This window comes from Flavobacterium segetis (assembly GCF_900129575.1).
GTDB classification, from domain to species: Bacteria; Bacteroidota; Bacteroidia; order Flavobacteriales; family Flavobacteriaceae; genus Flavobacterium; species Flavobacterium segetis.
Genome location: NZ_FQWE01000006.1, coordinates 57,672 through 115,342, shown reverse-complemented (window position 1 = coordinate 115,342; position 57,671 = coordinate 57,672). Strand labels below are relative to the sequence as shown.

The 57,671-nt window shown below is 29.5% G+C and carries 52 protein-coding genes, 1 tRNA gene and 1 pseudogene (2 of these 54 cut by a window edge); 18 read left to right on the top strand and 36 right to left on the bottom strand.

Annotated elements, in window-relative coordinates; translation table 11 throughout:
• A protein-coding gene (recQ, locus tag BUA99_RS10105) for a DNA helicase RecQ (protein ID WP_072991700.1) crosses the window boundary here: on the top strand, positions 1-1,849 show its 3' portion. Its footprint begins 272 nt before the window's first position; 1,849 of the gene's 2,121 nt are visible here — the last part of the coding sequence; its start codon lies beyond the left edge, outside the window; its stop codon occupies positions 1,847-1,849.
• 122 nt (positions 1,850-1,971) lie between these two features.
• Positions 1,972-2,322: a DNA-deoxyinosine glycosylase gene (locus BUA99_RS15375; protein ID WP_317045038.1), complete on the top strand. Its 351-nt coding sequence runs from the start codon at positions 1,972-1,974 to the stop codon at positions 2,320-2,322.
• A gap of 1 nt (position 2,323) precedes the next feature.
• Here the strand turns inward: BUA99_RS15375 and BUA99_RS10095 are convergent, their stop codons facing one another.
• From BUA99_RS10095 to BUA99_RS10080, 4 genes are all read right to left on the bottom strand, one after another.
• The gene (locus BUA99_RS10095; protein ID WP_072991698.1) at positions 2,324-2,839 is read right to left on the bottom strand and encodes a DinB family protein; all 516 of its coding nucleotides are present in this window, start codon (positions 2,837-2,839) and stop codon (positions 2,324-2,326) included.
• A 12-nt stretch (positions 2,840-2,851) separates the two neighbouring features.
• Positions 2,852-5,437 (bottom strand): phosphoenolpyruvate carboxylase, encoded by a 2,586-nt coding sequence (locus BUA99_RS10090; RefSeq protein ID WP_072991695.1) that lies wholly within the window; start codon positions 5,435-5,437, stop codon positions 2,852-2,854.
• Between the two features lie 99 nt (positions 5,438-5,536).
• A complete protein-coding gene (locus tag BUA99_RS10085; RefSeq protein ID WP_066082003.1) occupies positions 5,537-6,016 on the bottom strand; it encodes an Lrp/AsnC family transcriptional regulator in 480 nt (159 codons plus the stop codon).
• A 77-nt stretch (positions 6,017-6,093) separates the two neighbouring features.
• Positions 6,094-7,248, bottom strand: a complete 1,155-nt coding sequence (locus tag BUA99_RS10080; protein WP_072992119.1) for a M14 family metallopeptidase — start codon at positions 7,246-7,248, stop codon at positions 6,094-6,096.
• A 309-nt stretch (positions 7,249-7,557) separates the two neighbouring features.
• Between BUA99_RS10080 and BUA99_RS10075 the strand changes: the two genes are divergently transcribed.
• Positions 7,558-8,028, top strand: a complete 471-nt coding sequence (locus tag BUA99_RS10075; protein ID WP_072991692.1) for a helix-turn-helix transcriptional regulator — start codon at positions 7,558-7,560, stop codon at positions 8,026-8,028.
• A gap of 33 nt (positions 8,029-8,061) precedes the next feature.
• Here BUA99_RS10075 and BUA99_RS10070 read toward each other — a convergent pair whose 3' ends face one another.
• Positions 8,062-8,616 (bottom strand): 1-acyl-sn-glycerol-3-phosphate acyltransferase, encoded by a 555-nt coding sequence (locus BUA99_RS10070; protein ID WP_072992117.1) that lies wholly within the window; start codon positions 8,614-8,616, stop codon positions 8,062-8,064.
• Between the two features lie 62 nt (positions 8,617-8,678).
• On the opposite strand from BUA99_RS10070, the gene BUA99_RS10065 reads away from it, so the two are divergent.
• Together BUA99_RS10065 and BUA99_RS10060 are read left to right on the top strand one after the other, a co-directional pair.
• A complete protein-coding gene (locus tag BUA99_RS10065) occupies positions 8,679-9,344 on the top strand; it encodes a spermidine synthase (protein ID WP_072991690.1) in 666 nt (221 codons plus the stop codon).
• 54 nt (positions 9,345-9,398) lie between these two features.
• On the top strand, positions 9,399-10,109 hold the full coding sequence (locus BUA99_RS10060; RefSeq protein ID WP_072991687.1) for a potassium channel family protein: 711 nt from the start codon (positions 9,399-9,401) through the stop codon (positions 10,107-10,109).
• Between the two features lie 2 nt (positions 10,110-10,111).
• On the opposite strand, the gene kdsB is transcribed toward BUA99_RS10060, so the two are convergent.
• Positions 10,112-10,837: a 3-deoxy-manno-octulosonate cytidylyltransferase gene (gene kdsB / locus BUA99_RS10055; protein ID WP_072991684.1), complete on the bottom strand. Its 726-nt coding sequence runs from the start codon at positions 10,835-10,837 to the stop codon at positions 10,112-10,114.
• 118 nt (positions 10,838-10,955) lie between these two features.
• Entirely contained in the window at positions 10,956-12,377 is a 1,422-nt protein-coding gene (locus BUA99_RS10050) for an ATP-dependent DNA helicase (protein WP_072991681.1), read from the bottom strand.
• A 175-nt stretch (positions 12,378-12,552) separates the two neighbouring features.
• Here BUA99_RS10050 and BUA99_RS10045 point away from each other — a divergent pair, with 175 nt between their 5' ends.
• Positions 12,553-13,374: a DUF3822 family protein gene (locus tag BUA99_RS10045; RefSeq protein WP_072991678.1), complete on the top strand. Its 822-nt coding sequence runs from the start codon at positions 12,553-12,555 to the stop codon at positions 13,372-13,374.
• Positions 13,371-13,961, top strand: a complete 591-nt coding sequence (locus BUA99_RS10040; protein WP_072991675.1) for an RsmD family RNA methyltransferase — start codon at positions 13,371-13,373, stop codon at positions 13,959-13,961. Before BUA99_RS10045 ends, BUA99_RS10040 begins: the two co-directional genes overlap by 4 nt.
• Positions 13,962-14,013: 52 nt before the next feature.
• On the opposite strand, the gene BUA99_RS10035 is transcribed toward BUA99_RS10040, so the two are convergent.
• Positions 14,014-15,180 (bottom strand): MFS transporter, encoded by a 1,167-nt coding sequence (locus tag BUA99_RS10035; protein WP_072991672.1) that lies wholly within the window; start codon positions 15,178-15,180, stop codon positions 14,014-14,016.
• Between the two features lie 168 nt (positions 15,181-15,348).
• Here BUA99_RS10035 and BUA99_RS10030 point away from each other — a divergent pair, with 168 nt between their 5' ends.
• Positions 15,349-16,086 (top strand): DUF4339 domain-containing protein, encoded by a 738-nt coding sequence (locus BUA99_RS10030; protein ID WP_072991671.1) that lies wholly within the window; start codon positions 15,349-15,351, stop codon positions 16,084-16,086.
• A 54-nt stretch (positions 16,087-16,140) separates the two neighbouring features.
• Here the strand turns inward: BUA99_RS10030 and BUA99_RS10025 are convergent, their stop codons facing one another.
• Positions 16,141-16,995: an EamA family transporter gene (locus BUA99_RS10025; RefSeq protein ID WP_072991669.1), complete on the bottom strand. Its 855-nt coding sequence runs from the start codon at positions 16,993-16,995 to the stop codon at positions 16,141-16,143.
• A 125-nt stretch (positions 16,996-17,120) separates the two neighbouring features.
• Between BUA99_RS10025 and BUA99_RS10020 the strand changes: the two genes are divergently transcribed.
• Positions 17,121-18,116, top strand: coding sequence for a metal-dependent hydrolase (locus tag BUA99_RS10020; RefSeq protein ID WP_072991667.1), 996 nt, complete (start codon positions 17,121-17,123; stop codon positions 18,114-18,116).
• An 8-nt stretch (positions 18,117-18,124) separates the two neighbouring features.
• Here the strand turns inward: BUA99_RS10020 and BUA99_RS10015 are convergent, their stop codons facing one another.
• From BUA99_RS10015 to BUA99_RS10005, 3 genes are all read right to left on the bottom strand, one after another.
• Positions 18,125-18,718: a 2OG-Fe(II) oxygenase gene (locus tag BUA99_RS10015; RefSeq protein ID WP_072991664.1), complete on the bottom strand. Its 594-nt coding sequence runs from the start codon at positions 18,716-18,718 to the stop codon at positions 18,125-18,127.
• 478 nt (positions 18,719-19,196) lie between these two features.
• Entirely contained in the window at positions 19,197-20,651 is a 1,455-nt protein-coding gene (locus BUA99_RS10010; RefSeq protein ID WP_072991662.1) for a sigma 54-interacting transcriptional regulator, read from the bottom strand.
• A gap of 107 nt (positions 20,652-20,758) precedes the next feature.
• Positions 20,759-21,877, bottom strand: a complete 1,119-nt coding sequence (locus tag BUA99_RS10005; RefSeq protein WP_072991660.1) for a vWA domain-containing protein — start codon at positions 21,875-21,877, stop codon at positions 20,759-20,761.
• 658 nt (positions 21,878-22,535) lie between these two features.
• Between BUA99_RS10005 and BUA99_RS10000 the strand changes: the two genes are divergently transcribed.
• Positions 22,536-23,933 carry an alpha/beta hydrolase family protein gene (locus BUA99_RS10000; protein WP_072991657.1) on the top strand — a complete coding sequence of 466 codons (1,398 nt, stop codon included), beginning with the start codon at positions 22,536-22,538 and terminating at the stop codon, positions 23,931-23,933.
• Positions 23,934-24,211: 278 nt separating this feature from the next.
• Here the strand turns inward: BUA99_RS10000 and BUA99_RS09995 are convergent, their stop codons facing one another.
• The 3 genes from BUA99_RS09995 to BUA99_RS15255 are packed head-to-tail and all read right to left on the bottom strand — an operon-like array spanning position 24,212 to position 25,015.
• Positions 24,212-24,595: a YchJ family protein gene (locus BUA99_RS09995; RefSeq protein ID WP_072991654.1), complete on the bottom strand. Its 384-nt coding sequence runs from the start codon at positions 24,593-24,595 to the stop codon at positions 24,212-24,214.
• 16 nt (positions 24,596-24,611) lie between these two features.
• Positions 24,612-24,851 (bottom strand): hypothetical protein, encoded by a 240-nt coding sequence (locus tag BUA99_RS09990; protein ID WP_072992114.1) that lies wholly within the window; start codon positions 24,849-24,851, stop codon positions 24,612-24,614.
• 11 nt (positions 24,852-24,862) lie between these two features.
• Positions 24,863-25,015, bottom strand: coding sequence for a hypothetical protein (locus tag BUA99_RS15255; RefSeq protein ID WP_200778662.1), 153 nt, complete (start codon positions 25,013-25,015; stop codon positions 24,863-24,865).
• Positions 25,016-25,358: 343 nt separating this feature from the next.
• Between BUA99_RS15255 and BUA99_RS09980 the strand changes: the two genes are divergently transcribed.
• Positions 25,359-28,205: a PAS domain S-box protein gene (locus BUA99_RS09980; RefSeq protein ID WP_084673526.1), complete on the top strand. Its 2,847-nt coding sequence runs from the start codon at positions 25,359-25,361 to the stop codon at positions 28,203-28,205.
• The gene (locus BUA99_RS09975) at positions 28,199-28,594 is read left to right on the top strand and encodes a response regulator (RefSeq protein WP_072991645.1); all 396 of its coding nucleotides are present in this window, start codon (positions 28,199-28,201) and stop codon (positions 28,592-28,594) included. Before BUA99_RS09980 ends, BUA99_RS09975 begins: the two co-directional genes overlap by 7 nt.
• 28 nt (positions 28,595-28,622) lie before the next feature.
• Here BUA99_RS09975 and BUA99_RS09970 read toward each other — a convergent pair whose 3' ends face one another.
• The gene (locus tag BUA99_RS09970) at positions 28,623-29,171 is read right to left on the bottom strand and encodes a hypothetical protein (protein WP_072991642.1); all 549 of its coding nucleotides are present in this window, start codon (positions 29,169-29,171) and stop codon (positions 28,623-28,625) included.
• Positions 29,172-29,263: 92 nt separating this feature from the next.
• Between BUA99_RS09970 and BUA99_RS09965 the strand changes: the two genes are divergently transcribed.
• The 5 genes and pseudogenes from BUA99_RS09965 (at position 29,264) to BUA99_RS09950 (ending at position 31,879) form a co-directional block, all read left to right on the top strand.
• Positions 29,264-29,509 carry a hypothetical protein gene (locus BUA99_RS09965; RefSeq protein ID WP_072991640.1) on the top strand — a complete coding sequence of 82 codons (246 nt, stop codon included), beginning with the start codon at positions 29,264-29,266 and terminating at the stop codon, positions 29,507-29,509.
• 169 nt (positions 29,510-29,678) lie between these two features.
• Positions 29,679-30,119 carry a KTSC domain-containing protein gene (locus BUA99_RS09960; protein ID WP_072991637.1) on the top strand — a complete coding sequence of 147 codons (441 nt, stop codon included), beginning with the start codon at positions 29,679-29,681 and terminating at the stop codon, positions 30,117-30,119.
• Between the two features lie 338 nt (positions 30,120-30,457).
• Positions 30,458-31,219, top strand: a complete 762-nt coding sequence (locus BUA99_RS09955; protein ID WP_084673525.1) for a DUF4369 domain-containing protein — start codon at positions 30,458-30,460, stop codon at positions 31,217-31,219.
• A gap of 18 nt (positions 31,220-31,237) precedes the next feature.
• Positions 31,238-31,624 (top strand): annotated as a pseudogene (locus BUA99_RS14835) (TlpA family protein disulfide reductase); the annotation flags it as partial.
• 174 nt (positions 31,625-31,798) lie between these two features.
• Positions 31,799-31,879 (top strand) — tRNA-Tyr (locus BUA99_RS09950).
• Positions 31,880-32,130: 251 nt separating this feature from the next.
• Here BUA99_RS09950 and BUA99_RS09945 read toward each other — a convergent pair.
• The 5 genes from BUA99_RS09945 to BUA99_RS09925 all read right to left on the bottom strand — a co-directional run bounded on the left by BUA99_RS09945 (position 32,131) and on the right by BUA99_RS09925 (position 38,285).
• The gene (locus tag BUA99_RS09945) at positions 32,131-32,322 is read right to left on the bottom strand and encodes a hypothetical protein (RefSeq protein ID WP_072991633.1); all 192 of its coding nucleotides are present in this window, start codon (positions 32,320-32,322) and stop codon (positions 32,131-32,133) included.
• Between the two features lie 18 nt (positions 32,323-32,340).
• A complete protein-coding gene (locus tag BUA99_RS09940; protein ID WP_159430944.1) occupies positions 32,341-33,741 on the bottom strand; it encodes an exopolysaccharide biosynthesis polyprenyl glycosylphosphotransferase in 1,401 nt (466 codons plus the stop codon).
• Between the two features lie 448 nt (positions 33,742-34,189).
• Complete coding sequence (locus BUA99_RS09935) at positions 34,190-36,511, bottom strand: exopolysaccharide transport family protein (protein ID WP_072991630.1); 2,322 nt, start codon at positions 36,509-36,511, stop codon at positions 34,190-34,192.
• A gap of 87 nt (positions 36,512-36,598) precedes the next feature.
• Positions 36,599-37,366: a polysaccharide biosynthesis/export family protein gene (locus tag BUA99_RS09930; protein WP_072991627.1), complete on the bottom strand. Its 768-nt coding sequence runs from the start codon at positions 37,364-37,366 to the stop codon at positions 36,599-36,601.
• Positions 37,367-37,538: 172 nt separating this feature from the next.
• Positions 37,539-38,285, bottom strand: coding sequence for a glycosyltransferase family 2 protein (locus tag BUA99_RS09925; RefSeq protein ID WP_072991625.1), 747 nt, complete (start codon positions 38,283-38,285; stop codon positions 37,539-37,541).
• A gap of 1,222 nt (positions 38,286-39,507) precedes the next feature.
• Here BUA99_RS09925 and BUA99_RS15115 point away from each other — a divergent pair.
• A complete protein-coding gene (locus BUA99_RS15115) occupies positions 39,508-39,660 on the top strand; it encodes a hypothetical protein (protein WP_159430943.1) in 153 nt (50 codons plus the stop codon).
• Positions 39,661-41,115: 1,455 nt separating this feature from the next.
• Here BUA99_RS15115 and BUA99_RS09915 read toward each other — a convergent pair.
• The 15 genes from BUA99_RS09915 to BUA99_RS09845 all read right to left on the bottom strand — a co-directional run.
• The gene (locus BUA99_RS09915) at positions 41,116-41,937 is read right to left on the bottom strand and encodes a glycosyltransferase family 2 protein (RefSeq protein ID WP_072991623.1); all 822 of its coding nucleotides are present in this window, start codon (positions 41,935-41,937) and stop codon (positions 41,116-41,118) included.
• Entirely contained in the window at positions 41,930-42,481 is a 552-nt protein-coding gene (locus tag BUA99_RS09910; protein WP_072991620.1) for a DapH/DapD/GlmU-related protein, read from the bottom strand. Before BUA99_RS09910 ends, BUA99_RS09915 begins: the two co-directional genes overlap by 8 nt.
• Before the next feature lie 8 nt (positions 42,482-42,489).
• The gene (locus BUA99_RS09905) at positions 42,490-43,602 is read right to left on the bottom strand and encodes a glycosyltransferase family 4 protein (protein ID WP_143151746.1); all 1,113 of its coding nucleotides are present in this window, start codon (positions 43,600-43,602) and stop codon (positions 42,490-42,492) included.
• A 4-nt stretch (positions 43,603-43,606) separates the two neighbouring features.
• Positions 43,607-44,680, bottom strand: coding sequence for a glycosyltransferase (locus BUA99_RS09900; protein ID WP_072991615.1), 1,074 nt, complete (start codon positions 44,678-44,680; stop codon positions 43,607-43,609).
• Complete coding sequence (locus tag BUA99_RS09895) at positions 44,677-45,849, bottom strand: glycosyltransferase (RefSeq protein WP_072991612.1); 1,173 nt, start codon at positions 45,847-45,849, stop codon at positions 44,677-44,679. Before BUA99_RS09895 ends, BUA99_RS09900 begins: the two co-directional genes overlap by 4 nt.
• Positions 45,850-47,151: a hypothetical protein gene (locus tag BUA99_RS09890; protein ID WP_072991610.1), complete on the bottom strand. Its 1,302-nt coding sequence runs from the start codon at positions 47,149-47,151 to the stop codon at positions 45,850-45,852.
• Complete coding sequence (locus BUA99_RS09885; protein WP_072991608.1) at positions 47,152-48,408, bottom strand: glycosyltransferase family 4 protein; 1,257 nt, start codon at positions 48,406-48,408, stop codon at positions 47,152-47,154.
• Entirely contained in the window at positions 48,405-49,487 is a 1,083-nt protein-coding gene (locus tag BUA99_RS09880; RefSeq protein ID WP_072991606.1) for a glycosyltransferase, read from the bottom strand. Before BUA99_RS09880 ends, BUA99_RS09885 begins: the two co-directional genes overlap by 4 nt.
• A gap of 25 nt (positions 49,488-49,512) precedes the next feature.
• The gene (locus BUA99_RS09875; RefSeq protein ID WP_072991604.1) at positions 49,513-50,484 is read right to left on the bottom strand and encodes a hypothetical protein; all 972 of its coding nucleotides are present in this window, start codon (positions 50,482-50,484) and stop codon (positions 49,513-49,515) included.
• Complete coding sequence (locus BUA99_RS09870) at positions 50,481-51,500, bottom strand: hypothetical protein (protein ID WP_072991602.1); 1,020 nt, start codon at positions 51,498-51,500, stop codon at positions 50,481-50,483. The genes BUA99_RS09875 and BUA99_RS09870 overlap by 4 nt, the downstream gene beginning before the upstream one ends.
• A gap of 10 nt (positions 51,501-51,510) precedes the next feature.
• Positions 51,511-52,434: a glycosyltransferase family protein gene (locus BUA99_RS09865; RefSeq protein ID WP_072991599.1), complete on the bottom strand. Its 924-nt coding sequence runs from the start codon at positions 52,432-52,434 to the stop codon at positions 51,511-51,513.
• 74 nt (positions 52,435-52,508) lie between these two features.
• Positions 52,509-53,564 (bottom strand): glycosyltransferase family 4 protein, encoded by a 1,056-nt coding sequence (locus BUA99_RS09860; protein ID WP_072991596.1) that lies wholly within the window; start codon positions 53,562-53,564, stop codon positions 52,509-52,511.
• A gap of 41 nt (positions 53,565-53,605) precedes the next feature.
• Positions 53,606-54,406 (bottom strand): glycosyltransferase family 2 protein, encoded by an 801-nt coding sequence (locus tag BUA99_RS09855; RefSeq protein ID WP_072991593.1) that lies wholly within the window; start codon positions 54,404-54,406, stop codon positions 53,606-53,608.
• Between the two features lie 1,316 nt (positions 54,407-55,722).
• Positions 55,723-56,712 carry a glycosyltransferase family protein gene (locus BUA99_RS09850; RefSeq protein ID WP_143151745.1) on the bottom strand — a complete coding sequence of 330 codons (990 nt, stop codon included), beginning with the start codon at positions 56,710-56,712 and terminating at the stop codon, positions 55,723-55,725.
• Between the two features lie 202 nt (positions 56,713-56,914).
• Positions 56,915-57,671: the 3' portion of a glycosyltransferase family 2 protein gene (locus tag BUA99_RS09845; RefSeq protein ID WP_159430942.1), read on the bottom strand. 125 nt of this gene lie beyond the right edge of the window; the window shows 757 of its 882 coding nt (coding positions 126-882); its start codon lies off the right edge, out of view — the gene reads right to left on this strand; it ends in the stop codon at positions 56,915-56,917.

Here is a 57,671-nt window from a genome sequence, read left to right as displayed (position 1 = left end):
TCAAACAGAAAATGAACGACAGTTTTACATTGAAAGCTTGAAATCTAATAAAATTAAATTGGTTTATGTAGCTCCGGAAAGTTTATCTTTTTTAGATAATCTTTTTAATACTATGACAGTAAGTCTTATTGCTATAGATGAAGCGCACTGTATTTCAGCTTGGGGACATGATTTTCGTCCAGCTTATACTAATTTAGGATATCTTAAAAATCGCTTTCCTTCCACTCCAATCTTAGCTTTGACTGCAACTGCTGATAAAGCTACCCGTAAGGATATTAGCACTCAATTAAACTTCGTAAATCCTCAAATATTTGTCGCGTCATTTGATCGAAAAAATCTAAGTCTAGAAGTAAGACCAGCCTTGGATAGAGTAAAACAGATAATAGATTTTATTAAAGACAAACCAAATGAGTCAGGAATTATTTACTGCTTGAGCCGCAAGACAACTGAAGAACTTGCTGAAAAATTACAAAAAACAGGGATAAATGCTAAAGCGTATCATGCCGGTTTAGATGGGAAAATTAGATCTAAAACTCAAGATCAGTTTATTAATGATGATTGCCAAGTGGTATGTGCAACCATTGCTTTTGGGATGGGAATTGATAAATCGAATGTTCGGTGGGTGATTCATTATAATTTACCTAAAAATATTGAAGGCTATTATCAAGAAATTGGTCGTGCTGGTCGTGACGGATTACCATCTGAAACGGTATTGTTTGAAAGTTATGGCGATGTAATTCAGTTACAAAAATTTGCTTCACAAGGCTTAAATGCTGAAGTTCAGTTGGCAAAATTGGAAAGAATGAAACAATACGCCGATGCATTGAGCTGTCGCCGTAAAATTTTACTTTCGTATTTTGGTGAACTAGTAAACGACAATTGTGGAAATTGCGATATTTGTAAAAATCCGCCTTTATTTTTTGATGGAACTGTTATTGCTCAAAAAGCATTATCAGCAATAATACGTTTAAAGGAGTCAGAGCCATTAGCCGTTATTATAGATTTTTTACGTGGTTCAAAAAATGCTTATATATATGAAAAAGAATATCAACTTTTAAAGACTTATGCTGTAGGCAATGACCTTTCGTGGTTCAATTGGAATCAATATTTGATTCAACTTATCAATTTAGGTTATTGCGAAATAGCTTTTGATCAACAGAATAAAATTAGATTAACGGCTTTTGCCAAAAAAGTACTTTTTGAGGGCGAGAAAGTTGAATTAACTAACGTTCAGAAATCTATAGATAAACAACAAGTTAAAGAGACTAAAGCCAAATCATCTAAAAATTCACTATTTGAAATTTTAAGAAAATTACGATACGAAATTTCTAAAGAAGAGGAAGTTCCTGCCTATGTTATTTTTAGTGATGCCGCTTTACGTCAAATGGAAACAGAAAGACCAATGAGCGACGAAGAATTATTATCAATTGATGGGGTTGGAAAAGCAAAACTTGAAAAATATGGTGATTCTTTTATAAAAGCCATAATTGAATTTCAAAAAGCAAAAGTTACAAAAAAAAAGAAAGAAGGAACAACTTATCAAGAAACATTAGAAATGTATACTAGTGGATTATCTATTGAAGCAATCGCCGAAAAAAGAAAATTAGGATTAAGCACCATAATGTCTCATTTAGCCAAACTTTATAGTGATGGCGAAGCTATAGACCTGTCTCCATTTGTATCAAATAATGAAGTACAAAAAATTGCTTTTGCAAAAAATCAACTTGACTCTCCAGAAACTTTAAAACCTTATTTTGACTATTTTGAAGAAAAAATAGATTATGGAAAAATCCGCTTAGGATTAGCAATAATTGAAAAAAAGAGCTTTCAATTTAATAAAAAAATATGATTCAATCTTTTTTACCAATTGTAAATTTTTCGAATCAAACTCTCATTTTGGCGACAATGCCTGGCGTAACATCGCTGGAGAAACAAGAATACTATGCAAATCCCAGTAATCATTTTTGAAAAATCATTTTCACTCTCTTTTCTACCGTACCTGTTTCCAACAATTACAATGAAAGAATTGAAGTACTTCAAAAAAATGATATCGGACTATGGGATGTGCTAAAAAATTGCGAAAGAAAAGGCAGTATAGATATTCACATTAAAAATTATCAAGAAAATGATTTTAAAATGTTAGTTGATCAATTCCCCAAAATAAATAAAATTGTTTTCAATGGAAAGGAAAGCCATAAATTTTTTTATAAAAAATTTGGACAAGTAGAAGGCATAACATATTTCTTAATGCCTTCTACAAGTCCCGCAAATACTATGTCATTCGAAAAAAAGTTAAAAATTTGGTCTGCCTTTAAAATCTAAATTATAGATATCTTTCTTCAAATATGTTTTGATGGTGTTTTTGATGACCAATTAGTATAAAACCAATTGCTCGAACTGAGACTCCAGCATTTGAAGCTATGCCCATTCTTTCTAATTGCTCGATAGATAAGCTTTTGAACAAGTAAATATTAGAGTGTCTCACTGCGGAAAATTCAGTTAATAAATCCTGAATTCCTCGCGCATTGGCTGCGGTATTATTTATATATTCATTTTCGTCAAATCCGGGAAGAGGTGTTGTATCATTTCTTGAAATGCGCAACGCTCGATACGCAAAAATACGTTCGGTATCTATCACATGCTGAATAATTTCCTTGATTGTCCATTTTCCTTCGGCATAACGATAATCAAACTTGTCCATAGGAATATTTTGAACAAAGCGGATAAATTCATGCAATGAAATTTCTAATTCTTCAAGTAAGGTTGCCTCTCCTAATACATTTATATACTGAAAATAATATTCCGCATATTCGTTAACTGGTAATTGTGATGCTGTCATTTTTTATTTGTTTTAAGCTGAATTCCTACTTGCATTTGTATTTCCAAAAAGTGATCGCATAACGATTTTCTCGTAAACTTTAATTAATTGCTCGTTTAGAACAGCTTCTTTATTTAATTCATTAATTCGTAACAAGGCATATTGTTGTATGGTGATCAATGGCAGCACTATACGTTCTCTAATTTCAATTGAAGCTTTACCATCTGAATAATTTTCCATTAGTGTTGTATGACCAGCTATTTTTAATAATAAACGTTTAGTTTCTAAAAATTCATCATAAATTATTTGCCAAAATTCACCAAATTCAGGATCTTTTTGCATGTAAGCTGTCAATGGGAAAAATGATTTTGCTAAAGACATCATGCTATTTTCCAATAAAGTTTTGAAGAATAAAGAATTATCGTATAGATCTTGAACTTTTGTCCAATGACCATTTTCTTCAAACTTTTTTAATGCTGTACCAACACCAAAAAATCCTGGAACATTCTGCTTCAATTGACTCCAAGACCCTACAAAAGGAATCGCTCTTAAATCAGCGAAATCTAAATTAGCAGATTTACTTCTTTTTGAAGGGCGACTTCCAATATTAGTCTTAGCATAGTATTTTAAAGTACTCATTTGCTCTAAATATGGAATAAATTTAGGGTGATTTTTAAAACTTAAATACTTTTCATATCCAGCATCTGCTAATTGATCCAAAATAGTTTTCTCTTCAGTAGAAAGTTCATTTTGCCCTTTACTAAATACTTGATTTGTAACTCCGGCACTCAATAAATTTTCTAAATTATAACGGCAAGAATCTAAAGTACCAAAATTAGAACTAATTGTTTGTCCTTGAACGGTAACTTGAATTTCATTATTCTCAATCGTTGGACCTAAAGATGCGTAAAATTTATGGGTTTTTCCACCACCACGAGCCGGTGGACCACCCCGCCCATCAAAGAAGATAACTTTCATGCCATATTTTCTTGAAATTGCTGTAAGTTCTTCTTTCGCTTTATAAATGCTCCAGTTTGCCATTAAATAACCACCATCTTTTGTGCCATCAGAAAAACCTAACATTATAGTTTGCTCACAGTTTCTGCTACTTAAATGATTTGCATAAGCAGGATTGGTATAAAGTTTTTCCATAATTATATGCGCATTTTGCAAATCATCAACAGATTCAAAAAGCGGAATAATATCAACAGAAGGACTAGCCCAGTTACATAAACGAAATAAAGCAAAAGTTTCCATTACGTTTAGCGCGCTTTCATTATTGCTTATAATGTAACGATTAGCACCATATTCTCCATTCTTATTCTGAATTGTTTTAATAGCTTGAATGGACTCTATTGTTAATTGTGTCAATTCATGTTCAAAAATAGTTGGATCTAGATTACCACTAACTCTAGAAAGCACATCAAATTTTTCTTTCTCATTAAGCTCAAAATAATTGCTAGGAAAAACAGTCGAATCTTGATTTAAATAGTAATCGACAACATCTTTAAAAACAGAATCATGTATTTTACTATTTTGTCTAATATCAAGTGACGCAAAATGAAAGCCAAACAAATTAACTTTAATCAAAAGTGCATCTAAATCATCTAAATATAATGATTGATGCTGATCAATAATAATCTGTTTTATTTTATTTAATTGTGCTTTAAATTCATCTAAAGTTATAAAAATCTCTCCAACTGAGTAGAATACAGATCGATACAGCTTTTGTTCCAATTCATTTACTAAATTACTTACGCCTAAAAATGTTAACTTTCTTTTTAATTTCCTGATTTCAATGTAGTAGCATTTTAAAATAGAAGTTCTTAGTCGCTCTGCTACTTTAAAAGTAATTTCTGTGGTAACAAATGGATTTCCGTCACGATCGCCCCCTGGCCAAAATCCAAGTTGTATTATTGGGTTTTTTATAGATTCTCCACCAAAAATATTTTTTTGTAAATAATGCACCATTTCTCCAGAAGTTTCATAAAAAACATTTTCCAGGTACCAAATTAAACTGACAGCTTCGTCAAAAGGATTTGGTTTTTCATTTTGTATAAATGGTGTTTTTCCTAATTGCGCTAATAATAGTTTAATATCTAATAAATTATTTTTACGAATGGCATTTGTTAAATCATTAATAATTCCTAGAACTGCTCCAGGATAAAACTGGGTTGGGTGTGCAGTTAATACGGTTCGAACATGAAAATCCTCAAGAAAATTAATTACTTCCTCTTGTTTGTTTTTTGCATCAGATTTTTCTTTTATATCTCGAAGGGAACCCCTTCCTTCCATATTATTTACTACTGGAAAAGCAGCATCTTCAACTGCGTCAAATAATACAATTTGTCGCTCAATATACTGAATAAACTTGAACATAATATCAATTTTATCCTGCTCTGTTGGATTATGTAAATATTTATCTGCAAAAAAGTCGACTATTTCTTTTGGAGTCTCTTGCTTTTTAAAACCAATGTCACATATATCTGTAAATAATGGTAATAAAGCACCTGTATTATCTATTGAGTCAAACGGCAACGTGATGAACACACTATTGTAAATATTGTATTTAGATAGAACATCTTGATTAAAACGTTCAATTTTAGGTAAAGTGTACATGTTTTTATAGTTATAGTTGTAGTAGTTGGTTAATTTTTCAAAAAAAAACCTCAAGAATTAACTTGAGGTTCTATTATCCTATATTAGATTCAAGATTGATTACATATTTTTAAAAATAGTGTGCATCAAACGCTTCTTGTCGTTGATACTTTCTTCTAGCGAAATCATAGTTTCTGTTCTATAAACGCCGTCAATATCATCAATCATAAAAATAACATCTTTAGCATGTTTAGTATCTTTAGCTCTAATTTTACAGAAAATATTAAATTTTCCTGTTGTTACAGAAGCTACAGTTACATATGGAATTTCATTAATACGCTCTAAAACGAACTTTGTTTGAGAGGTATTGTTTAAAAAGACACCAACATAAGCTATAAATGAATATCCTAATTTATCATAATCAAGAACTAATGATGATCCCATAATTATTCCCGCATCCTCCATTTTTTTTACTCTTACGTGCACCGTACCTGCCGAAATCAATAACTTTTTAGCAATGTCTGTAAAAGGAACTCTTGTGTTATCAATCAGCATATCCAGTATCTGGTGATCTACTTCATCTAAACGAAATTTACTCATAATTCTAATATTAATATTTTTAAGTGCTTTAACAAAGTATAAAAATATACATAATAATTGTTAAAAAGTAAAAAAAATTAAATTTTTATCACTCCATTAATAATTTCCATGTCATTTCCTAAACGAAAATCTGCTTTTTGATTCAAATTCGGAATACTTTCACCTTTATCTGTATAAATGGCATTGTTAGCATCGTATTCTAAATGTCCAAAAAAATGTTCCAAGTCTCCTATTTTAGCAATATAAGCGTTAAAACTAATATGATTTTCAATTAACTCTTCTTTGTATTGTGCCGCAAAATTCGTAATTATTTCAATACCATCATAATTTATTTTGATGTTTTTATAAATAAAATCATAAAAAGCAACTTTATTTTGAGGAATATTCAAGTATTTGTTAATTCCATTAACAACTATAACGTTTTCGCTTAAAGACATAAAACTTGAAGCCAAAGCCATAAATACAAATTTACGAGTTTCTTCACGCTCGTAATCATTAGGAAAATGACCAGCTTCAAATAAAATAGTAGGCACTCCTAGATGCTGAAACATATCACCAATACAATTAATATTAAATGAATCATCAAAACGCCCTATTTGACCTGGTAAATAATGCTGAAGTTGCCCATTTACTGCAGCAATTAATTCAATCGCTTTTAATCTAGTATTATTGATTTCTCTTTCTTCGTTATAAGAAGGAGCAAGAAATGATAGTGTTGCTGGTTTTCCAGAGTTGTTAACACCAAAAATAGTGCGTTGATCGTGTAAATTAAAACAATAATTAGGTTTAAAAAGATTAAAAATATTACGCAATACCTGGCTTTCAGGCTGTGTAAGATCTTGTGAATCTCTATTGAGATCTATTTTATTAGCATTCTCTCTTGTATATAAATCTGCTCCATCAGGATTAAGCATTGGAATACTTAGAAAAGTAAATGTATTTAGTAATTTTTTTGCTAATTCGGAGCTGCTTTTTAAAAGATTAAAAAAATCAAACAAGGCTTTTGTAGTCGTACTTTCATTACCATGCATTTGCGACCATAATAAAATACGCATTTTTCCAGTACCTATTTCCACTGAATATATTGACTTCCCAAGAACAGATTTCCCAATAATTTTTACTTGATTATTTTTTTTTAGATCTCCTAGTAACGGTTCGATTGACGCCAAAGTGATATAGCGTCCGCTAATGGAAATCTCTTTATTTTCTAAAAATAAGTCGTTTAAATTCATATTTTTTATTTGATTTACAAAAGTAAACATCTTTATATTTACAATTGTAAACATGAAGTTTTGAGGTTAATTTGAATCTGTAAACATATTTTCATTGTTTTTTCTATTCTTATTCATGGCTTTTAATTACAATTGTTACACTTCAATTAAAGTTAGTTTAAAAAACATATAATCAATACTTTAAGGTTATTTATATAAAGTTTATATCTATATAAATTAGTGTCTTATTTATAATTTACATCTGTAATTTTGGTTTTCTATTTTGTTTTAGTTACATTTGTAAATAGTTTAAATTTAAAGTTATTTACAATGGTAAACATAGAAGATTTTATTAAGCGATTAGAAATTATACTTGAATATTATAGCTTAAATGCGTCTTCGTTTGCTGATAAAATTGGGGTGCAACGCTCCAGTTTGTCCCATTTACTTTCTGGTAGAAATAAACCTAGTTTAGATTTTATTCTTAAAATTCTGGATGTATTTCCTGATGTAGATTTATATTGGATATTGAATGGAAAAGGAAATTTCCCAAAAGGTGCAGAAAATCAACAGATTGATTATTCTACTAATAAAGTGAAAGCAGATTTTACCCCTACTAGTGATATTGAAAAAGTACCTTCAGATTTGTTTTCAGAGGATAAAATACAAAATCCTTCTTTCAAACCTTTAGCACAAAAAACAGAAGATCAAAGTACAATCATAAATAGTGAAAATGAAACTATAGATAAAATTGTAATTTTTTATGTAAATGGAACATTTAAGAGTTACCGTCCGAATTAGTTTTTAACCTTAAAAAATTAACACTTTCTTCTCTTATTCAAAGAAGTAGCCATTCTGCGGAATTTTACCTTTAACACCGTAGAAATGATTTTTCAAATTGTTTAAATCCTTTTCTAAATTACTTGTTGGAATTACCGGTTGTCCTAATCTTACTTCCTTTTTGCCAAAATCAAATGCTATAGGAATAATAGGAACATGGGCTTTTAAAGCTATAAAATAAAATCCTGTTTTTATTTCTTTGACATTTTTACGTGTTCCCTCTGGCGCTACTGCTAGTCTAAATACTTCTTTTCGATCAAAAATGTCCGCAATTGAATCTACTTTATTCATACCGCCAGTTCGATCCAGTGGTTCGCCTCCCATGTATTTAAAATACCAACCAAAAGGAAATCGAAATAATTCTTTTTTACCTACGTAGTTCATCTCAATCCCAGTAATTCCCCTTGTAAATATTCCTAAATAAAAATCATGAGCACTAGTATGCGGCATAACCATTAAAATACATTTTTTTATATTTGGATCAATATTCCCTACTATTTTCCAGCCCATTAGCTTAAAAAATATAAATTTGTATAATTGTTTCTTCATTACTTTGATATTTGGTGCAAAATAAATAATTAAAATCCTATTTTTGATTAAATCCATAGTCGATGCTAAAAAAATTGTTTAGTTACGTAATTCCTGTCAAAGTTTATCAGATTAATTCGGCATTAAGTACAACTATTGAGGTGACTTGGGTAAATGGGGAATTAGTCCTAGATTCTAAAAACACTAATTATTCTTATGGTAGTTTACAACGTATTTTACGTTTAGGTCTGAAACATATAGGATTTAGCAAAGTGCTCTCAATGAAGCATATTTTAATCTTGGGAGTTGCAGGAGGTAGCGTTATTAAAACTATTGTGAACGAGATTCACTATAAAGGTAAAATTACAGGAGTTGAAATTGATCCTGAAATTATTAAGATAGCAAACTCCTATTTTGACCTTAACGTTATAAAAAATCTAGAAATTATAATTGATGATGCTTTTGAATTTGTTCTTAAAACAAAAGATAAATATGATTTAATTATTATCGATATTTTTCAAGATATTGTAATGCCGAATTTTCTCTTTGAAAATTATTTTGTTAAAAGAATTTGCTTTTTGCTGCAACAAGGAGGTTTTGTTCTTTTTAATACGATGATCCTAAACGAAATTGATAACAAAAGAAACAAAGATTACGTTTCTGAATTTATGGATCCTGATTTTAAAATTAAATGTATTCCGCGTATTGAACAGCACAATGAATTGATTGTCATTGAAAAATTAAATTAAATTAAGAAAATAAGATTTAAGTCTATGACACTAAAATAAAATCTGCTTATCGTAATGCAAAAAAAAATAAAAAAACTCTTTTTAGGAAAAAGCTCTGAAGGATCACAACCAAGATATAATCCATTACGGAGGCGAATTCTCAATATACAGTCTATATGGGATAACGAGCATCAAAACGATAATGGTATTGAAAAAATTGTGCGATTGCTTCTCTCCTCTTCACAATTATTATTTCCAGGAGTTTATATTAAATATCTAGCTAGTAAAAAAGGAGTTGAATATCAAGATTTAGCGCTTGACAGCTACGTATTGCTAAAAGTTCTTTTTCCACTGCTGATCATAATTAATGGATGGCACGGACATCAATGGATTATTTGGATTCTCGTTTATGTTTTCTTAGAAACCGTATTCTATATTCCAACATTAATATTTGCATCAGATTTGTTTTCTAAACCTCGATCATATAAAAGATCAATGCTCTTGCTCTTTTTTAATTACTTAGAGATTGCTTTTGCGTATGCTGTGTTTTACTCTAGTGGAAATTATTTAAACAAACCTTTCTACCATTGGTTCGATGCTGTTTATTTTAGTATTGTAACCTCGTCTTCCATTGGTTATGGAGACTTTTATCCTATTACGACTGTAGGAAAATTTTTAGTAACTACACAAGCTTTACTGTTTTTATTCTTTATAGTACTTTTTCTTAATTTTTTCTCTACTAAAGTTAAAACTAAAGGTTATTTCGATCAAGATAATCTTGAATAATTTTAAAGCATTTTTCGAGCTTTCTCTAAATCTTCGATAGTGTCAATTCCAATTCCTACATGGGTAGTTTCAACCATTTTAATTCGTTTACCAAATTCTAAATAACGCAGTTGTTCTAATTTTTCCGATGCTTCTAAAGATTTCATTGGTAAGTTATAAAAATCTAGTAAAGCCTGTTTTCTAAAGGCATAAATACCAATATGCTGCATATAACGAACTCCCACATTTTTCTCTCTAGGATATGGAATTACCGAACGAGAAAAATATAAGGCAAACTGATTTTGGTCTACTATAACTTTGACATTATTGGGATTATTGATATCTTCTTCGTTTTTTATTTCTCGCATCAATGAAGCTAAATCAACTTCATTTTTCACATCTTGATTAAAAATTTTAATTAATTTTTTTAATGGTTCACTATTTATGAAAGGCTCATCTCCTTGTACATTGACTACTATATCTACATCAAGACTTTCAATAGCTTCTGCAATACGATCACTTCCTGATTCGTGTTCTTTTACACTCATAATGGCTTTTCCGCCATTTGAAATAATTTCATTGAAAATTAATTTTGAATCGGTTACTACAAAAACATCATCAAACAAATTTGTTTTTGTTGCGGCTTCATAAGTTCTTAAAATCACGGTTCTCCCACCTAGATCCTGCATTAATTTAGCTGGAAATCGTGTGGATGCGTAACGGGCTGGTATGACTGCTATAATTTTCATTTTTTTTGTTTTTGCTTTTTTGCCGTTGAGGCAGTAATTTTTTATTACACTTTGAAAATAATAAAGTGTTTTCTATTAAAATATTTTAAAGCGCGTAAGTCAGAGTTTATTATAAATACTACTCCTCAAAACTTTCATCCTTAAATCCTATTAAATACAACTTATTCTTAGCTCTAGTCATTGCAGTGTACAACCATCTGATGTAATCTCTATTAATACCGTCTGGTAAATATGGTTGTTCTATAAAAACTGTATTCCATTGACCACCTTGTGACTTATGACAGGTTATTGCATACGAAAATTTAACTTGCAGCCCGTTGAAATATTCATTTTCTTTAACCTTTTGGAACTGCTTGAATTTAGTTTCACCTTCATAATCTTTTAAAACTTCTTGATATAATCTATTAGATTCTTCATACGTCAGTGAAGGTGATTCACTTTTAATGGTGTCTAACAATAAAACGGTTTCAAAGGGTTTTTGATTCGGATAATCGATCATTCTAATTTTTACTTTGGCAAACTTAAATCCATATAATTCTTTGATATTAAAAATTTCTAAGATTTCAATAATATCTCCATTGGCAATAAAGCCAGCTTGATCCGAATCTTTCAGCCAGAAATAGTTATTTTTTACTACCATCAAAAAATCACCTGTAGATAATTCGCTTTCTTTATCTAATATTTTAGTTCTAATTTGTTCATTATACTGATTCGCTCTTTTATTGGATCGAACAATAAAAGCAGTGTCTTCAATACTATAATTACTGTAAGCTGAATTTATTGCATCTTGAATGTCATAACCATCAGTCAATCTCACAATATCTTTAAATTTTTTGACGTTAAATTTAAACTCAGTAATAAAGGAATCTTTTAATAATTCTCTTAATTCAGTTGCATTATATAAAATTCCCGAATTTTCTTCTTGACGCATCACTTCATCAAGTTCAATATGCTCCACTTCCTTATCATAATTTATACCTAAAGTTTGAATATCTAAGGCAGGACTAATATCAAGATTTACCGGTGGTAACTGTGCTGTGTCTCCCAACAAAATCATTTTACAATTTTTTCCCGAATAGACGTAAGAAATTAAATCATCTAATAAAGAACCGTTTTCATATAACTTAGAATCAGAATTTGTGTCTGATATCATCGAAGCTTCGTCGACAATAAAAATCGTATTGGTGTGTTTGTTTTGCTGTAAAGTAAATGAAACTCCACCGCCAGAAGATTTTTTAGGGAAATAAATCTTTTTATGAATCGTAAATGCTGGTTTTTCAGAATAATTGGCAATAACTTTTGCCGCACGACCTGTTGGCGCCAGTAAAACATACTTTTTATTAATATCTAGTAAACTATTGACAATTGTTGAAATTACGGTTGTTTTTCCAGTTCCTGCGTATCCTTTTAATACAAAAATCGTTCTATTATCAATTTCAGTCAGGAAAATAGCAATTTTTTGAAAAAAAATATCTTGTTTATAGGTGGGCTGAAAAGGAAATTTTCTTTGTAAAAGACTATAAAACAGTGAGGAATTCATATTAATTATTTTGATGCAAATTAAGCTTTTTCATTGTCAAAAAAGGAAATACTAAGTCAAAAATCAACCTAAATTGATAGCAGCATTGCAATTGTCTTTGTGATTTTATTTGTAAGTTTGTCATCTAATTAATTTATTTTTTAGTTAGAATACCTTAAAGAGCAATAAATCAAATATGCTAGCACAGAGCACTAATATTACTGAAAAAGTTTATAAAAAATTATCTATCCAAGTTTCATTAAATGGTTTGTCGTTTTGCTGTTTTGATACGCTCAATAACACCATAAGTTCTTTCAATGAGGTCCATTTTAAAAATGTTAGTAAAAATTCGAAAATTGAAGATTTATTTGCTGATGCTTTTCAAAGTCATCCTGAATTAATAGAAACGTATGATAAGATTTTAGTTATTCACAGTAATAATTTATCAACGTTCGTTCCCGAACCGCTTTTTGATGAGAATTTTTTAGGTAGCTATTTACAATTTAATACTAAGGTTTTTAAAACTGATTTTTTTGCTTTTGATGAAAATGTAAATTACAACATGAATAATGTTTACATTCCTTATATAAATATCAATAATTTTTTTATTGATCAATTTGGAACCTTTGATTATAAGCATGCAAATAGTATTTTAGTCAATAAATTATTGATTGCATCCAAAAATAAAGATGAAAAGAGAATGTTTATTCATATTAATTCAGCGCATTTTGAAATAATAGTTATACAAAATCAAAAGTTGTTACTCTTTAATTCTTTTGATTATAGTAGACCAGAAGATTTTATTTATTACATTTTATTTACGGCCGAACAATTAAATCTTAATCCAGAAAATTTTCTCTTGGAAATAATTGGGGATATCACTGATGAAAGTGATTATTTTAAAATTGCTTACAAATACATTCGAAATGTTTCTCTTATTGATGTAGAGGACTTACGATGGAACAATTACTTTTCTGAGGCTGAAAACAGAAAACACTTTATACTTTTTAACTCATGAGAATAATTTCAGGAAAATACAAAGGAAGACGCATCTCTCCGCCAAAAGGATTACCGGTCCGCCCAACAACCGATATGTCAAAAGAGGCATTATTTAATGTTTTAAATAATCATTTCAGTTTTGAAGGACTAAAAATATTAGACTTATTCGCTGGCACGGGAAACATAAGTTATGAATTTGCGTCAAGAGGATGCACTCCTATTACCTCTGTTGATGGCGATTTTGGTTGTGTAAAATTCATAAAGCAAGTTGCGGCAGAATATGATTTTAATATTGCAGCTACTAAAAGTGATGTTTATACATACCTAGAAAGATGCAAAACCTCTTACGATATTATTTTTGCCGATCCTCCATACGGATTTGATCAAAAAACTTTTGAAAAAATTATCGAGCTAGTTTTTGAACGAGATTTGTTAAATTCAGAGGGAATGATGATAATAGAGCATTCTAAGTACACAAAACTTAATCACATGATTCATTTTTCTTTTCAGAAAAGTTATGGTGGATCTATTTTCAGTTTCTTCGAGATAACGTCTGGTGATGATGAAGAGGAATCAGAAATCACGGAGGATAAAGAGGAAGAGTAAAATCGATTATAAATAATTTAATCTGTGTTAATTAAGTTAGAAATCTAAATTTTTATATTTCTTTCTTTCGAAAAATAAAATGGACAATCAATATTAGTACTGATAAAACAATTCCTAGTGTTCCAACTCCTATCCATTTATAATTACCCCATGCTATTGCTCCTGCCACTGTTCCAAAAGCTCCACCAATAAAAAAACCGACCATGTAAATCGTATTTACTCGGTTTCTCGCTTCGGGGGTGTTAGAAAAAATAATTTTTTGATTAGTGATATGTAAAGATTGCATTCCTAAATCGACTAGTAGCACGCCTACCATCAAACCTATTATTGAATGTCCTGAGAATAATATTATTACCCACGAAACCACTAATAGTATCGCACCAAAAACTATAATGGAGTGATTACTTATACTGCTACTAAGTTTTCCAACAACTGTAGCTCCTAAAGCACCGACTATACCCAAAATTCCAAAAGCGCCAGCAATTGTGCTCCCATAACCAAATGAATCTTCCATTAAAAAAACTAAAGTTGTCCAGAAAGCGCTCAAGCCAGCAAATGCTAACCCTCCTCTTAAGGTGGCTAAACGCAGAGAAGAATCTGTCTTAAAATAATGATATAGTGATTTCATTAAACTTAAATAAGTCCCTTTAAAAACAGGATTTATCGTAGGTAATTTATATTTTAAAATTATAAATAATAGTGCCATTAACAACGCAGCAGCATAAAACATGATACGCCAGCCAAATTGCTCTCCAACAAAACCACTGATAACTCGGCTTCCTAAAATTCCAATCAATAAGCCACTCATCACAATTCCTATTGCTCTCCCTCTATTTTTATCATCTGAAAGTTGAGCAGCCATAGGAACAAATAATTGTGGTATTGCAGAAGTAAAACCAACAAAAAAGCTACTTATCATTAGCACTAGTAAAGAATTAGCAAAACCTGCTGCTATCAAAGCTAGAATCATAATAAGGAAATCAATGCGTAATATTTTTTTATTAGAAACCTTATCTCCTAAAGGTATAATTAGCAACAATCCGAGGGCATATCCTAATTGAGTAAATAGTGCAACGTTGCTCACTTGTGCCTCCGAAACATTGAAACTGACCGCTATTTGATGCAATAAAGGCTGATTGTAATATAAATTTGCTACTACTAAACCAGCAGAAATGCTTAACAAATAAAGTACTTGATTACTAAGTGTAGGTTGTTTCATTGAATTGTTTGAAAAAAATTATCCGAGTGCAAAACTAAGATTACTTATTTACAATTTATATTAAACAGCTTACAATTTTTAATAATTTATGAATGACGCATAGCTTTTAATTATAGGAAGCTAAACACAAAATGTTTTGTACTTTTGACATTTAAAATAATCCCTCAAATGAATTCCTATTTTATACACAATGGCACAGAGAGTATAGGTCCATTTGATCTTGTTCAGCTAAAAGCGAAAGCAATATTAAAAACAACACCTGTATGGTGCGAAGGTATGCTAGACTGGAAATACGCAGCTGATGTTCCTCAATTACAATCATTATTTACAGCTATACCTCCATCTATTGATTCTTTTCATCAAGTTCCTAAAAAACAATTAGAAATTAACAATGAATTAGAAGAAGATAATCCGAAAAGTAAAATTTTAGGAATTGAAAAATCCTTATTTTATATTTTATCAAGTCTACTAGTTTTAGTAATTGCTACCTTCATATTTAGTTTCTTTCAGGACAGTAGAAGTGCTGAACTACAACAGAAAAATAGTGTAACCGAGAAAGATAATATACAATTTCAATTACAAGAAAAAAGAATTGAAGAGCAAAAAACATTACTAATTGAGCAGGAAAAACTAGAAGCAGAAAGAGCATTAAGAGAAAAGAAATTGATTTTAAATAATAGTCTCATAGGTATACAAGAGAATGTTTTTATCAAAGTTAGTGAATTAGATGCGGCCAAAAGTCGATTAATGAAGGCACAAGATTTTAAATTTCTTAGAAGTGCCTCAGAAAAAGAATCTGAAATTACCAGTATTCAGAATGAAATTGAAAGGATCGATAAAGAAATAATTCAGTTAAAAACAGAATTAGATCATATTTATTTAGAATTAGAGAAAATTAAATTATAGAAATCATTTGCAAAGATTACAAGTAAAAATAATTAATTTTATGCTTTTAAGCATTTAATGTATTTGTTCGTAAGCGATCAAAATGATAGAAAACAAAGCGAGAAATAATCCAACGTAATTGTGTTTATTTAATTTTTCTTTAAAAATAAATATCCCAACAACACTTCCTAATACAATTACTCCCATGTTCATTCCTGCAAATACGGTCGAAGGATTTTGAGAAAATGCTTGGTGCGCTTTTAAATAAAATAAAATATTTCCAAAATTAAAGATTCCAACCAATCCGCCAAAAATTAAGCTTTTTGCTTTTATTTTCAATTTTAAAATAAAAAATTGATAAAGTATAATTGTTACCATTATAAATAGAGAAACACTAAAAATTATAGTTAATGAAGTCGTATACGGCAATTTTGTATACAAAGCAATTTGCTTGAATAGAATATCAATTAAACCAAAACCAATTAAAACCAGCACTGGAAAAATCCATCTATTTATAGTATCCGACGATGGTTTAGATAAGATAAGTAGGATAGCGGGAAGTGCAATTATTAGAGCAACAATCTTGATCGAGCTAAAATCTTCTTTAAAAATAAATAAAGCTGCAAGAATAGGTATGAAAAGTGAGAGACGTTGTGCTGCATCTGTTTTTACAATTCCTATATACTTTATTGAAGCTGCTAAAATCAAAAATACGGTTGGCAACAAAATACCAATCGTAGTGTACAATATCCAGGGAGATTTGCCTGTAATTACGCTTAAATTAGGAGTAAAGAATGCAAAACAAAATACTAGAGCAACTACGTAATTGGTGGCGACAATTTGATTATCATTAATGTCATGTTTTTTAGAAATTTTAAAAATAACTCCTACTACTACACTGCAAATCACACTTAAAATTAAAAAAAACATAAATAAAATTTTAAAAATCCAAAATTACTACATATTGCTTTTACAATCACTTTTTAGTTCATTATATGAATATAAAAATATGATAATTGTCCATCATATTAGTTGGTTTCTATTATTTTTGTTAAATGGATTCTTTTACCCAAATAGCTCTTGGAATTGCAGTCGCAGAAGTTTGTGCTGGCAAAAAACTTAAAAATAAGACATTTTTATATGGTGCAGTTTTAGGCACTCTACCTGATCTCGATGTTGTAATAGGTTTATTTTTAAATCCTGTTGATGCTATTCTAATTCATCGCGGAATTAGTCACTCTCTATTTCTGTTTTTATTTTTATCGCCATTTTTAGGATGGATTATTTCTAAAATAGAAAAAGATAAAATAGCTTTTTTACAATCTACTTATATGGTGTTTTGGTGTTTACTCACACATGTTTTACTTGACATGTTTACCTCTTGGGGAACTCAAATACTATGGCCACTGGAGCATCGATTTGCATTTAAAACAATATTTGTGATAGATCCGTTATACACAGTTTCATTACTAATTTTTTTAGTACTAATTTGGAAAACCAAAGATACCATTCTACGAAAAAAACATGCTATACGTGGTCTTGCAATTAGCAGTAGTTATTTACTATTGTCTTGTGTTCTGAAAGTCTTTGCACTTTCGCAATTTGAAAATGCATTAGCAAAACAAAATATATCATTTCGCGAGATTATTGTAAAACCCACTGCTTTCAATCTCATTTTATGGAATGCTAATGTTTCTACCGCTCAAAATTATTTGTTAGCTGATTATTCTCTATTTGACACCAAGCCAATCGTATTCAAAGCTTATAGCAAAAACAAAATTCTAGAATATAAATTAAAAGGAAATCTAGATTTCAAGAAACTAAAAATAGCAAGTGAAGGTTGGTACATTATTTCTGAAACAGAAAATAAATTATATTTCAATGATTTGCGTTTTGGACTTCTGACAGATGATGCTAAAAATCCACAATTTGTTTTTAGCTATCAATTTGTCAAAAAAAAGGAATTATTAATAGCAACCGAAGTTCCAAAGAGTAAAAGAGATGGAAAACAATTACTTAAAAAAATTTACACCAGGTTAAAAGGAAATTAAATTAATCTTTAGTCACTTTTCAACCATCCAGTTACGCTCATTCTAACATTATTCGTAACTAATACTTCATGAACTAATTCATCACTTTTAAAAAATATTGTTTTACCCTGCGTGGGCGCTATTTTCTGATTTTTATTTAGTTGATGAATTAATAATTCACCTCCATCGCTTTCTTGCCAATTTAGATTCAAATAGCTAATCATAGAGTATTTCCTACTAGGATTTGTTTTAAATTGATCAAGGTGTTTGAGATAAAAATCGCCTGATTCATATAGCGAATAGTGAAATTCATAACCTGTGATACCGGCATAGCAGCTTTCATTTAGGTACTGAATAAATCCTTCAATCAATTCAAAGAATTCATTTTCAAAGACATTATTGTGTTTTTTGTCAAGCCAATAAATCGAATCGCTTCGTACTGCACTGTCGTAAGATATCACGTTTGAATTGCCAGTACCAGCATCAATTAGTAAATTTTGTTGATTTAGAAGTAATAAATTTTGCTTTAACCCCATGGCAAGAGAATCACTTAAAAAATGTTCAGCCATGCCCACTTTATTTTGAATGTAGGAAGCAATTAACTCCTCAAAAGTATTTTCCATATTATTTATGTTGACTATACCGTCAACGTGCCAAGATAAACTAATTTAATTTGTCACTGCGTTTTTATTAAAGAATAAAGAAAAACAGGTAATTTTTATCTAAATCTATTAAAAAATACAGTATCGGCGCTTTGAGAATGATAGTACAAAACATATTGATTTTTAGTAAATTAAAAAATACATTAAATCGTTTTACTTAACAAGAAATTGAAATATTATCAAGAGATTTTTACTATCTGGACTGTACTTCATTTTTAAAATTTAATCTATAAATCGTTTTTGATCCAATAAAACGATCATAGCAATTCTTATTAAATAGTAAGATTAATTTTTTTTAACTGTTATTATGGTAAAAAAAAATTACCAAATAGTATATACGCTGAAGTAACACTAAAAAGCAAAAAAAAAGAAAGACTAGAAAAAAGTATCAGTTTAAAACTGACTATATTTTACTAATCTTTCTTTTCAAAAAATAATATTACAATTTATTGATAAAATTGCTGTATAAATCCTTGAATTGGTTTCCCTTTTCAATTCTGTTTTTTGATAATTTTTCATATTCCACCATCGCCCAAAGAACAAATTCCTTGATGAAATAAATATCTTTCTTATCTGCTTCTGGTTGATATTTTTTAATTAGAACATCAAGTGGTTTAACGGAATCTAAAATAGATTGATATTCCACATCTAGTGCTTCATCTAATAATTCAAAACCAGTTTCAGTAAAAAACCATTCTAATAAATCTGAATAAGCATTTTTATCGTTTTCACGCTCTAGTTTTTCAATTTTTGGAAAATAACCTGGAAATAAAGTGTGAATTGCATCACCTATTAAAATGCCAGCCACCTTAGCCGCACCCTCTTGTTCTCCTTCATAGACCAGCTCCACTTTTCCAGTGATTGCAGGAATAACGCCCATAAAATCTGATAGTCGAATGGTAGTTTGATCATCTCCTGAAAGTAAACTTCGTCGCTCAGCAGTGGCCATTAAATTTTCAAACATTGTAATACTCATACGAGCAGAAACACCACTTTTAGCATCAATATATTCACTTTCTCTTGCTTCAAAAACAATTTGCTCTAACAAATCTTTAGCTAAAGCAGGAACGTAAATTGACTCTTTAACTTCATCCGTAAATTTAGCCTCTTGCTGTGTAATAGTTTTTGCAATTTCTAATGTTTCAGGATAATGAGTCAAAATTTGAGACCCAATTCTATCTTTTAGCGGCGTCACTATACTTCCACGATTCGTATAATCTTCTGGATTTGCGGTAAATATAAACTGCACATCGACCGGTAAACGCAATTTAAAACCCCGGATTTGAATATCACCTTCTTGCAAAATATTAAACAAAGCCACCTGAATCCTAGCTTGTAAGTCAGGTAATTCATTAATGACAAAAATGCAACGATTCGCTCGTGGAATCATTCCGAAATGTATAACTCGCTCATCTGAGTAATTCAGTTTTAAATTAGCTGCCTTTATAGGGTCCACATCGCCAATCAAATCGGCAACAGTTACATCTGGAGTAGCTAATTTTTCATAAAAACGTTCGTTTCTATGTAACCAAGTAATAGGCGTATCATTTCCTTTTTCTGCAATTAATTCTTTTGCAAAACGGGATAGCGGGTTAAGCGGATCATCATTAATTTCAGAACCTTCCACAACTGGAATATATTCATCTAATAATTCAATCATTTTACGTGCTAACCTCGTTTTTGCTTGGCCCCGTAAACCTAATAAATTAATATTATGTTTGGATAAAATGGCTCGTTCCAGTTCAGGAATAACTGTATTCTCAAAACCGTGCACCCCTTCAAAAGTAGGATGATCTGATTTTAATTTGGTTCGTAAATTGTCTCGAAGTTCGTCTTTAATGTGCTTCGATTTATATCCTGATTGCAATAATTCGCCTAATGTCTTTTCTTTCATTTTATTTTATATTTCTGTAATTTCTAATACTATTTATTCTTTTCTTAGCTTAAAATCTGTTTTAATGAGCTGTTATGTGCTTATCATAAAAAAATTTAAACCTAAAACTATTTTAATTTTTTCTTTCGATTACTTTCATAATCTTGAAAAATCATCTCGCCTAGTCCCTTAAGTCCGGTGTAGAATGCCTTTCCTTGATTGGCTTCGGTAAATTTATTAATGAACTGCTGTAAATAAGGATCATTAGCAATCATAAAAGTGGTGATAGGAATATGTAGTTTACGCGCTTGTGCCGCCTGAGTATAACATTTTTCAACAATATATTGGTCTAAACCATTACTATTCATATAATATTCCCCATTTTTCTCCCTCACACAACTCGGTTTACCATCAGTAATCATAAAAATTTGCTTGTTGGTATTTCGTTTTCGTCTTAAAATGTCCATCGCCAGTTGCAAGCCAGCAACAGTATTAGTGTGGTACGGTCCTACTTGCAAATAGGGCAAATCTTTAATTTGAATGGTCCAAGCATCATTTCCAAAAACAAGAATATCAAGCGTATCTTTTGGATAACGAGTAGTAATTAGTTCGGCAAGTGCCATTGCCACTTTTTTAGCGGGTGTAATTCGGTCTTCACCATACAAGATCATGCTGTGCGAAATATCGATCATCAAAACAGTACTCATTTGAGATTTATGATGATTTTCTTCAACAATTAAGTCGTTCTCCGTGAGTTTAAACTCTCCCACTCCATTGTTGATTTGAGCATTTTTTAAACTTTCAGTAAGAGATATTTGCTCAATTGTATCTCCAAACTGGAAGTTTCTAAAATCACCTGTATGTTCATCACCATTACCGCCACTTTTTGTTTTGTGATTCCCACTGCCAGACTTGTTTAGATTTCCAAAGATTTGTTCCAGAGCCGCTTGCCTAATCGCACGCTCCGTCTTGGCTGTAATACCCATTCCACCAGTTCCATCAGCCTTCACTTCCTCACGGATGTATCCTTTTTTCTTTAAATCTTCAATGAAATCATCAATGGTATATTCAGCTGTAGTGAGCTCATACTCCACATCCAATTGGCGCAACCAGTCAATTGCTTCATCAAAATCACCGGATGTATGTGTTATCAATTCCTTAAAAATACTAAATAACTTATCAAATGGAGTTTGAAAAGGAGCCTCGTATTTCTTGAAATGAAATCCTTTATTTATATCATTTTTCATAATTGTTAAAATTACACTATTTTAAAAGGACCTCTTTGCAAACATTTATTAATTTTTAGTTAAAAGCAATTCTACCGTAAAAATTCGTAAAAAATAATATTTTGGGCGTGCCCGCGGCTCCACTATTGTTACACCGTGGTCGTGCTGTCCGTTTCAATCTCCCTGAAAAACGGGAGGATTTACACTGCCATCACTCACGCGAGCATAGCGTTATGATTAAAAAATTTATATTTGTAGACCCTTAAAATCTAAAACTCAACATGAAATTTGTAAGAATAATTTAATATATTTGAAAAATAAAAAATTGAAAGAAATATTACTTTTCTCTTACTGCGAGTCTATGTGTGGATGTTTATGCCTTATATATTCGAGTTAGCAACTAACTTATTGCAAATCGTAGAAACCAAAAAATTAGATTACCAGATGAAAATGAAACGCAAAGAAATAGAAATTGAATCTTCGAAATCGTTTGCTAATTGTAAACACTAAATAAAAAAATTAAAGTAGATTTATAAAAATGTTTTTTTACTTTTTGAAACAGAGAATTAGGACATGCACATTTAGCCTTTCGATTTTTAAGTCATTCTAATGAAGAGAAAATAAACTTTAAATTTACCTTTAAAAATAAGTCATTAAGCAGCCATAACAAAAAATCACGATGAAAACCATTTTATTCATAATCATACTACTATTATCATCAATTACAATGGAAGCTCAGGAAATTTCCGGACAATGGAACGGTATCTTAAAAGTGCAAGGCACGCAGTTACGACTTGTATTTAACGTTACAAAAAATGAAAAAGACTATAGTTCTACAATGGACAGTCCGGACCAAGGAGCAAAAGGTATTCCTATAACAAAAACAACATTTGAAAATTCAATTATACAATTTGAAATTACAAATGCCCGAATTGAATATCTAGGTCAATTAAAAGGAGACGAAATTGTAGGAACATTTAAACAAGGTGGTCTTGAATTTCCAATGACTTTATCTAGAAAAGCGATCGAAAAGGAAACTATAAACCGACCTCAAGAACCTAGTAAACCTTATTCATATTATTCAGAAGATGTTATTTTTCAAAATAATAAAGATAAAATAGCATTATCAGGAACATTGACTTTACCAAAAAAAGAGGGAGTTTTCCCCGCTGTAGTTCTGATTTCCGGAAGTGGTCCACAAAATAGAGATGAAGAACTATTAGGACACAAACCATTTTTAGTACTTGCGGATCATTTGACTAAAAACGGGATTGCAGTTTTAAGATATGACGACAGAGGAGTTGGAGAATCAAAAGGTAATTTTAAAACAGCTTCTTCTGCTGATTTTGCCACTGATGTGGAGAGCGCGATTGTGTATTTAAAAACGAGAAAAGAAATAAATAAAAAGAAAATTGGATTGATAGGTCACAGCGAAGGTGGATTGATTGCACCAATGATTGCTTCAAAATCAAAGGATATCAGTTTTATCGTTTTAATGGCTGGAACTGGAATTCAAGGAGACCAATTATTACTACTGCAACAAGAATTAATCGCAAGAGCGAGCGGCGTTCCAGAGACTGAAATAAAAAAATCGTTTGAATTGAATAAGATTATTTTTGACATCGTTGTAAAATCAAATGATGAAATTTCATTAAGTACAGATCTAAAAAACGCACTAAATGAAATGCTTAAAAATGATGCAATTATAAAAATTCCTAGCGGAATGACTAAAGATGAATTTATATCAATGCAAATAAATCAAATTTCAAGTCCGTGGATGCAGTATTTCCTAAGATACAATCCTGCATTTGCTTTAGAAAAAGTAAAATGTCCTGTTTTAGCAATTAATGGAGAAAAAGATTTACAAGTACCCCCAAAACAGAATTTAGCAGCAATAAAAAATGCTTTGGATAAGGGCGGAAATAAAAATGTGAGTATAAAAGAACTTCCAAACTTAAATCATTTGTTCCAAGACTGTAAAACGGGAGCACCAGACGAATACGCAACTATTGAGCAGACTTTTTCTTCAAGGGCTTTAGATGAAATTACGCAATGGTTAAAATTACAATCAAAATAAAAATTTTGTGAGGAGAAAGATTTTTCAATTTTTAGAAAATTATATTAATAGTATGATTAATTTTATTTTTCATCATTTACTATTATTAATATAAATAATTTATTAATCCGCTCTAGGAAAAACTGTGCATATAGTAATGATGGTTGCTGCTCAATTTAAAGTGTTATAAACAAAAACTTGCAACTAATCAAATGTAAAAAACACTTCGTTATTAAAAAATAATAGTACCTAACTTATTCTTTTAAAATTATTTAGCTAATTTTATCTAAGTAAATAGTTTAATCAAAAAAATCTCCACTTACGTAAAACCAAGTTTCATTTTCAAAGATAAAGTGGCTAAATTCGTGATGAATTTTTGAACAATGTTCTGCATTTAAAAAGTATGCCTTAAATTCAACGGTTTTCTCAGTGGCCTTTAAAATTTCTAGTTTTATCCATTTATTGCTTTGTGACCAATTTAGAATTTCTTCCATTGAATAATATTTTCTTTGAGATCTGTGTGTGGTTGCTAAGAGGTACTCAATATTTTGAATAGCGTACGCTGAATACCTAGATCGCATCAAAGCTTCCGCTGTTTTTGCTTTTTTCGAAAAGTTAATAACAGGTTTACAACATCCTTCAAAATTTTTAGCGGATCCGCAATAACAATAAGCTGTATTCATTTAATAAGTGATGTCATTATTTAGTAATTGATTGTCCATTGAGACCTACAATGCGCTGATGTAATTGATTCAATAATACTTGATACCTACTAACTTCTTTTAAATCCTCATTGTCATCAGCAAAATCTAACAATTCATCTAAATCTTCACTCACTTCAACTAACTTATCATTTGCTTTTTTAGCATTTTTTTCAGTGATTAAATCAATTATTTCTTGAACTCCTTTTTTAATTTCGTCAAATTTATTTTTTTCCATCATACAGTATTTTAGCTATTCTTAGTACTATTATTTTCATTAAACTTCTTTACAATTTGCTTCAATTTTTCTTTACGAATTACCTCTGCTTCTTTCACTTTGTCTTGAGCTTTATGTAATTTGTCGTTATGCTTTTTTATATTTCGTTCATTATTTCGTCCCATACTATTTAAATTTATTGTTTATCAAGGTTGTTTTGGTGCAAAGTTCGCGATATTAATGAAATTTTAAAAAAAAATTCAAATAAATATAAATTTGTTAGTTCTCTATTCTGTTATAACTTGTTTTTTTACTAAAACATTTGAAAATAATTTATTGGGCACGCTAAAAAGATGTGTGTAAACAATAATTTTGCTTCATAAAAACAATACAACTTTATAGATAATGCCCAAGCAAACGTTAGGTTAAAGTAAGTAATTTTACTTTTTCTAATATAAATTTTACTTTTTAAAATATTTTTTCTATATTTATTGACAGGCTTTTTTTCTACAATTAACTTTTTAATAAATGAGGTCGGAAATAACACACAGCAAATTTATGAAATGGTTTTTCCGCAGGCCTAAATCAACAGGATTTCTAATATTCTTATTTTTAAGCTGGACTGTCGGTTTTACAGTTTTTCAACTGTATAAACTCAATCAAGAAAATGAGCAGCGGGAAATGAATACTATTTTGCAAGTGGTACGACAAAATATTGAGCATTCATTAAAAAATTGTTATACCACCACTCTTACTTTAGCGCTTATAATTGATGCTACCGGTAAACCTCAAAACTTTGAAAAAATTGCAAATAGTTTATTACTGTCAAATCCTACAATAGATGCAGTACAATTATCTCCAGAAGGAATTTTAAAATACATTTATCCTTTGAAGGGTAACGAAGCTGCTCTAAATTTAAATCTTTTAACATATTCAACTACTAAAAAAGACGCATTAAAATCTATTTCAACACAAAAAATGTATTTTGCAGGTCCTGATAAATTAAAACAAGGAGGTGTTGGAATTATTGGAAGGTTTCCCGTCTTTAAAAATGATAAGTTTTGGGGCTTTTCCTCAATTATTATCAAATTAAACAAGCTATTACAATCATCAGGAATAGAAAATGTAGATAATTCAAAATATTTTTTTCAGTTTTCCAAATTTCAATTAGACGATCAAAAAGAGATATTTTTTCTTAATAACAAAACTAATTTTTCCGATCATTACAGTGTTTCTACAAAAATTCCCGATGGAGACTGGAAACTTTATATTGTGGCTAAAAAGCATAAATATTTGACAGCCGAAATTATATTTCCCGCAATGGTAGGCATACTTCTCTCTGCCTTATTTGGTTTTTTGATAACTACTCTCTTATTAATGCCGAAGAAATTACGATCGTTAGTGAAAGTTCAGGCAGAAAAAATATTAAGTTCAGAAATTAAATTTCGAGCTATTTTTGATCAAGCAGCGGTAGGAATCGCTCATATTTGCTCTCACACAGGAAAATTTATTGAGATTAATAATCAGTATTGTCATTTAGTAGAATACAGTCAAGATGAAATGAGAAATTTAAATTTTCAAAATATCACTCATCCAGATGATTTAGAACAAGATTTATTCTATTTTAAACAATTAAAAAATGGCGAAATCAAAAATTACGTTATGGAGAAAAGGTTAATTACCAAACTTGGCCATACTATTTGGGTTAATCTTACGGTTTCACCAGTACTTAAAAGTGATAAATCTTTCAGTAAACATATTGCTATTATTGAGGACATTTCTGAAAAAAAAGAAAATGAAAAACTAATTATAAAAAGCGAAGCTAGATTCAAAAGTTTATTCGAGGACTCCCCTATTCCTTTATGGGAAGAGGATTTTTCTCATGTTAAAACTTATCTTACTGATCTCGATTTAATTGCTAAGCCTATTGCTGAAGTTAATCAGTTTTTATCAAATAATCCAAATGTTGCAAGGAACTGCATAAACTTGGTAAAAATTATTGATATTAATAACATGAGTTTAGTTTTATATAAATCTAAGACTAAAAAGGAAATTACATCAGGGTTGTATCAAATTATTGATGAAGTTGCCATATCAGACTTTTTAAAAATCATAATAGCAATTACGCAAGGTATTCCATTTGTTAATTTTGATACTAAGATAAAAACCACCCACGGCGATTATCGCGATGTCGATTTTAGATGGAGTGCAATCAAAGGTTATGAAAATTCATTGGAAAGGATAATTATTTCTACGGAAGATATCACAGATCGAAAAAACTCAGAAAAAACTATTATTGAATCAAAATTGCGTGTACAATCGCTTATTGATACTGTAGATGGTATTGTTTGGGAATGCGATATTCAGACCTTTAATTTTAATTTTATAAGTCAAAAAGTAGAAAAAATATTAGGATATACTCCCGAAGAATGGTTGAAATCACCAAATTTTTGGATGGATCATATTTACGAGGATGATAGAAAATATATTCAAAATTATTACGATATACAAAATACCGGAATGATAAACCATAATTTTGAATATCGAATGTTTGCTAAAGACGGCTCAATAGTTTGGCTAAGAGATATAGTAAACATTATTATCGAGGATGGTAGGCCTACAAATTTACGAGGTATAATGATTGATATAACTAAAAATAAAGAAGCTGAGAAAGACTTAAATGCTTCATTTGAATTAGTCTCTGAACAAAACAAAAGACTCTTAAATTTTTCCTATATTGTTTCGCATAATTTAAGATCACACACTAGCAATATTGCATCTATTGTTGAGCTTATAGAATCATCAAAATCTGAGCATGAAAGAGAGGAAATGATTCAACTATTAAAAACAGTTTCTAACTCACTTACTGAGACCATGCTGCACTTAAATGAAGTCATAAATATTAGAACAAATATTAACCTATCCTCAGAACCATTATATTTATTTCAATATATCAATGTGGTAATTAATGTATTGTGTAAGCAAATACACAGTAATAATGTAGAGATAATAAATAAAATTCCCGAAAATTGTGTCATTAATTATAATCCAGCGTATTTAGAAAGTGTCTTATACAATATTATTTCTAACTCCATTCGTTATCGTCATCCTTCCCGCAAACCTGTAATTTGTCTAAGCTTAAGTTATGAAGATAATTTTAAAATTTTAAAAATTTCTGATAATGGCATAGGAATTGACCTTGTGAAAAATGCAGATAAAATTTTTGGGATGTACAAAACGTTCACGAACCATGTCGATTCTAAAGGAATAGGACTGTTTATTACAAAAAATCAAATTGATGCTATGGGAGGATCTATTACCGTTGAAAGCGAGCCCGATATTGGAACAACATTCAAAATTTTTATTCGATGCTAAAAAAAGAAATCTGGATAATTGATGATGATGGCATTTATCAAATTATTGCAAAAAAAATAATTCAGAGATCAGAATTGTTTTCAAAAATTTCTTCCTTTAAAAATGGACAGGAAGCGTTTGACAACTTATTTGCAGCTATTGAAAAAGGAGCAAGCTTACCAGATATAATTTTATTAGACATCAACATGCCAATAATGGATGGTTGGGAATTTATGGAGGAAATAATCAAGTTAGAGTCTAGATATCTAAAAGATATTGCTGTTTATATAGTTAGCTCATCAATTGCAGTAGAAGATAAAAACAAGTCGAAAACTTACTTTAATATTTTAGGTTACCTGTCCAAGCCTTTAACATTAAATGACCTTGAGTTAATTGCACATAATCATTAAAGACTGCTTAAGTTGAGAATAAAAAAAATTATGATGTATATATCCTTTTTACCTCCTCTAAAGTTTTATTCGAGTAAATTAATTCTGTAATAATTTTTTCTCTTAAAAATTCAATATCATAGCTCTGATAGTATTGAGCCCAAGATGTTAAATTTAATAAATTTCGGATTTGCTTAATTCGTTTAGTAGTCTCGAAACTGGTTCTAAGAACTGCCTCATGATCATATGTAGGATTATTTTTATGTTGATATTTTACTGTTTTTTTGGCAAAATTCACTTCAATATAATAAAGTTGCTCTACTGTATTGTCTGGATAAAATGTGTCCCAAGAAGCATAACCCAATTTTAATTTTGTGTCAGATTCTATTTCTAATGGCTCTAAACGCCATTTACTATTTGCTAAGCGTCCCCAATGGTTGGATATTCGATACATTCCAGCTGTAGTGTAGTAATACTTACTACCCGCTTTACTTTCAAACTGAACTTTTAAGCCGGCAATGATTGAGATCGGCATTTCACTGAAAACACAAAAAGTATGTTTAAATGAATTAGGGCTTGGTCTAAAAATATCTTTCATGTTGCAAAAGTAATCAGTACAAAGTAATTACAAAAAGAATAGAATAAAAATTGATTAACTTTGCAGACAGAATTATTAAAATACATAGTACTATGACTAAAGAATTAGAAGAGAGAAGGTTACAAAAAGGAGTTTTTACTGGAATAATGGAAAAAGATGAAAATAATAACTTTTTCTGTGGTGAATATCTTTTAGATTATAAAATGGCTACTAAATATGCACTTGGAGAATGGATCACGATCAAGTCTATAATAGAAAATCCAAGTGATATTAGTTATAACAAGTATCCTAAAAAATCAAAGAATTTTGATAAGGCAAATAATAAGCCGCAGCAATAGTTTTAAATGATTTTCATTGTTACTGTAATTGTAATACAATTTTTTATTTAAAAATTATATTTAACAAAAATAATTAGAAATAAAAAAAGTGTACCTTTGCAAAAAATTTGTCGATTTTGAAATCTTATTACACTGATTTTATATTAAAAGACAAGTAGTTACCATATTTATGAAAAAAATAGTTGAATACCGCAAATTGCTTAATGTAGATAAAACTGCAGAACTTAAAGATTTAAAAACCATTTATCGCAACGCAATGAAAGAAGCGCATCCCGATAAATTTCAAGGCGACGATGAAGGACTAAAAGTAGCCGAAGAAAATAGTAAAAAAATTATTGAGGCTTATCACTTTCTAGTTAGTATAAATCCTGAAACTATAAAAGCAAACTTACCGGAGTATACTGAAACAATTTCTACGTCAACAATTTCGGATTATAAATTTGTAGAAGGACGTTTAATTGTAAACTTTTCGAACGGAAGTGTTTACGAATATATTAGTGTGCCAAAGGCTACCTATGTAAAAATGGTAAATGCAGAATCTCCTGGTAGATTTGCAAAACGACATATTCTAAATGCATTTACGTGGAGAAAGACAATCAACCAAGATTAATTGTTTGTTAACAAGAAAATTTAAGCATCCTAAATTAGGATGCTTTTTTGTTTGTGCACAAATGAATATAAAGAGTTATATTTTTTTATAAATTGAGCTGCAGTAGATGCGAAAAATTTTTATATCACAAATCATTTATACTATAACTTAGTGATTGATTTTCAATGAGTTAAGCAGGCTGATAAAAGTATAATTTGAACTGATTAACTGTTGTATTAAAATAAATAAAATTAATCCTTTTAAACAGAAAATTATAACAAAATTTTAAGTTTAAAAAATAATTGTATCTTAATAAATTTAAATACTTTTGCACTCTTAACTCAATTAACTAATTAATAATGAAAAAAATTATTTTATTACTTTCGGCAGCCGTGGTTCTAATTTCTTGTAACAAAGTTGGCAAAGACGAGTACATCATTTCAGGAACTGCAACGGGGATTGAAAATGGTAAAACAATCATCTTAGAGACACAAGATGAAAACGGTATGGGATTGCTTGCTAAAGACACTGTGAAGGTGGAAAACGGAAAATTTGAAATGAAAGGTAAAATCACAGAGCCTACATTTTATACAATTCAATTAGAAGGAGCACAGGCTAAAATACCTTTCATATTAGAAAATGGTGAAGTAACTATTGCGATTAATAAAGATAGTATTCAAAAATCGAAAGTTTCTGGGACTTATAATAATGACGAGTATGTTACTTTCAATGAGGAAATTACAAAAGTTCAAAAGAAACTTATGGATTTTCAAACTAAAAACATGGAAACAATGAATATTGCTCAACAAAGCAAAGATACAGCTGTTATCAATGGGTTGATGAAAGAATTCAATACATTACAAGAAGAAGTAGGAAATGCTTCAAAAGCAAAATATCTTACTTATGCTGAATCTCATCCAAAATCATTTATTTCTGCATTAATAATTCAAGGTATGTTAAATGATCCATCTGCAGATGTTTCAAAATCTGAAAAATTATACAATAGCTTAGATGAATCATTAAAAAACACAAAACCAGGTAAGGCTATTAAAACTAAACTTGCGGAAATGAAAGCACCTGCGGCTGTTGGAGCTACTGCCCCAACAACTGACGGTAAGTGAAGAGCAGATTTTTCAGCTCCTAATCCTGATGGTAAAATCATTTCCTTAAAAGAAAGTTTAGGAAAAGTAACAATTGTAGATTTTTGGGCTTCCTGGTGTGGTCCATGTCGTCAAGAAAATCCCAATGTTGTCGCAATTTACAAAGAATTACATAGTAAAGGACTTAACATTATAGGAGTTTCTTTAGATAAAGACAAGTCTAAATGGAAGGAAGCAATTGCAAAAGATAAGTTGACTTGGAATCAAGTTTCAAATTTAAAATTTTGGGATGAGCCGATTGCAGCGCAATACAAAGTAGAATCTATTCCAGCCACATTTATTCTTGATGCATCAGGAAATGTAGTAGCAAAAGATTTGAGAGGTGATGCACTTAGGGCTAAAATTATTGAACTATTAGCAAAATAAACTCTTCTCTTATTATAAAAATCAAATCTCCCTAGTGGAGATTTTTTTTATTTTATTCACTACCAATACGTTAAAAATAATAGTAAAATTAAGTGTAAATTTTGTTTGCAAAAACAAAAACAGTTTCTATATTTGCACCGCTAACAACAACAAGTTGTTGTACTCAAAGGCTTAGGGGAGATACTCAAGCGGCCAACGAGGGCAGACTGTAAATCTGCTGTGTAAACTTCGCAGGTTCGAATCCTGCTCTCCCCACTAAAACGCTACAAGTAATTGTAGCGTTTTTTTTATGATTTGAAATTTGTAATTAAAACTTATTTTAAAATATTTACTTTAATTAAAAATTAAAGTAAATTAATAATAAAATGTAATTGCAAGTTATCGAATCAATAATTTTAAAATATTACGTGTAATACTTTTCTAATTTAAAATTGAAAGTAGAAAAGGACTATTTTTTTAATTTCCTTTTTTATTACAACATTATAATTAAAAAATAGTTAATCCAACTATCCAGCTCTTAAATGTGCAGTCTCTGATGTCTTGATATTTTTAGTCTTGTCGTACATTTTAAGGAAGCGATCTAATTGCTTCTTTTGGAGTGTATATCTGGTGTAATATTTATACAATTCTTTCCCAACAAGAAAGGCTGTCACAGAAATTCCTGTGACTAAACCCATAAGGTAGTTTGTAATATCCATAATTTTTAAATTTTAAATTTAAAAGGCGTTTTCATCTCCTTTTATTGTTACTATTATTGTTAAAAAGCAAATTTTAAGATCTTTTATTATACTCCACGACTGAACGTACTGTATATCAGTACTTACTCTGCGTTTCATATCCGATACTTTTTTAGTTTCGCCTCTCAGACCAGAAACTTGTGCTAAACCAGTTATACCGGGCTTTACAAGATGGCGAACCATAAAATTATCAATATGACAAATATAATCCAATGTATGTTTGATCATATGAGGGCGAGGTCCCACAACACTCATATCTCCCATTAGCACATTCATAAACTGTGGCATTTCATCTAAGCTTGTTCTACGGAGGAACTTTCCTATTGGAGTTACTCTTGCATCTTCTTTTTTAGCTTGCTCACCTTCATCATTATTATTTATATACATACTGCGAAACTTATAACAGTAAAATGAATCATTCTTAATTCCAGTTCGCAGCTGTTTAAATAGGACAGGACCTTTACTTTGCTTCTTGATGAAATAAGCAATTACAGGGTACAACCATGACATTATTAAAATAAGTACTAAACTGCTAAAAACAACATCAAATACTCGTTTAATTAATCTGTTATAGGCATTCTGCAATGGCTCATATCGCGGATTAATTACATGAAAATTATTTAAATGGCTAGAATTAAAATTCCTTTTCGAAATCAATGAGAAATCAGGAACAAATTTTAGACGCATACAGTGCTTATCACCAAGCAAAAAGAAATGATTTAAATCTTCTATTAATTCTGGATTAGAAACAATATAGAGTTCATTAATATTGCTCAAATTTGCATTTTCAATTGCTTCTGAAAGCCCGGTGTTAAATTCATGCTTGTTTATATAATTTTCTTTTGAATTTTCATCGAGAATACCAACAAAATCAATAAAAAACGAATTACTTTCTAAATGAGAAGCTAATTCAATACTTGTTTTATTAAAGCCCCAAATAGCAACTCGATAGGGTTTAAAAAAAGAGCCTTTGCTTTTTTCTCTAAAAAATGTAAATAATACTCTGGACAGTAAAAAATAAACTAATAAAAAACTTAAAGAAAACAAATTTGCTTTGCTCCCAAATCTTGATGTCAGATCATCATGAAATATAAAAATATAACTATGCCAAAGAATACGCTGTGTAAAAAACGATCGCCAACTATTGCGAAAAAAATCTTCTAAACTAAAAAGAACGTCTACTCTATATAATTTAAAGTAGGTAACAGAAAACAACCAACTTAAAACTGCTATTGCGATCAATTTATCAAGGATCAAAGAATTCCAGCTATTTGTAACTTCGTTTGTTAAATTCAAAAAAATTACAGTTCCTAGGACCATTGCGACCATATCAGCAATAGCGCAACAAAAAATAAAGGTTAATTTATGTCTATTTCGCATTTTTTCAATCATTTAAATAAATAGTAGATCAATGCTCCAATTAAACTTCCTACTATTCCAAAACAAACATTAAATAGGATAGGAATTTTTTTTGTGAATAAAAAACTAACTCGCTTCAAATACCTTAACATCTACAATTAAATATTTACAAAAAAATTAAATTATTTAAGACTCTTTTCTCTAGTTTTTATGATGGATGTATAATTTTAAAATAAAACTAAAAGCAAGTAAAAAAATCATTGTAAGTAAATGATAACAATTAGTACTCAAATTTAAAATCTATTGTAGTACGTAATTCTCATTTCTAAATCTAGACTCTAATTAGCTGCGAAAAATTAAAACCAACATTAATTAATGAAATTAATAGTGCTACGATACCTTTATCAGTTGTATGCTGATATTTACTTTAATTTTTTTTTGACTTCACTTTTTAACTACTATGCTAATCCTACGTAAACTTATACCATGGCTTCTTCAGATTTAGCTCTTGATACTGGTAATTATAATCTTGACCATAGCCATATCCGTATGCTTTTTTCATGTTCACCGAATTAATTACAATACCCACATTTTTTAATTGTTCTTTATTTATAAAATTATTTACCTTTCCTAGACTACTTTTATCTGTGTAATCATACTTTACTACAAATACGGTAACATCCGCCAAATGGCTTAAATTTAGTGTGTCAGATACCATTTGCACTGGAGCTGTATCTAATATGACGTAATCGTAAATTTGCTTAGCCTCGTCAATCAACCTTTCAAAATTCGAATTAGTTAATAATTGCGTTGGATTAGGTGGTATTTCACCGGCAATTAACACATCAAGATTATTAGAAAAGCTAGTTTCTTTTTTTAAAAATCCTTTCCAATCTTCATTTTTATTAGATAAATAATCAGTGAGACCCGAATTATTTCGATCTACGTTAAAATAATCATGTAATTGAGGATTTCTTAAGTCAACTCCTATTAACAATACCTTTTTATTTAAGTTACTTATTGAAATTGCAGTATGAAACGCACAAAATGATTTTCCTTCACCTTGTATTGATGATGTAAACATGATAATTTTTCCTGCATAATCTTTTTTTGTTTGAATCAAGTAAGAAATATTTGAAACCAGGGAACGAGTCGCCTCTGCAATTAACGAACGCGAATTTGCTGTATTATCTAGTTTTTCATCTGAACTAATTTTAGGAATGTAACCAAGCATAGGCACATTTAGTAGTACTTTCTGTAAATCTTCTTCATTATGTATTTTAGTATCAAGAGATAATTTTGAATATATAATTCCAAATGGAATTAGTACACCAAACAATAAAGATCCTAACATAAATGATTTTGGTTGAGGAAATATCGCTGAATAATTAGTTTCTGGATAATTTAAAATTTGCATATTTGATTCTAAAATTGCTCCATTTAAAACTGCTTCTTCTCGTTTTTGCAGCAATGCTAAATACGTTTCTTCCTTCATACTAAGATCGCTATTAATATTACCTAAAATTTTATCCTTTGTAGGGATGCTTTTAGCTTTTGATGTGGCGATATTTTGTTCGGATGTATTAAACTTGTTTGTTTGATTTAAAAAATTCAAATAACCTTCTAAAGTATTTAGTATTTCCTGCTTTTGAATCTTCAATTGAGTCATCAGACTTATATAAGAAGGATTATTCTTTTGAGCTCTTTGTAAAATTATTTCACTTTCCATAAGCCTTGAATTGTAATTCAAAAGCATTTGATTAACAGTAGGTGCCTCCAAATTATAATCTGTTCCTAAAGAATAACTATTCGAGGATTTTTTAATATCACTTATTGCAAATTTGGTAAGTGAAATTTGCTTTTGATTGAGATTATAATTGTCACTTTTAAGACTTCTTTGTGCGGTTTTTTCGACGATATAATTATCCATAACTAAAATATCATTTTTTTGTAAGAATTTTTCTTTGACACTCTGAATGGAATCTTTTTCCTTATTAAAACTTTTTATTCTCTGATTTAAGTAGGTAACAGTGTTTATGAATGATTTTTGCTTATTACTAACTATTTGATTATTTAATAAGGTAATTATTTCATTTAAAATTTTTCTTGATCTTACTGGATTTGATCCGATATGATTAATTTCTATTGTTCCTTTAGATTCTTGATCAGACAAAACAATAAGCGATGATTTCAAATTTTTTAGTGCAACCTGTGTTGGTTCAATAGTGATCTTATATTCGCTGTCATAAAAATTTGATGGATTACTGATCGCTGTGGGAGATAAACGAATTTCAAAAGGTAACCCTAAAGTAGATTGTTTTCCTTCGTAACCAATTATATTATAAATCTTTTCATTCTCTATATTTGTTATAATAAAACCTTTACTGCCAATTTTGATATCATAAGAGGCTTGTGGAAGTGAATCTATAGATATTATTGGACTAATAATGAAAGGTACCTTTTTGACAAAGTTATTATGTACGGTAAGTGATTTTTGGTAATAACTTATATTCAAATTTGTCTTTTTTACAATTTTTAATAAAAATTCATTAGACATTATTAACCGGATCTCATCCTCTAAGTTTTCATCATTACTTTTTTGATCTGTACTGATTGTAATAATTTTTGATTTGTCTTCTTGTTTTTTATCTAAAAAAATCATTGCTAAAGTTTGGTAGGTTGGTGGTACCATTTTTATGTAAACAAATGCAGCACCAAGGCATATCAGTAAACTAAGTACAAACCAAGGCCAGTAAATAAAATATTTTAAGAATTCTTTTTTAAAATCCATGATTATTTGAAGATTTGAAATATTAATTAGATCAAACAATAAATGAGCTCTGTTTCTACTTTAAAAACCTTCATTGTAAAAAGGTTCTTATCTTACGATCAATATTATAAGTGCTGCTGTGGAGATAGCTAATCCAAAAATCTGTAATGGATCTTTGATTACTCCTCCGCTGTTAGCTTTTAATTTATTTGGTTTAACCACAATTACATCATTTTGCCTAATTCGGAAATCTGGATTAGACATCCATGATGAAGTGGTCAAATCTATATGATACACTACTCGTTTTCCGTCTAATTCCCTGATTAAAATAATATCCGTTCGAATTGCTGAATACGTTAAATCTCTCGCGAGTCCTATTGCATCGAGTAAGCTTATTGATTCCTCAGTAAAAGATATTACACCAGGTACATTTACTTCTCCTAAGATTGTAAACTTATTATTAACCACTCGAACTTGAACTGTAGGATTTATTAAATATCCTTCGGAGATTAATCGATCCTTTATTTTTTTTTCTAAATTAGTTGGTGTCAAGCCAGTGACTTCAACTCCATTTAATATGGGCATAGTAATTTCTCCCTTCGGAGTGACTAAATAACCTGTTAATTTCATCATCTCTACTGACATTTGAGAATTCGAAGCAGAATAATTTCTGTTAAATGGTGCAGCAACAATCGGATTCAAATCACTAATTTCAATATTCAAAATATCATTAGGTTGTATTTTCGTAGATGCGTAATTTAGTGGAGAATTTACATTTTTATCTAAATCTTGCAAATAGAGCATTTCTTTTCTAGTCGTACAAGATTGTAGCATCATCACTGCAATTAAAATTATAAAAGGGAAGTTACTTCTCATGATCTTTTTTTATATTTAGCACTTAAAAACACAGTTTTTTAGTATAGTTTATTGTTGTTAACTTGCACATTATTTTTGTAGATAATATTATTTCATTACTAAATGCACAAAAGTTTGAAGTAGTATTTTCAATAGGTTAAAATTATTACCTGTTTATTATTATACTTTTTTGCTAATGTTGTAAATATTGTTTTAACGCGATCGTTTTTTTTAGAAATACTGCTTGAAATGCAATTAGACCGTGTGACTTGTAAATGTTATAATCTTCACATAAAACTTTAAAGACACTTTTTAAATTTGTACTCATTCCTCCCATTCTCATTTTAACAATATAGGAATTGATATAACTCATTTTAACTTGATACTTAAATAAATATCGTAGAAGAAAATCTGTGTCAGATGCAATCTTAAAATCAAGGTTATAAAAACCTATTTTATTAATTACTGACCTTTTAATATAAACGGTAGGATGCAAAGGCAACCATCCTTTTTTTAATTTATTAATATTATAGTTACCTCCTATTCTACTTCTAATAATTCGTTCTTTTTCATTATTTGAAACATAAACTCCATTTCCATAAACGCCATCAATACTTTTATCTATTATGAAGCGTGATACAATTTTATCAATTGCAGTGTTATCATAAAATTCATCATCTGAATGCATTAAACCTACTATATCACCTGTCGCTACTTTTAACCCCTTGTTTATAGCATCATACATACCGTTATCATGTTCTGATACATAATAACTTAATTTATCTCTGTAAGACTCAATAACTTTTTTTGTTCCGTCTGTTGAATTACCATCAATAATAATATACTCAATATTTGCATAGTTTTGCCCTAGAACACTTTGTATCGCTTTTTCAATAGTATCTTTGCGATTGTAGCATACAGTTATTATCGATACTTTCATTATACTATTTATTTATAAGATTTAAACTTAGATACATTTCAAGTTTTACGGTAGAATTGTACATTTGGCTCTAAATACAGAAGCGTATTAAGAAATCTAATTTTAGAAAAGTCATAAATCTTCCGTACATTACCTTACAAAAAAAAGAAAAACTTTTCACTATTAAATGCATTTTCTTTATATAGCTGTAATAATCGATAAACAGCATATTTTCAATAATAACTTATTAATTTCAAGATTAATATCGCTAAACATTTCACAATAAAATTGAAATAGTATAAATCATTATGATAATTCTTTAGAAGTCAAAATTTAACATAAACACGTAATTTATCTTAAAATAAACTGATTTAAAAATAGTCTAGCATTACAGTTAAAGATTAAATTTTAAATTATTCTATCCTGCGCTCTATTATTGTTTTTTGAAAATTTGCCTTGACCATATCAAAACGAAATTGTTAAGTTTGTTTTAATTTATGGGTAAAAAAAACTTTTCTCTCCATACAATTTGAATAAAAAGTACTAATTCATAAATAATTAAAAATAATACTTGAATAAAACAAATAAATATATAGTAAGTCCAAAAATTCGAACAATATAGATCGACTGCCTGAGATGAAAATAAAACCTTTAATTAGCCTTATTATGTCAAGTATAAGAAAAACTTCCGGGAATGATTTCTAAGCAAAATTTATTTTGGAAGCCTTGAAAGAGATAGATGCCATCTAGGTATTACAAAAAAAATACGATTTACTGTCCAATCAAATTTCAATGTGAAAGGAGAAAGCTATACGGGATCTTTTTGCGATTTTTTATGTAGAAAAAGCGCTTGTTTCTAAAGATGAAATTCCAGCAGACAAACTCTCTCCTGGAATAGGTAAGCTGACTTTGGAGAATCATTTTTTAAGAAAAAGTCTGGATTGGTCTGCATCAATGCGCGAGTAAAATGGTCGATACCCACAATAACGGGAGTATTGTCAAACAATGTCGATTATTAGAAACTCATCGCAGCAGTCTTTATTATAAACCAAAATAGGAAAGTTTAGAGAACTTGAAAATACTGCAACTACTAGACCAAAAGTATTTTAATCCTCTATTTTATGGCTTTAGGAAACTCATGTTCTAGCTTAACGATTTAGGTTTTAAAGTGAATCGTAAACCGGCAAAACGTTTGATGGAAATCATCAATTGACAAACTATTTATAGAGAACCTAAAACAACAATGAGTAAGAAATATCTCTATTTAATCAAAGGTTTGAAGATTACCCGTACAAATCAGTGGTGGGCAACACATATCACCTCTATTCTTACCGCAAAAGGACATGAATATTTGACTGCAATTTTAGATTTGCATTCAAGATTTATTTTGAACTAGAGCGTAAGCAACGCAATAAGTGTTGATTGGTGTGCTTATTTTTTGCAAAAAAGTATATAAAAATGCGATGTGTCCCAAATTTTCAATACAGATTAAGAAAGTCAATAATCCAATAAGTTTAACACTAATGTACTATTAAACAATGGAATATAAATTTTTATAGACAGTAAAGGACGGGCTATTGATAACATTTTATAGAGAAATTAGGTAAGACTATCAAATAAGAGAATCTATATTTACAAGCACATACTGATCACGTCATACCATTTAGAGGACTAAAAGATTGTTTTTATAATACGCAACAACTTCATCGGTGCGTAAACTATAAAATGCCTTCTAATAATTTTTATAAAAAAGAGGTGGCGTAAAATCAAAGGGATTGCAACTACGCTTATTTTAAGCAACATTATTATTTTTGGATTAAGAAAAACGCTTTTAACAAATTATTAAATAATTTCATCAAAAGCGTTTGTTATTTTAGCGATATTTTTAAAGATCTTATTTTGACTTATTAAGAGCTTATACAACGGAAATTAGATAAGCACTATTGTTTTCTACGTTATTTTGAGTATTCTCTTTAGATTGGTGTAAAAAATAGTCATTACTCTTGCATTCGCATTGATACTAGTCTAATTAATTTCGTTTTATCATATCCAAATACGTTTTTTAATTCTCTATTTTTTGCCTCAATCTTATGGTTGCTTATGGCTTTATCTTAAAAAAATTCAGTTTCTTTAAATTTGATTTGATCGTGATGTTCGCGGCTTTTAATTTTTACAGGCTACGTCTTGGATTTAGATCCTGTTTTATATTTACCCTCTTTCAATGAGCATGTTTTACATTTATACACACCGTAATAATAGGTGTTAGCTTAATTTTTCCCATGTTTTTCGTTATTTATTTAGCTTTTCTGATAGTTATGAGATCAGATAAACGAGCAAATCTTTTAGCATCTTTTTTGTAATGGGATGATTAAGCCGTATGAATTTGAATAACTACCTAAGGAGAGTACTTTTGCTGACTAAGCATGTTAGGCTTTTTTGATAAGGCAAGATAAAAAAAGCGGTAAAATTGAAAGCATAAATCGTTTCAACTTTATCGCTTTTTATTTATTTTACTTAATAAGGACTTTTTCAGTGTCCTCAAAAAACCAGAATTACTTTTTTAGGCTTTTTAAAATAAACATAAAGTTATCTATAATTTTAACTAATATAATGGAGGTTTAAATTAAATTCAATCTTAAATAGTTGAGACTTCTATTTAAAAATGGGTACAACATGTTTCAAAATTAAGAGGTTTTAGTTATAATATTTTATCAAAATATTGATGTCTTACGTTGATGACATCTTCTATTTAAAATAAATAAAATTATTTGCTTTTATACACTAATTGAATTAACATTAATAAAATCGATTGATAGTCAATACTCATCTTTCAAGAATATTTTCATAGTATCTATTTATTATTTCTATAAGAATAAATTTTTGTTTGAATTTGGAAAAAATAATGTGATTTGAAACGTGCTAAATAAAACCCCTCTCGACCGTCTAAAAACCCTAATTTAAAAAAATAAGCACCTATAAAATAAACTATTGGAAGTAATCCAGTGGATAGAAGTTTATACTTAATTTTTTGGTTAAAAGATAAATTTAAACTTTTATAGTTACTTAACTTTAAATATCTTTTAGCTTCCCATGTAGAGTAGGCATTATGTTTTGCAATATAATGATCCAAATTTTTGTAATCTTTATGTATAACTTTTGCACTTATTACTCCAACCTTACCTTCAATTATAGGATGTTCATGCACTTCCATATCCAAATGACTCCATAAATCTTCATCAATTTTTTCGTAAGTTCCTTTTGACTTTTTAAAAAGTGCTGACTTTTTAAATTCGTATCCATACCTAAGCTTCTTACCCATGAAATAGTTTTGAAACTGTATTGTGAATCCATTGTAAGCAGGATCTTGTATTTTTATCGCTATTTCATCAACAAAATCTTGTGATACAAATTCATCTGCATCTAAAAACAAAATCCATTCATTCAGAAGGTTCGCGTTTTGAAGTACCCAATTGCGTTTTTTTGGAAATTTACCATTCCATTCAAACTGTAAAACTTCCACACCTTTGGATTTAGCAATAGTGATGGTATCATCCGTACTTCCAGAATCAACCACTATAATTTGAGAAAACCTTACCAATTTGTCAAGACAAGATGGTAGATTTAGTTCTTCATTTTTGACAGAAACAATTACAGTAATTGGAATTTTATTCAAAAGTTCTGAATTTTATAAATTTAGCTGGATTTCCCGCTACTATAGTATTTTTTTCTACATCCCTTGTAATCACACTTCCCGCACCAACAATAGCATTTTCACTAATAACTACTCCTGGCATTATAAAAGCCCTTGCACCTATAAAAACATTTTTTTGTATCGTAATTTTTTTTGTTATCAAATTCATTTCTGGTTTATCAAATGCGTGTGTACCGGAGCATAAATATACTTCTTGTCCTACTGTTGCATGTTCAAATATTTCTATAACTCCCAGCGTATAAGCATTAGCGCGATCTCCTAAGCAGGCTCGGTCATGCAATATTAGATTCCATGGAATTTGAATTCTAGCTCTTTGGTGTACAAATGGTTTTCCGTAAATTTGACTTCCAAATAATCTAAGCCAGAACAGTCTCCAACGATTAGCAGGTTTTGGAGTCCAAATACAAAATATTAACCATACGTATTCCCAAATTATCATTTTAATACGCTGATGTATGGACCATGGCGAATCGTAAGGTGAATTTTGCAAGTGCTGTTGTTTCATTCTTTTTATTATTTTATTTTCATTGATTTAAATTCATTTAAAAAATCAATAGCTAATTTTTCTGTAGAATGTGTTTTATTAACTTTCATACCTTCTTTCGCTAAATCAGTTAACAGTTTCGGATTATTTATCAAATCTTTTAGAAGCTGATTTAAAATTTCAACTTTTTGTTCCGACCGATGATCGAAGCACAAACCATTTTTATTATGAGTCAGAAAATCTTTAAAACAATCTAAATTAGAAACTATTGTAGCGCATCCCCAACTCATTGCTTCCAATGGTGAAACTCCAAACGTCTCGCCTCTCTCTGCTACTGATGGATACACAAAGACAGAGGCTTTTAAATAAATTGCATTCAATTTATCGATTTCAAAAATAGGTTCTAAAAAGAACACATTAGCGCTCATAGCAAGCTTTTTTAACTCTTCCAAATAAGTTTTCCCTCCTCCTCCAGTTTCGACAGTGTAAGGACCTACAATAAGTAATTGCCAATCTGTTAAGGACAGAGTAACAAAAGATTTTATTAAAATATCTAAACCCTTTTCAGGATGGATTCTACCCGTGTAAAGTATTATCTTTTCTTTTTTTAAAAAATCAATAATATTTATATTCCTAAAAGGCAAAGTGTTTGGTATCATTACCACCTTTTCAAAGTACTTTCTATTGATCTCAGCCTTTATCGCTTTAGCCACCGGACTAGAATTAGCTCTTAATCGAGCGTTTTGTGTGTAAAACTTCATTTGTCCTTTGGGCATTCTTTGAACATCAACCAAACATTTTGTTTTTTGATTTGACGATAAAATAAAAGGTAACCAGAAGGTATTAGAAACAATAATATCCGTGCTATTTGATATTTTGCGAACCGCTTTAAAACTGTAGATTAAATCTAAAATCTTAAGAACAATACCGGAGGTTGGTACTCTATAACCTTTAACTCTTATGTGATTAATTCCGTGATCGTTTTCAGCATCTGCAAACCCTTTGTATGATTTAGATATGTAGTTTACTTCATGGCCTTGTCTAATAAATTCTTTTGCTAAACCATACCACATTTTTTCGACCGCCCCACCTAATACTGGCGGCACGGGCAGGAAAGCGCCTTGAACTATTGTGATTTTCACTTTATTAGATATTATTATATAAGTCAAGCATTTTTTTTCTTAATGCCATAATATCATATTTATCTTCTGTTAGTTTTCGCCCATATTTACCCATAATTTCTAATTTTTTGATGGGTGTGTTAAATACTTGATTTAAAGTATTTTCTAAATTTATTACCGATAAATCAATCCACCAACCACATTGATAAATTTCTAAATCTTCCCAAGGCGTCCCGTGCGTCGTTATTACCGGAACCCCTACTGCAAGTGATTCGGCTATTACAATTCCAAAATTTTCACTGTATGTAGGCAAAACCATAACATCAGCAGAACGTAAAAAATCCCATTTGGTTGCACCAAATTTAGCTCCTACAAAATGTACATTATTTAAGTCTTGAGAACTTTCATTTAAGGTTGATATATAATTTTTATTACCATTACCTGCAATTTCTAACGACCATCCAGTAGTGTTACAATTTCTCCAAGCTTCTAAAAGCAATTCAATTCCTTTTTTAGGATGAATTCGAGATAAAAAAACGATTTTACGCATTCCATAATTTGTTTTAATTTCTTTCACATCACTTAAATCAATACTGTTTGGGATGATATAAATAGGGTTTGTGAAACCTAAAGCTTGTATATTTTTAGCTTCCATTTGAGCAGTTGCGTGAAGGTATGTTGATCTTCGAAGTGCTTTCTTTTGGTATAAAAACAGAGCTAATTTCTTTTTTAATCGATTATTGGCAAGAATCCAAGGTTCTAGCATACCATGTGGAGAGATAATTACTTTAATTCCTAACTTTTGAGCAACCTTTTGGAACTCCCAATTTTGTGGGCTCCAAATGCCATTAATATGAACAATATCTGGTTTTTCGTATTGAAGATAATTATAAAATTCTTTGCTAAAAGTAAACCACCGTAAAATAGAGGTATCAAAGAATTTTATAAAAACCCCTTCTATATCTATAGGGTCTTTAGAAACACCTGTGGCTATAATAAGGGAAATATCATCTTTCAATGCTTTACTGAGCAAACGTATATATTCTGTTGTGCCACCGCCACTTTTATCAATGCTAGCTATAAAATGAATTACTTTCACTTGTTTTCTAAAATTTTCAAATATGTTTTCTCAATAGAATTAATAAAATCTTGAGTAGAAAATTTTTTTGAATTTAAAATTGATTTTAATATTGCATCTTTTCGCTGTTCAGGTGTAAATTTCATGATTCTTTCTAAAACTGTTGCTGCAGTTATTTTCCAACTTAATAATTTTTCGGAATCAATAGGTTTTTTAGGTATATAAAATCCTGCATTTCCTGCCACTTCTTTCATCGGATCTTCATCAGTTGTAATTACGATACTACCAGATGCCATCGCTTCAATAATTGGCCAACCAAAACCTTCATACAACGACGGAAAAACCATTACTGAACATCCTTGATAAAACTGTTTTAGTTGAACATCGTCAATGTTTGTTAAAAAATAAATTGACTCTGATGCTATTGATTTGTTTGCATAAGCGATCATTTCACTCGTAGGTTGCTCTCCTATCAAAATTAAAGGTATAGTTGCCTTAAAAGATATTGCCCATTGTTGATAAATCTCTAAAACTCCAAATTTATTTTTATAAAAAGCATTACCACCAACGTGAAGAATATATCCGCGAGAAAAATTGATGTTATACCTATTTGATAATACTTTTCTCAATTTAACAATGTCTTTCACAGGCTCAAAATTCTGATTTAAACCATTATACACAACCTGAGATATTTTTGGGGTTCCGGGTAATAAAAAATGTAAATCGGTTTGGGTTTTTCTTGAAATACTGATAAAGTTTTTAGCTTTGCTATATCCCCAAAAAATAAATTTTTGATATTGTTTTCCACTTATTCCAGTTTTACTTTCAGGTAATAAACCAAAGGCTGATTGCTGTGCCAAAAAATCATGACAATGAACAACATGATGTTTTTTTCTTACAAGAGGAACCCATGGTCCTAATGCATTATCGGAAAAAACAAATAATGTTTCTCTAGTGCAACTTAATAACCTTATTTTTACTTCAAGGGGGAAAATAAAAAATTGATCTAAATAACCCAACCACTTCTTTAAAGCTGCATTTTTGAAAGCAAGTTGAGAAAATATTGCAGTAGGATACCATACTGATATTTCGTGTCCTTTTTGTTTCATTCCCAACATAATCATTTTTGCAAATCGCGGCATACTTTGATGAGATAAAAATAAAGGATGTGTGAAAAGTATAATTTTCATCTATTTTGTTTCTGTATTTATATTTATACTTGCGACTAATAGACCTGATGCCACAATTGTACAGCCTAACATACTTGGTTGAGCCCATTGTCCCTGAGTAATTAAATATAAAGCAGTACCACAAAATAGTATGGGTAATAATTTATAATTTACAGGTAATCTTACTGATTTATAAAACAAGGTAATTGCTAAAATCAATCTTAATATAATAAGTCCACCCCCTAATATAATTCCTTGCTCTCCACCTAAACGACCTAGCTCCCCTTCGGAGATCATAAAATCTCTTTTTCCGCTTAACATTTGTGCTCCTGCATTTGTACCCATACCTAAATTTCCAACAAATAAGGGTTGTTTTAATAAATCAACTATTGGGTCCACAAAATCATTTATTACCCTGATAAAAATTGATCCCTTTAAGCCGCCACCTTGTTCGTTAGCAGTATTTACCCTACTCATGAAAACTTCTGTACCCAGACTAAAAATTGGAGTCGTTTTTTGTAAAACAATTAATATAATAAAAATCGCCATTATTGAAATAGCCAATTTAGGAATAGATTTTAAACTTTTAGAATAACCTATAATAGCAAAAAGTCCAACTAATATGACTCCTGCAACGGCTGTTCTACTTACGGTTAACGGTAATGCAATTAATAATGCTGCTGTACTTGTATAAAGCAATATTTTTGAACAAGATTCTTTGGACAACCAGAAATAATAAATAAATACAGAAACTAATATATAATAAGATGATAATCCTGTTGTAAATGAAAAAGTACCGGAAGGTCGAAAAAAACCCATTGAACCTGAGAATCCAGCACCACCTTCACCACCAATTCCGATGTTAATAAAAGTAGATTGAGGACTTATAAATTGAAAATAAACAATAACAGTAACAAAAATATTAGAGAATAACATCACGCGACCTATTTTTATAATATCCTCCTTTGTTAAAACTAAACCGATTATAAATATTAAAGGAAAGTGAAGTAACATGATCCTAGCCCCATAGAGACCAACAAATAGATTTCCATGTCCAAAAGTTAACGTAATAGCTAAACCAAATAATGTAAAAATTGTACTTAAAATTACATATAAGTTTATAAATTTTACATTTAAGTAGTAAGCTCTTAGGATAATATAAATAGCAATTGGATCACGTACAATCAGTAAAGGTGCAGCCATACTCGGTACAATCCATTTACGCAATGCTCCCTCAAAAATCCAAAGTAAAAAATACAGCCAAATCGCTTTTTTTAAATAGTTATAATCTGGTTCTGTTGGTGATCCTATCACTTTATTCATTTATACGTTTGTTTTGACTATCTGAGATGAAAAAATCGATTCAGTCATTTCTTGTCCATAAACTGACCAGGGCCTGGTCAAAGCCTTTTGTTGTGCAGCACGTCCATAAAATTCGACAATTTCAGGTTTAAGAAGTATTTTTAAAATAACTTCTTTTATTGCAAGTGACGAGCCTGCAGGAACGATCCATCCATTCACATCATTATCGATGACATCAGGACCCGCCGTACGATCTGTAGTAATTACTGGCACTCCCTGCGACATTGCCTCAGTTATTACCAAGCCAAAACCTTCAAAAAGAGAAGGAAAAACGAAAACATCATGTTCACGCATACATCGCAACACTTGATCATGAGATAAAGATGGAATCCAGTTGTGTTGTTTAAGAGCTTGATTTAATACAGCACAATGGGGAACTGCTTTATGGCCCACAATTGTCAACTCCACTTTGTTTCCTAATCCATTCATTGCTTCAAAAAGATAAGAAATTCCTTTACGTTGAGATAAACTACCAACAAATAATATTTTAAGTTTACGATCTTTTAGTGGTTTATAAACTTTTCTAAAAGTAACTTTAGGAAAACCATATGGAATTACTTTTACATTAGCTAATTTTCCTGAATAGTCTAGCAGCGTATTTTTTGTAAAAGTGCTCGCAACGTAGATCACATCTGCAAGAGCCAGTTCTTGATCTTTATTATTGAGCTTAGTTTGTGAATCGACGAAACCCGTTAATGTAGCCGACCACTCAGGATTAATATGAAATTCTTTCTGCATTAATAAACGAGCGGTCTTCCAGTAACCAATAGGTAAATCGTATATGCAGTGAATCCCTAGTTGTTTAGCTTTTGTAAAAGTATTTAATGCTCCGTCTTCATATGCATAAACTCCTATTAATCCTTCTTTTTTTAATTTAGCTAAATTAGAAGCGACCCATTGATCGTGTTTTCGATATACTCTATCAATACAAAAAAAACCATTTTCATGTTTAACTAAAAATTTTAAACCTAATTTTGAAGCCAATAAGCGACCAAATTCATAAATTGAGTTCGATCGTGTAAAAGGTTGCCATCTTTTATCTAAGCTTCTTCTTTTAAGAACTTTAAAGCTCGGATTACTACTCAACTGATATAATAATTGACCAGAAAATAGCGCAATTGTTGTAAATAATTTTAAGAGTAATTTATGATTCACAAAACTTTGGAGCAAATTTTTTGAATTTGCATTTAAAGTTGGATGAGAAACTACTATTTTCATACTGTAGTAATTGATTTAATAAATTGTGTTACCATACTATTTAGATCAAAACACTCAAAATTTACTTTATCTAAATTAAGCTCATTTTTTTTATACTCAATAATTTGTGGTATTTCGTATTGTCCTTTAGTAGGCGTCCACTTTCGGGCAACAGAGATAATATTAATTTGATGCTCTCTATACGCAGCATAAACTCCACTTTTTTCAGTCTGATAATACGGTGTTGTAGATATCCCAAAATCGCTATCTACAAGTGCTTGAGATATTGTCTTTTCTGATTGCATACCCAAAACTTCGTAATAGATATTATGATTGTCAAGTATTAAGGTATAATCACTCAATAGAGAACCATTTTTACCAATAAAAACAATTTTTAATGGCTTGATAAAAGTATTTGACCTTCTCTTTAAATCTACTACGAAATCATGAAAAGGAGCTCCGCCATGAATAGTACCAAACAAAATAAACTGTGTATGTTGTCTTACTTCATTTTTTACATTTTCAGGAGATATATTACCACAAATTGGTAAAACTTCAGCGTTAATATTGTTAGACTGAAGAAAGAACTGATATAATTTATTTTGCGTATTAATTGACTTTGCTTTAATAGTGCAAACTATTTTTTTTACAATTATTTGTTGTAATTTACCAATACATTTATGTTTGAACGAAGACTCAATATCAATTCCAAGCCATAATTCATGAAACATAATATGCCATTTGTGTTGTCCTTGTAATTTCTTTAAAAAAGAAGGTAACCAAAAAGGTAATCCTTTTAGGTTGTAACTATAGGGGACAAATTGTAACGAAATCCAGTCAGGCTTAAAAATGTCTATCAAACCTTGTGACCATACAAACCTTTGAGAACTAGAACTTGATATTGGTATACGATGGACTCTAACTTTAATTTCTAAAACTTCTTGATCTTCATTTGAAAAGGTGGTAGTTTGATTATCATACAATGACAAAATTTGAATTTTTTCTCCTCGGCGTATCAACTCGGCGCACAATCGACGTGTATAATCGCCAACACCATCATGCCCACGTCCCGTAGAACCACAAATAAAAAGTATTTTCATATCAGGAAAGTTGAAAAAAATTATTTTAAACTTTATAAAATCGTCCTAGTATCTTAAAAGTAATAATAGCCATCCGTTTTTTAATAATTTCACTTTTCGAATGGGCCAAGATTGGACTAGAACTTTGTTCCCAATAAACAAAATCTTGTTTCCTCGGAATTCTTCCGTTAATAAATCGAAGAAAATGATTTGTTTTCCATGGTTTAACACTGCCTAACGCGTGCGACATTGTTGCTTCGCCTGGAATAAAACCCATACCCTCTTTACCTAAATAGCTTATTTTTCCTTTGTAAGCTTCAATAGTTGCGTTTAAAGCATCTTGATCTGATTTATCAAAAAACTGAAAACCAATTACTTTTACTATAGTCGACTGATGAATTTGATTTGAAAAAATAGAATTCTGTAAACCTCCAATTGATTCACTCATTACTTCTTGTAATTTTATCCATAAAAATAAAAAACTAATGTCTTTTTTGAGTAAACCCACAAAGCCACCGTTTACGTAAATCTGATTTACAAATTTTAATTTAAACTCATAATTTTTAAAATAATTCCTCCAACCTTCTCTTCTAGGATGGAATTCTTGTAATGGAGAATTAACATCTTCACATACGGTTATACCACAATTCACCCATTGCTCAAAACAATCCCAAGGATCGAGAACAATAATGTCAGGATCGAAATAAAATAATGCATCTGCGTCTTTTGCCAAACTTTGCCATAATTCTACCATAAAGTCAGGCTTATAATTAGTTAGGCTATAGTCAGTATCTAGAGGTAAAAAAATGAGTTCCAATCCATCACTAGGAGATAATTTTATTGCATCATGCCATTTTCCAATTGTTTCTCTTTTTCCTTTTAATATCCAATTCGGTAACAGTCCACGATAACCAACATAAATAGTTCCACGAAATCCATTATTGTATAGCGAATTGGAAAGTGTAGCCACACCGTAATGATAATGGCCTTCAAAAAGAGTACAAATTGCAGCAATCATATTCTTTTATTTTTACTTATATATTTCAATTTCCTTTTAATTCGGACAAAAGTATTTCTTACAAAAGTGACGTAAAATAAATCTGCTAACTTATACTTAGCTAAAAGAGTCAATCTTTGTTGATTAGTTTTAATTGAAAGCATTAAATCATCGATGGCCTCATTACCTAACCTTATTCTACCTGAATAGTGTAAATGACTTATGTGAACTGGAAAAGATGGAGCAACATTTTGTTCAATAATCTCACTTTGGGCATCTTGGGATAAATCTGAAAACCATAATTTATATGAAACTGTATTTTGCGTATAAGCGCCTTGAATTGCATGGATCAAATCTAAGTTATTACAATAATCACCAGACCAACTGCTTAGCCATTTCAATGGTTGCTTACATAAATTAAGTATCTTCCAGTTACCTAATAAAGTTGCAACATGCAATAAAGATTGATCATGTTTAATAGGCACATCGGGATTTTGTTTAAACCATTCTATTGCACTATTTATATCGACAATCATTTTGGCTCTTTTATTAATAAGCATATGGCCAGCTGTGACAGCTGTATTTAAACTTTCTTTCCCAAAAAACTCTTCAATTCTACTTGGTAAAAAATAATTATAAACACCTTTAGTAGTGTATTCTTCATCGGCATGCACTAAATCGTAATGTTCGATAAATTCAAATAACCTCTCCCAGTTCATTAAGGCAACAATGTCGTTATCCGAATAAATAAATTGATCCCAATCAGAAAACCAAGCTAAAAAACGATACAAGTATCCAACGGGACAATCCGTTAATACAGTGCTTAAATTTTGTATAAAATTAATTGCATCCTCTGAAAAATCTTCAGCAGTTAAAAATTCTACTTCATTAAGAACATATTTAGAATTTACTTTTTCTCCTCCAAAATGAATCAGTCGAATAGGCAGTCTGCAACCACTTTTTCGAATTGAATATACTAAATTCTCACAATAGTTTTGACTCGTTTTATTAGCTACTAAAAAAATACCCTTTTTCATTTTTGTTTCTTTATAAACTAAGATGCCAACGATAATCTTTTTGCCACATTTTATGTCGAACTGGACCAGTGTAATGTCTGATAGCAATCTGTTTTGGATTATACAAATGTGAAAAATCAAATTGATCTTTATTATCTAAAATAAAGATCTTTGCACTTAAAGGCATAAAATAATTATCTTTTAGCAAAATATTTATTATCGTTTGCTCACTAAAATATTCATATTTACCGTTTAAAACTTTATAAAAATCAAGACTTTTTTTATAATGATCAAATTTTTTAAAAACAAGCATAAGTCCAGCATTAACTTGATATGTTTGTTGTGAATAAATTGCCTTATATCTAGAATCTAAACAGCCCCATTCAATATCGGGCATGTACCAACCATTAACTTTAGGTTCTTCTGATAGTAAAATATCAAATAAATTTGCCTTTTCATAAAATAAAATATCTGAGTCTATAAATAATGTCGGACAGTCTATAGAATGATTTAAATAGTAAAATAATCTTTTACCAAAGGCGTGCTTCTTCGCATAATCTAAAATATAATTGTGATATGGTTGAAGATCAACATTACATAGTTCTTTCAGAGATAGTATTTCTTCCCACTTTATACTTTTTATCGTGACAAAATCAGTATCGTTGCGGATTTGTTTTTTTTGCATTTCCGTATGAGATCCATCAGAATAAATGGTCCATTTAATAGGTTTTCCAATATAGCGTAAAAATGATAAAATGGATAATAATTGCTCATTGTAATCATTGTTAGAGGAAAAACTAACTACCTCCATATCAATATTCTTTTGACAATTAATTTCTTTAATAATAAAACTAAATTTACTCTCTATCAAGTGACCGAAATGACGTCGATTCTTTGATGCAATTTTGCAAGTTATTTTTTTTGTAATTCTACTTAGTCCAGGTAATTTTCCCATAAAGATTTAATTTCGAGCAGAATAATTAGATATCTAACCCAATCTTTTTAATTAAATATGATTTAATTAAAAAACTATAAAATGTTTGAACTTTGCTCGTGAGTAATCAATTTATATAATCTTAAGTGTTTTTCGGAAATTAAATTCCAATCTAATTGTTCAATCGCGAACTGCCTTTGTTTTAAGGAAATGTAATTTCTGTAATTAGTATCTGTATAATACTTTATATAAAGCTTGGCCATTTCTTCACTAGCATTATTTGCAACGACTGGAAAAATTTCTTCGCCACCATAAGACCTAATACCCCCTACGTCAGTGGTGATGATCGGCAAGCCAGCAGCAATTGCTTGAACAATTGCAGTATTTGCCCCAGAATCATTCATAGGCATTAATAATACATAACTGCTTTGGTAAAATTCAAGTAATTCATCATCATTCAAGCCTTCATGAAAAAAAGTATTTGGTAAGTCAATAATTTTTTTTAGAATGTTTGGATGTCTATGAGAAGTGGGAATAATAAAATGATATTCTAATTCATTATTAAATTTCTTTTTCAAAATTTGATATACTTCATAGAACATCTCAAAATTTCTTAAAAAATGACCCACGAACAAAATTTTATTTTTTTTTATCTCTACATTTTCTCCTGGTTTAAAAAAATCAATATCTACACCGTGTTTAATTACGTGAATATTATCTAGTGAAATATATGGAGCAAAATTAGCGACTTCTTCATCGTACAAGATTATTGCATTGCTTAAATTAGATAATAGAGATAATTGTTTTTTACTCCAATGTTTGAAAGGTAAATGAATTGTTCCAATCAATTTTTCTTTATTTTTATTTAACAATGTGAGTATGTGCAAATGATTTTCCAAGTATAAGATATGAGATACATCTTTACTTTTGACCTTACGAAGAAAACTAACTTCTGCGAATGCTTGAGGATGACTTATGTGACTCCATTTTAAGTATAACTTTATAAACTTACCAAAAATCTTATTCAAGAAAATATAATTCGAGGTAATCAAATAAATTGAAACTTCATTAGAAAAATAATTAGTTAAACATTCATAACCTGAATATTTGCCAAACCATAAAATTTTATCACTTAAAATATTAATTTTCATTTTCTGCTTTTATCGATATTTGTATTAGTCTTACTAACATTTTAATAATCAAATTTCTTTATTAGACCAAGGATTTTTAACACCCTTAAAATCTTAGAATATTTATAGTAAAATTTGATTTTTTGAATCAAAAGACTTTCGTTTGCCATATGCTTAATATTAATAAAATTTTCATCAATAACAGATTCCCTCTCTTTAATTTGTAGGCTCTTATAAATATCATTAGAGCTAATGCCCGTCATATCATAATAGATTAAGTTTATCTCTTTATGCAGATATTTATAATTATATTTAAAAATTGCTAGTAAAGAAAATTTCCAATCAGAAACTATTTTTAAACTTTCATCATATAAACCCATCTCATTAAAAAGTTTCTTTTTTATAATCGTAGCTTGATGTGGCAAAGAATAAGAAAAAGCTAAAATATAAAAATCTATAATTTTTGGTGACTTCTCTTCAACAATATTATCGTTTGAAAAATAATTAAGTTTATTTCCATAAATAATATCATAATCACCTAAATCTATCATAAAAGATAAAAGAGAATTTTCATCAAAAAACCAATCTCCACTATTTAAAAACAATAGATATTCTCCACTTGCTTTCAAAATTCCTTTATTTAATGCGTTATAAATTCCTAAATCTGGCTCACTAACCCAATAGTCTAATTTAATTGAAACTTTTTCAAGGATTTCCTTACTCCCATCACTGGAGTTTCCGTCTATTACAATATATTCTATATCTTTATAAGTTTGAGCAAATACGGAATTCATAGTTTTGATTAAGCCCAACTTGTTATTATATGCAATGGTTATTATGGATAGTTTTGGATTATTTTGCATATCAATATTTTAATGTTTTAAAAATGCTGTTTTCTACTAAAAAGCTTAATAATCTTATTTTTAAAATTTCATTTGAACTAAATTAATTGAATTTTTCAGTGGGTCTGTTCTTAATAAATAATTTTATAGAGTATATTGTTTCTTTACTTATATTTTTTAAATCAGTTTTCTTTCCAAAAATTCGTCTAATTACAGAGATCATGTTTTCTGATATTTTTTTTTATCGCCAGCTATCTGTTTTAGTTAAATCTTTTTAAGGAGTAATTATTTTTGTAATAGTATAAACACATCTAATTCTTTTCCATTATTAAAATCAATTGATTAAATATGACTAAAGTATAACTTTGAAAGTCTTTCTACGGTGCCACAGTGGACTTCTAAATGCGTTTTTATATTGTAACTTTTTAATTATGTCATTATCATAGTCACGTCAATAAAAACTAGCAAAGCTGATTTATAATTTTTTTCTATTTTTAAATCTATATTTAAATCTATATTTTTTTTACATTAAGTAATAGCTAGTAGATCTCTTATTTGCATAAAGTTCAGAAATGCTTCTTCTGTATCTTATTTATTTCCTATTTTAAATCTTATTTTACTATGTTCCACTTTTGGGTAAAAGGTTTCTAAAGTAGTTTGTTCCTTGTTATGCTCATCTGTTTAGATTTTTATATTCATTGATAAATAATTATGCGATTAAAGATTGCTATATCTTCCAATTTATATCGTTTTTAATTTAATTTTACTCGCTTATTTATCTGGTATAATTTTATCAAATGTAGGTTGCTTTAGAAGAAGAGTTAGCAAAACAACTCTAACTTTTCTTTGTGAAAATTGCTTCTTTTTTTATCGCATTTGACGCCTATTATTTTCTAAAACGCAACCTTTTTTAGCTATCGATTTTTTTAGTTTTCTACCAAGTTTACTTCGATGACCAACGAACTAATCTACTATTTTTGTCCCAATGAAACGAGCTGGCATTACAACTTTAAATTATTATTTTTGATTTATATATAATTACATAAGATCTTTCTTTCTATTAAAATTTAATTCCTTGATTAAAAATATTTGGAGTAAAGCTCCAAGTGTTTTTAATTTATCCACTACACTTACGACTTAAAATAAATATGTGTTACTTAAAAAAAAGATAAATATTTTTGATACAATGTAAATTTGATTAGATAACATTCTTTTTTTTCCTGTTTTGACCCCTATAAAACAAGACTCTGTAATATAAAAACTTTTCAGAAAAAAGTACTTGATGTGATTTTTTATAAATATGGTTAACTTTTTTAATTATTGATGATTACAATAATTCACTTTTTAAAAGTATTTTGTATTGTTTCGAATAGATTTAGAATAAAATATTTGAATTTTTCACCTTTATTAATTTTGGGCTTTTTTATTAAAAAGCATTTAACTTTTGACAAGTTTTCGATATTATTTTTAATCAACGATTGATGGTATTGTGAGTAGATTTCAAAAACTTCCTGTGTGAGATTTATTTGTAAATAACGATTGTAATGTTTAGACAATAATTTAGTGTTTTTAAAGTCATAAGCACTAAAATGAAAAAATACCAATTTGGATTTATCCTTCATATAATACTGATTGTTTATTTTTTTTATTTCATTTCGTTCATGAAGATTCCAAGGTGCAACATTGAATCCATATTCCTTCATTACTTTTACTTTATCAAAAAAAATTGGTACTAAATTAATCCACAATTGATCAACAAAAAGTCCTTCACAAACTCTATTATATCCCATTTTCATAGTTTTATCTTCCCACCAATTTAGTAGGTCAATACTATTATTATTCTTAGCATTTAGCGCTATAAATCCAAGATTATATATACCATAATTTAAAAATAAGTTTTCTGATGGAAATAATTGATCCACTCCTATTGGATGTAAAATATGCGGAGTCAATAATATATCGTTTGTTTCTAATTCTTTTTCAATTGAATCTAGTAAATTAAAAATTTTTATATCTGGATCAAAATAAATTATTGTTGATAAATTGTCATTTTTAGAAATTAAATATTTAAAATAAGATGGCTTAATACAAGTATTCAGTTCAATAATATCATATTTTTCTGTTATTTCTTTAAAATAACTTAATCCGATTTCTGATAGTCTGATGATTTCAAAATCTTTAAAAAAAGTATAATCAATTTCCTCTGAAAATTCATCGCATAGCCCTATATAAAATTTATAGTCTGGGTTTGTCATCAGTAATGAATCTCCCAAAATTTTAGCTTGTGCTAAATAATTATTTGAACATATCGTAAATGCAATCTTCAATTTTTTTATTTTTTAGATGATAGTATTAATCGCATACACAGCTTATCTGTTAAGAATAAGAATTCTTTAGTTAAAGAAAATATGACATACACTTAGATACAATGGATGAGAAACATATTAAATTTGATTTCATTAAAAAAAGGTAAGATTACCACTCTCATTTTCTCATTCTTTTTTTTTAAATTTTAATACTAAATATTTTTTATAACATTGATCTTGTCGCATTAATCTCATAAACGGAATAAACTTTGTACTTTATCGGTTTTACTAATTTTAAATAATGCCCTTTTGAAAAGTTCATTTTAAAAAATAATAAATAATATGCCTTTATAATTTTTTCAAGGAATGAAGAAAACATTTTTTCATTAATCATTAACTCATATAACTTAAAATAAAAAGGAGAATAAAGTTTATAAATATTTAATAATTCTGCTTGTCTTATGCTACCGCCAGTACCAGTTTTATGATTTTCGTGAATTCGGTAAATTGAAAGTGGCTTACTTACTAAATGGAATGGTATTTTATTTTTTTTGGCCCGTAAAAACCATTCCCAATCAAATCCAAAGTGAAAATTCTCATTTAACATACCATTTTCAATCCAAACTTTTTTACTCCAAAAAGAAGAGGGCTGGATTATAAAATCAACTAATTCTAATGTAGCAAATTTTTCATTTTTTATAACATTACTCCCAAAAGATAAAACTTCCGATGATGACAACTCCTCAAAATGAATGCAGTTTCCAAAATAAATACCATCTCCATTTTCTAGATATTGTTTAGCTATATAGTGTAAAGTATTTGGCATCAAAATGTCATCACTATTCAACCACATTAAAATATCTCCAGTACTTCGAGCAAAGCCTTTATTGATAGCTTCTGATTGTCCCTTATCCTTATTTGATTCCCAATAGTTTAAATGATTTTTATACTTTATTAAAATATCGACAGAATTATCAGTG

What these genes read in the sequence shown, in the direction of transcription:
- BUA99_RS10095 (WP_072991698.1), bottom strand. Translation starts at nt 2,839, where the DNA reads ATGACAGCATCACAATTACCAGTTAACGAATATGCGGAATATTATTTT.
- BUA99_RS10090 (WP_072991695.1), bottom strand. Translation starts at nt 5,437, where the DNA reads ATGTACACTTTACCTAAAATTGAACGTTTTAATCAAGATGTTCTATCT.
- BUA99_RS10085 (WP_066082003.1), bottom strand. Translation starts at nt 6,016, where the DNA reads ATGAGTAAATTTCGTTTAGATGAAGTAGATCACCAGATACTGGATATG.
- BUA99_RS10080 (WP_072992119.1), bottom strand. Translation starts at nt 7,248, where the DNA reads ATGAATTTAAACGACTTATTTTTAGAAAATAAAGAGATTTCCATTAGC.
- BUA99_RS10075 (WP_072991692.1), top strand. Translation starts at nt 7,558, where the DNA reads ATGGTAAACATAGAAGATTTTATTAAGCGATTAGAAATTATACTTGAA.
- BUA99_RS10070 (WP_072992117.1), bottom strand. Translation starts at nt 8,616, where the DNA reads ATGAAGAAACAATTATACAAATTTATATTTTTTAAGCTAATGGGCTGG.
- BUA99_RS10065 (WP_072991690.1), top strand. Translation starts at nt 8,679, where the DNA reads ATGCTAAAAAAATTGTTTAGTTACGTAATTCCTGTCAAAGTTTATCAG.
- BUA99_RS10060 (WP_072991687.1), top strand. Translation starts at nt 9,399, where the DNA reads ATGCAAAAAAAAATAAAAAAACTCTTTTTAGGAAAAAGCTCTGAAGGA.
- kdsB (WP_072991684.1), bottom strand. Translation starts at nt 10,837, where the DNA reads ATGAAAATTATAGCAGTCATACCAGCCCGTTACGCATCCACACGATTT.
- BUA99_RS10050 (WP_072991681.1), bottom strand. Translation starts at nt 12,377, where the DNA reads ATGAATTCCTCACTGTTTTATAGTCTTTTACAAAGAAAATTTCCTTTT.
- BUA99_RS10045 (WP_072991678.1), top strand. Translation starts at nt 12,553, where the DNA reads ATGCTAGCACAGAGCACTAATATTACTGAAAAAGTTTATAAAAAATTA.
- BUA99_RS10040 (WP_072991675.1), top strand. Translation starts at nt 13,371, where the DNA reads ATGAGAATAATTTCAGGAAAATACAAAGGAAGACGCATCTCTCCGCCA.
- BUA99_RS10035 (WP_072991672.1), bottom strand. Translation starts at nt 15,180, where the DNA reads ATGAAACAACCTACACTTAGTAATCAAGTACTTTATTTGTTAAGCATT.
- BUA99_RS10030 (WP_072991671.1), top strand. Translation starts at nt 15,349, where the DNA reads ATGAATTCCTATTTTATACACAATGGCACAGAGAGTATAGGTCCATTT.
- BUA99_RS10025 (WP_072991669.1), bottom strand. Translation starts at nt 16,995, where the DNA reads ATGTTTTTTTTAATTTTAAGTGTGATTTGCAGTGTAGTAGTAGGAGTT.
- BUA99_RS10020 (WP_072991667.1), top strand. Translation starts at nt 17,121, where the DNA reads ATGGATTCTTTTACCCAAATAGCTCTTGGAATTGCAGTCGCAGAAGTT.
- BUA99_RS10015 (WP_072991664.1), bottom strand. Translation starts at nt 18,718, where the DNA reads ATGGAAAATACTTTTGAGGAGTTAATTGCTTCCTACATTCAAAATAAA.
- BUA99_RS10010 (WP_072991662.1), bottom strand. Translation starts at nt 20,651, where the DNA reads ATGAAAGAAAAGACATTAGGCGAATTATTGCAATCAGGATATAAATCG.
- BUA99_RS10005 (WP_072991660.1), bottom strand. Translation starts at nt 21,877, where the DNA reads ATGAAAAATGATATAAATAAAGGATTTCATTTCAAGAAATACGAGGCT.
- BUA99_RS10000 (WP_072991657.1), top strand. Translation starts at nt 22,536, where the DNA reads ATGAAAACCATTTTATTCATAATCATACTACTATTATCATCAATTACA.
- BUA99_RS09995 (WP_072991654.1), bottom strand. Translation starts at nt 24,595, where the DNA reads ATGAATACAGCTTATTGTTATTGCGGATCCGCTAAAAATTTTGAAGGA.
- BUA99_RS09990 (WP_072992114.1), bottom strand. Translation starts at nt 24,851, where the DNA reads ATGGAAAAAAATAAATTTGACGAAATTAAAAAAGGAGTTCAAGAAATA.
- BUA99_RS15255 (WP_200778662.1), bottom strand. Translation starts at nt 25,015, where the DNA reads ATGGGACGAAATAATGAACGAAATATAAAAAAGCATAACGACAAATTA.
- BUA99_RS09980 (WP_084673526.1), top strand. Translation starts at nt 25,359, where the DNA reads ATGAGGTCGGAAATAACACACAGCAAATTTATGAAATGGTTTTTCCGC.
- BUA99_RS09975 (WP_072991645.1), top strand. Translation starts at nt 28,199, where the DNA reads ATGCTAAAAAAAGAAATCTGGATAATTGATGATGATGGCATTTATCAA.
- BUA99_RS09970 (WP_072991642.1), bottom strand. Translation starts at nt 29,171, where the DNA reads ATGAAAGATATTTTTAGACCAAGCCCTAATTCATTTAAACATACTTTT.
- BUA99_RS09965 (WP_072991640.1), top strand. Translation starts at nt 29,264, where the DNA reads ATGACTAAAGAATTAGAAGAGAGAAGGTTACAAAAAGGAGTTTTTACT.
- BUA99_RS09960 (WP_072991637.1), top strand. Translation starts at nt 29,679, where the DNA reads ATGAAAAAAATAGTTGAATACCGCAAATTGCTTAATGTAGATAAAACT.
- BUA99_RS09955 (WP_084673525.1), top strand. Translation starts at nt 30,458, where the DNA reads ATGAAAAAAATTATTTTATTACTTTCGGCAGCCGTGGTTCTAATTTCT.
- BUA99_RS09945 (WP_072991633.1), bottom strand. Translation starts at nt 32,322, where the DNA reads ATGGATATTACAAACTACCTTATGGGTTTAGTCACAGGAATTTCTGTG.
- BUA99_RS09940 (WP_159430944.1), bottom strand. Translation starts at nt 33,741, where the DNA reads ATGCGAAATAGACATAAATTAACCTTTATTTTTTGTTGCGCTATTGCT.
- BUA99_RS09935 (WP_072991630.1), bottom strand. Translation starts at nt 36,511, where the DNA reads ATGGATTTTAAAAAAGAATTCTTAAAATATTTTATTTACTGGCCTTGG.
- BUA99_RS09930 (WP_072991627.1), bottom strand. Translation starts at nt 37,366, where the DNA reads ATGAGAAGTAACTTCCCTTTTATAATTTTAATTGCAGTGATGATGCTA.
- BUA99_RS09925 (WP_072991625.1), bottom strand. Translation starts at nt 38,285, where the DNA reads ATGAAAGTATCGATAATAACTGTATGCTACAATCGCAAAGATACTATT.
- BUA99_RS15115 (WP_159430943.1), top strand. Translation starts at nt 39,508, where the DNA reads ATGAGTAAGAAATATCTCTATTTAATCAAAGGTTTGAAGATTACCCGT.
- BUA99_RS09910 (WP_072991620.1), bottom strand. Translation starts at nt 42,481, where the DNA reads ATGAAACAACAGCACTTGCAAAATTCACCTTACGATTCGCCATGGTCC.
- BUA99_RS09895 (WP_072991612.1), bottom strand. Translation starts at nt 45,849, where the DNA reads ATGAAAATTATACTTTTCACACATCCTTTATTTTTATCTCATCAAAGT.
- BUA99_RS09890 (WP_072991610.1), bottom strand. Translation starts at nt 47,151, where the DNA reads ATGAATAAAGTGATAGGATCACCAACAGAACCAGATTATAACTATTTA.
- BUA99_RS09885 (WP_072991608.1), bottom strand. Translation starts at nt 48,408, where the DNA reads ATGAAAATAGTAGTTTCTCATCCAACTTTAAATGCAAATTCAAAAAAT.
- BUA99_RS09880 (WP_072991606.1), bottom strand. Translation starts at nt 49,487, where the DNA reads ATGAAAATACTTTTTATTTGTGGTTCTACGGGACGTGGGCATGATGGT.
- BUA99_RS09875 (WP_072991604.1), bottom strand. Translation starts at nt 50,484, where the DNA reads ATGATTGCTGCAATTTGTACTCTTTTTGAAGGCCATTATCATTACGGT.
- BUA99_RS09870 (WP_072991602.1), bottom strand. Translation starts at nt 51,500, where the DNA reads ATGAAAAAGGGTATTTTTTTAGTAGCTAATAAAACGAGTCAAAACTAT.
- BUA99_RS09865 (WP_072991599.1), bottom strand. Translation starts at nt 52,434, where the DNA reads ATGGGAAAATTACCTGGACTAAGTAGAATTACAAAAAAAATAACTTGC.
- BUA99_RS09860 (WP_072991596.1), bottom strand. Translation starts at nt 53,564, where the DNA reads ATGAAAATTAATATTTTAAGTGATAAAATTTTATGGTTTGGCAAATAT.
- BUA99_RS09855 (WP_072991593.1), bottom strand. Translation starts at nt 54,406, where the DNA reads ATGCAAAATAATCCAAAACTATCCATAATAACCATTGCATATAATAAC.